This is a genomic window from uncultured Kordia sp., from assembly GCF_947489565.1.
In the GTDB taxonomy this organism is placed as follows: domain Bacteria; phylum Bacteroidota; class Bacteroidia; order Flavobacteriales; family Flavobacteriaceae; genus Kordia.
In genome coordinates this window covers 1-57,671 of the sequence record NZ_CANLEA010000018.1, presented here as the reverse complement: position 1 = coordinate 57,671, position 57,671 = coordinate 1, and the positions used below count along the sequence as shown (strand labels likewise).

Here is a 57,671-nt window from a genome sequence, read left to right as displayed (position 1 = left end):
TATGCGCGATATCCGTGAGGAAAACCCAATTGAAGTTGAAGCTAAAGAAGTAGGATTAAACTATGTTGACCTTGACGGAAACGTTGGTTGTATGGTAAATGGTGCTGGATTGGCAATGGCAACAATGGATTTAATTAAGATGGCTGGTGGAGAACCTGCAAACTTCTTAGATGTTGGTGGTACTGCAGATGCAAAACGTGTAGAAGAAGCGTTTAGAATCATCTTAAAAGACGAAAATGTAAAAGCAATCTTAATCAATATTTTTGGTGGAATTGTACGTTGTGATCGTGTAGCACAAGGTGTAGTGGATGCATACAAGAATATGGGAGATGCTATCAAAGTTCCAATCATAGTACGTTTACAAGGAACAAATGCTGATATCGCAAAAGAATTAATCGACAATTCTGGATTGGCTGTAGAATCTGCAGTACAATTCCAAGAAGCTGCTGATAAAGTACAAGCGGTTTTAGCGTAACTCAAAATTAGTATATTACGTATATTCAATTTATATATTTAAAAAGCCTTTCTAAGTTATATAGAAAGGCTTTTTTTATGGAATACTATTTTTTATTTCTGTTTTATTGGCGACTCTTTTTAATAAATGCTTTTAGACTTTCCAAATCGCCATTAAAATAATCTTCGTCGTTGGTGTAATTTAGAATCTTGTACGTATCCGATTTTTGCCAAAGTACATATCCCTTTTCTTTCCAAGTAATTGGTAAAACAGGTTCTTTTTGCGATTCGTAATCTGCGATCCAAAGAGGATATTCAGCTAATTTATCATTGCGTAAATATTGATCGGCAAAGTCTGTATTTGTATATATGATAGGTTTTATGTGTAGTCTTTCCTCAATTGTTTTCAAGAAAGTTAAAACGCTTAATTGTATTTCTTCAATGGATTGTCCACTTTCAATTCCACCATTTTCAACATCTATAACAGGCGGAAGATCGTTTGGTTGAATATCCTGAATTTGTTGGATAAAAAACTCAGCTTGTTCTATTGGATTATTGATGCTTTCATAAAAATGATACGCTCCTCTGATGAATCCCTTTTCTTTGATAGTTACCCAATTGTGTTGAAACATAGGATCAACAATTCCAATCCCTTGAGTAGCTTTGCAAATAATAAAATCGATGCTGTCCCTATCTTTTTCAAGATCATCTATTTCGTTTCCTTGATAAAAGGAAATATCAATTCCAAAAGCAGGTTTGGTGTTTTCAACTACTGTTACTTTTGGTTGAGGTTGTTTTTTCGGTTCTTCAGTTTTCTCAGTTTTTTTGGGCGTAGTTTCTTTTTCTTTTGAAGAATCTGCACAAGCATAGAAAAATGTCATGCAGATGACTAGTAAGATTTTGAAATAGGGTTTCTTCATGTGATTGCTAATTTGATAGGTTGGTTAGTTGTTTAAATTAAAGCAAATTCAATTTAAATCAAAATGTTTGATAGTTGTATCTATTTTAAGATGTATGCTTCTTTGATGACTCCACCAACTCCAATTGGGTTTTTCATCCACGAGAAGAATCCCATTCTTTTTATTTTTACTGCTTTGCCCATGATGTCTTGTAATCCATAACTACAATATGAAGCATGTGCTCCAGAGCGAATGATCACACTTTTGTATTTTTTGATCTTCCTAATTTTAATTTTCTTTTTGTCTAATGCCAAGAGTTTATGTGCTATTCCTGTAGGATATCCTGAATTTAAATATTCTACAGCATGTTTAAAGCTATGAATGCACTTTTCGGAATAGTTCTCCTTTTGTAAATGAATTCGTTTCGCGATAATTGCAAAAAGTTTGATAGCAGTCTCATAATATTGTGAATCCTTAATTTTTTCAATACCTGAAATGTGTCGTACAATTTCAAAATCGTTTACAGTTGTGGTGAGTACATATCCATCTCTAAAGGTTACTTGAATGCTCTCAAAATCTTCTTCATACTTGTTAAATATATCTTCAATACTACCAAATTGTGCCAAAGCGGCTTTAATGAGCGCGATTGTGACGCAGTTTCCATTTTTATAATCATCTAAACACGCTTTGGTTTCTGGTCGAATGGTAACGACTGTTTGATAAAAGTCTGTTATAATTTTTTTCTCCATGTTTATAATTGTTTAATCGATTTCTACTGCCTAAAACTCAAAGTTTTTTATGTATTCGTGTACTAGGTTTAAAGATGAAATACTCATAATCACTTCCATATTCAAATAAAATAACATTTTTATAAATACATTTTCTGTTGCTTCATCAGAATCATCTCCTTTTGTGTTACTAGCGATTAGCATAGGAAGTGAATTTAGATTAAAACGAGATGTATTCTTCATAAAAATTTATATCTAAATGAGAATTATTGTAAAAGATAACTAAAATAAGAGAAAGAAGTAATTGTTTTAGATTCAAATTTCCGCCACCGTGTCACATCTATTTTTAATAAAAGTGTCATTTTGTCATTGTTTCATCGCACAAAAGTGTCAAAATGTCATTAAAATACAGTTGGAATCCTTTTTGCCATATACAACTCGTATTTAAATAACGAACAAGACAAAAAATCAAACTTTAAAAAACAAATAAGATGAACATAGTAAAAACAAAAAACGTAGACTTTCCTTCAATTTTTGACGAATTATTCCAAACAGATTGGTTTGGTGGAACGGCAAATGCAACCACTGCAAAAGGAAATATTCCAGCAGTAAATATCAAAGAAACTGAAAATGATTTTGTGCTAGAAGTAGCTGCACCCGGAAAAGCTAAAGAAGATTTCATCCTTTCATTAGATCATGATGTGTTGACAATCAGTACAGAAGAAAAGAAAGATGAAACGAAAAAGGAAGATAATTATACACGTAGAGAATTCAGTTTTTCATCGTTTAAACGATCTTTCAAATTGCCACAGTCAGTCAGCAAAAAAGAAATCAACGCAACATATACAAATGGAATTTTACTTGTCGCTTTACCAAAACGTGAAGAGGACAAAGTAAAACCAAAAAGAACTATAGAAATTTCATAATAATTATTTAGGATTGGTTAGTTAATGGGAAAAGGGTTCGTCAAGAAATTGGCGAGCCTTTTTTATGTTTTATTATAACGTTTTAAGAAACATTTTTCTCCATAATTATATATTGTATATCTCCTTTGCTAAACTTTTTGGTTGTTTGTACCATTCCAAATCTTTCATAGAATAAAGTCTTGTCAACTCTGGCATTACACCATAGTTTGTCTATCTTCTTTTCTTTAGAAACTACATTCATTACATGCGTAAGAAGTACAGAGCCGTATCCATTTCCTTGTTCAGAAATTTTCGTTGCAAATTTTCTAAATTGAGCCACATTATTTTCTATAAATAATGATATTACGGAAATAATAATTGAGTCTTTCAAAAGTCCAAAATGGATGCCTTCTTCATCATTATCTAGCATTACAAATTCCTGTGGTTTGTTTGGCCACATTACTTGGTGTCTAAGATGATAAGTCTCTGTAGCATGTATTTCTTTGATTTTGATGCTCATTTTTCGTGGTACTATTTGCTAGAGAATTTGTGTTCCTTGTTTTGCTTTTCAACTATTAAATATATTTAGTAGCATCCTATTTTTGGAATGCATAAATAAGCAAACAATTCATCAGCTATTGCCACTCCTACTTTTTCCGATTCAACATTAAAATACAAAACATCATTTTCGATTTTTATAGGCAATTCATCAGGCATGTTTACATTGTAAATGATAATTTTATTCATCTATTTCTTCAAGTCGGATTTTAAATTCGTTGTCACTTTTCATTTTTGCATACATTCCCATATCATTTTTGTCTGTTTCGGTATCCATCAAAACAACCATTGTCATTTGTACATCAGCACCAACGAAACATTGCTTTTTTATATCAAAATAATACGTTCCATTTCCAATTGAGGAACCTTCATAAGTTCCATCTAATTCTTCGGGAATTTCAAGATTTGAAATATCTATCTTTCCTTTTAAAACGGCACACTCCTTTCCATTAAAACTTTCGATTCCGACAAATTCAAGTGTATTAAAACCTTTTATAAATAACCGCGAACCATTTGCATTATAAGGTATTTGCAATGGAATTTTATCTGTTTCCCCAATTTTGAGTTCTTTTGACGGCAAGGGAAAAATTATATCAAATATGAAGTTGTGATTATCAGATACAAAAGTTCCATTCGGTTTCATGTCTTGAGTTACATTAGTAGGTGGAGTATTGGAAATGGTATCTTTGGCTTTACCATTTTCATCAAACACAATCATTCTTACTTCCATATTAGTCAAACTCAAATCTGCTAGATTATTTTCTTTCACCCTAATGTTTAAGTTTCCATTTCCAATCATATTTGATAAACTTGCTGGCTGATCCTTATACATTTTATTTTCTGAAACTACCATTTGGGAGATGGAATACCTGTATTTTTTTTGTGTACTAAAATCCCAAGTAAATTCGGTTTTGTCATTTTGATTTCCACAACTTGCTATGGTCGCTACGATTAATCCGAATAGTATTTTTTTTATAAATGTCTGTTTTAGCATTAGCTATAATAGTTTTGAGTATGAATAGTTTCGATTTTATACGGGAGGTTTTGGATAAAAAATCAGTCGATGTAAGCGGAACTATGTTTTGTTTTTGTGAGTTAAAAGCAGCAATTATTTATACAAGTTGATAGTCGTATACACTACATTTCAAATACTTTCCAAAAATCAATTTTATCATCTATATTTTGAGATGTTATTTCTCTTATTCGGAACTTATTTAGTCCAATTTTTTCATAGCTGCTTTTTAGTTATTTCTTTGTAAACGCATCCAAAAATCTGGTTCATTTCGTTTTGGGTAGATACTAGCTAACCATTTTAAGAACTCCTGTTTAGGAATAGGAAGTTCAAAATTAGTTGCTTCTCCTGTATGGTTAATAGTATTTATTAGCAATGTGTTTTTAGACACATCTCCATAATCCTGAACGAGATGGCCATTTGTATAAAAATGCCCTAATAAATATTTAAAAGGATCAAAGGAAGTATTTGTTGGAGGACTTAGGTTTATTTTAAAAGCAGCATTTGGCTCAATTATCCTTGGATTTGAACCCAACGTCAAAGAGAGTTCTTCATATTGATCATTTTTTTTGGAAATTGATAGTTTTAATTTAACGGAACCAATAATACCTCGCTTGTTACCTTCATTCGTCACTAGAATATCAAAATTTCCATCTGTTGATTCAAGAAAGGAGAATGTTAAGGATGTTTTTTCTTTTTCAAACATCTTGTTTAATATTGGAAGTGTTGAAGTAAGTACTGTAATTAAAGCAATGAATAAAGCAAGAGTTGAATTACTCGCCTTAAAAAAACGCCTCCAATTTTGATAGTGAGAACAATGAGTGCAATATGAGGCTTGCTTATCAATATCAGATTTACAGTATTTACATTTCTTTTTGTCCATTTAAAATTTTCTATAATTGATTACATTCAACTTTCCATGAGTCTACATTTTCAAATATTAAAAGTATTGCAACTAACGTATGTATCTATCGATTTAGCTTGTTTTTTTTGCATAACTTTATACTTTACTTCTTTAAAGCTAAATGAATTCTAACTATAATCAAAATCATCGAAAGAGTTTTAATCTTTGCAATATTAGTTGAAGTAAGATGTTTAAGTGTTATATCAAGAGCAGTCGAGATAGAGCTTTTGAGTAAAATATTAAATAATCCGATCTTTTATGCCGTAGGTTTCCGCCAGTTTTTTCATCTTCAAATAAAAAGCATTTCTATAGTATTCAGGCAATTGATGACTGTTTGAAAAGTATTTTAAATACCGTGCTTCAAGTTCAGGAAAGTGCTTTTTAATGGCGTTTAACATCAAGGTTTTGCTATCTGCTTTTCCATTTCCAAAAACAGTCAATGTTGCTGGCATAACATAGTTGGCGCCGCAGTTTTTAAATGTACTAAATAGTTTTTCTAAATGTGCCGTTGTATCTGTAATAAATGGTAATAAAGGCATCATACTAACACCAGCATGAAAACCAGCTTGAATTGCTTTCTGTAAAGCTTCAATTCGTTGTGATGGTTTTGGTGCACCAGGTTCAAAAATCTTCCCAATTGCATCATCTACAGTAGAGAAGGAGAAGGTAATCAAAGTGCCTCCAGAAAGTTTTGCCTGTAAATCTTTGGGTAGAATTGCTTGTTGATGAATGTCTTTTAAAATATCAAAATCACGTTCAATCATTGTCGATTTTGTAATGATATGTACAGGAAAACGATATTTCAGAATGATTTCCAAGGCTTTACGAGTCAGCTGATATTCTTCTTCAATATTGATATACGGATCGGTTACGGAAGAAAGCACAATAAAACCATATTCGCCTTTTTCAGCACGTTTTTTTAGTTGTTTTTCTAGCAACTCAATCGCGTTCACTTTTACAGATAAACTTGTGGCAAGATTACTTCCGTATTTACTTCCGCGAATGTAACAATAGAGACAATTATACGAGCAACTTTGATACGGATTGAAGGTATAATCATCTAAAAACCAAGTATCTCTTTTTTTGGTTTTGTTTAAGACAGATTTGACTTCAATTTCTTTGATCATACTTTAGGTTTGTAAATAAGTCCAACAACTCCTGATTCGTAGGATTCTGTAGAAATTAATTCAAATTGTTGATCGTTTAGTAGTTCTCCAAATAGCGGAATGCCTTCAGGAATTACAATAGGCATGATAAAAATTTGCAATTCATCTACGAGATTTTCTTTGAGCAGCATTGCATTGATTTGTCCGCCGCCAATCAACCAAATGTCTTTTCCTTCTTGTAGTTTCAAACTTTTGACAAACTCAATATGGTCTTTAGTTATAAAGCTGACATCTTCATTATCTTTCAACGCTGGATTTGATGTAAAAACGTAATTCTTTTTCTCTTTATACGGAAAAGGAATGTTCCAGCTTAACACCTTTTGATAGGTTTTATTTCCTTGAATCGTTGTGTCAATACTATTGTACATTTCATAAAAACCATAATCAACTCCTTCTTTGTGTGGAATAGCGTCAAGCCAATCAACATCGCCATTTACACGTGCAATTTTTCCATCAATACTGATCGCAATGTGAAGTATTAGTTTTCTCATCAGAATTTAAAGGTACAAAAAACGACCTATTCTTCATTGAAAAATAGGTCGTTTAGCTATTTTATTTGTGGTGAAAAACTAAGTCTTTTTTACATATTTTGTAATAATAACAATATGTTGACCGTTTACACGACCTTCAATATGTTCGGCATTATCGTGTGAAAGTGTAATGTTTCGTACAGGAGTTCCGCGTTTTGCTACAAAACCTGCGCCTTTTACATTTAAATCTTTAATTAAAACCACACTGTCGCCTGCTTGTAATTGCACACCATTTACATCTAAATGTTTGATAGCATTTTCTTTGTCTTCTGCTTCTCCAGTGGCAGCTGCCCAAGTCAAATCGTCTTCATCAAAATACATCATGTCGAGTAAATCTTGTGGCCAACCTTCGCTTTTCAATCGGTGCAACATACGCCAAGCCACAATTTGAACTGCTTTTACTTCGCTCCACATGCAATCATTCAAACAACGCCAATGATTTGCATCCATAGTGTCCGCATCTTCTATTTGAGAAATACAGGTTTCACAGGCATGAACAGATTTTTCTAACTTGTGATCATGATTTGGTGGCACGTGATAAATAGCTAGCTTTTCAGTATTGCCACACAATTCGCAAGCTGCGCCACTACGCTTTTGGATGTCTCTTTCAATGCTCATGTTTGAATTTTGGAATTTGAAGCAAAAATATAGTTTTCACTTCGATATAAAAGATAGATTGTGTATTTATTTCTAATCGATCACTGTGAGATCAAAAGTAGTTTCTAGCTGATGTCCGTTATTGGTGTCTTTTAAGGTAAATGTACAGGTTACAGGATTTTTTATGTTTTTCTTGGTGATTTTCAACGAAGCATACAATTGTTCATTTAAATCTTTTGCATTGACAAGATTTGGAAATAAATCATCATTTAGATTAATCAATGTTCCATCTGCTTCCGTCAAATCAATAGTTGCTTTTATGTTGGCATCTCCATAAGAATCGACTTCAAAACCTTCTATATTTTCAATAAATAAAGCAATCTCTTCATTGCGCTTAATAATATTGTTCGCTATAACAACTTCACGGTTGTTAGAGTATAAATATTGAACCTCATACGTAAATCCATTTTTTTTAGTTTTTAAAAGCGGATTATGAATTACAGAGAAATTTCGTTCCCAATTATAATAAGCGTCACTGTTTTTATCTACAACATTTACCGCTACTTTATACTCATTATTTGGAAGCATTGGTTTTGCAAATAGAACGTTTGTTCGTAGGTTTAAATCCTTTTCTGTATATCCTTGTTCATGAGGAAATAAATTTGGTTTCGAAAGAATCGTGTCACCTTGTTTTGTGATGAGATAAATAGACATATTAGGATATGCTTTGCCATCTTGAAGCGCAAACCCTTTCATTTCATCATACAAAAACACAATTTTTTCACCGTAACTAAACTCAGTTCTGTCATTTTTTTCTGTATGATCCATCACTTTGATGCCTTTGCAGGAAAGTCCATTACTATCTACTGTCACATCTTGAAGATATATATTGGAAACACTAATTTCACAGGAAAAACAAAGACTTGCGGCTACAGTTATAAATAGGATTCGATACTTCATCATTGCTACTAATTATAAATACGAATGATTTCACCGGTTTGCTTTCCATCTACGCTTTTTCTGTACGCATTGATCACCTTTTGCATGGTAATAGGATGGTGTCCTGGGAAATATGCATCGTACTTTTCAACAGCATCTTCTACCAAACCAGAAGAAACTACATTGACACGAATGCGACCTTCCAATTCTAAAATTACGGCTTTTACAAAACTATGAATGGCACCATTTACCATAGCAGCACTTGTAGTCATAGGCACAGGTTCATCAGCTAGAATTCCAGTGGTTAAGGTAATAGATCCGCCTTTGGTTAAATAATTTTGTCCAATACGAACCAAATTCACTTGTCCCATCAGTTTACTTTTAAAACCAACATAATAGTCTGCTTCCGAAAGTTCATCAAATGGTTTCCATTTGGCTTCGCCTGCGGCACAAATAATTGCGTCGAGCGTTCCAATTTGTTCAAACATTGCTTCGATGCTTTCACTATTGCTAATATCAACGGTAACATCGCCAGTAGTTCTTCCAGCAATCAAGACTTCATGCTTTTGTTTAAAATACGCGGTCACTTTTTTACCAATAGTTCCGTTTCCGCCAATGATGAGTATTTTCATAATTGATGTATTAGTATTTAGACATTACGGATGATTTACTTTCGTTCTTTCCGTTGTGAAGTAGAAGGTGTTGATTTTGGTTTGTCTCCTTTTTTGGGCATTGGTCCACGCAAGTGAATCACCAAACCATTAAGGAAGTTACGCAAAATTTGATCGCCGCAATTTTTATATTTTGGATGATCCTCATTACGGAAAAATGCACCCAATTCACTTTTAGAAATTCTAAAATCTACGAGTTCTAATATTTTTACAATATCGTCATCGCGGAGCTTCAAAGCCACACGAAGTTTTTTAAAGATGTCGTTATTTGTCAATGCCATGCGGCAAAGATACTCAAAAAGTGGAGAGTAGCGTTTTTTATTATAGGCATAAAAAAAAGTCTATCGGTTGATAGACTTTTACTTCATTAAGGAATAAAATATATATAGAATATTAAATTACTTTCACGTTCACTGCGTTTAATCCTTTGCGACCTTCTGTTAATTCGAATTCTACTTCGTCTCCTTGACGAACTTCGTCGATTAATCCTGAAATGTGTACAAAATGTTCTTTGTTTGAACCTTCTTCAACGATAAAACCAAAACCTTTAGTGTCATTGAAGAATTTTACTGTTCCTCTACTCATTGTAATAAATTTAAATAATTGTTTTAATTGGTTACAAAGATACTGCCAAAAAAGATGCGCCCGACTTATCGTACGATTTTTTTGCAATGGTTACAATTATTTAATATTGAATTTTTTATTTTTCTGTTGTGAACCCGCGTCGTTTATGAGTTTTTCAATTTTTCAATTTTTCAATTTTTTTCTAAATTTCGCTGTTTTTTTCTGCTTTTTTGTGCTGAAAATGATCGCAAGTGCCTTGTAATGTGGAAAATATAAGCGTATAAAACCCTTGGTTTCTTCTTTTTTTTCAGGGATGTCACTTATTACTTTAGAAGTGTGTAAGATGTATTTTTTGTTTCATTTTTCTTTCAAAATGTTGAGGTATTATTGTAAAAAAAGAGGCATGCGTATTTCTACCTGTTTTTTATTTTTAGAAGTAGTACGCTGTTTAAAATTAAGACATTCTTCATATTTTTATAAAACAATTGAAATATAACCTAAATCTTGTAAAATATGTCATTACCAACACTTGGCACGTATGCACCGACAAATCAAACCATGAGTATAGAAATTACCGGTGCCGATGCAGGAACAGGAACTATAGAAGGAACCTACGAGCACAAGTATACACCAGAAGGAACGATGAGCGTAAATGGTAAGATTGGAGGATATGCTTGGGTGAATAATAATGATGGCGGAAATGCTTCGGCTCCATTCAGTATTAATTTTACGGTTTCGGAACGACCTGATGGTTTTCCATATTGTTTGGTCGATTTTTGGAATGGATTTTATACGAAGTCAAATTCAATTGTCATTACAGGAGTACGTTCGTATGTAAAAGACGATGGAACTACACAGTCTATCGGTTTAGGAACGTTAGAGCTGTATTTAAATACGTAATTGTTTAGTATATATAATTGTTGTGTAAGCGCAAGAAAAAAAGTAATATTTGCCGTTACTAATTTTCTTGCGCTTCTTTAGTTTTCAAGGAATTCTAAATCAATATAATATTCTTCAGCATCAAACGGATTTATATAGATTATGGTTTCTTTCTGCATATAAAAGTGCATGCGTAGCGTAGTGTCGTCTTTCGGAATAATTTCTTCTAATGATATTGTTTCGCCATGGTATTGAAAGTTAAACGTGACTTTACAATAAGTATGCTCTATAATTTCCTCATTATGATGTCCATGGCCTGAAATGGCATTCAATGAAGCAGCATTCGATTGCGGAACGATTTGAGTTTCATAGCGATTTCTTTTCTGAATGATCGCTAAACCTAAATCAAAAGGAATGCGATTGGCAGTTTGTTTAAATTCATGGAGATAATCATTGTAGCGTTCGTTTCCTTTTTCATCTATTTTAGATGCTGCAAAGAGTAGATATACTATATAAATTACAGGAAACGCTACCATAAATGCTCCAATACCTATCAGCGTCCAATTTATTGTAGGCGACTTAAAAGCGGAAGAAATAAATATTGATCCAATAACAACAATTGCCATGGCAAAATAACCACCTGCTTCCAAAAACGCTTCTTTAATATCCATGAATTTTTATAGTTTAATCTATTAATAAGTAAGATTGATGATGGTTTTGTTACAATTTTCAGAAAAATCCATAGTAACTTTTTCTTGAATAAAGATTATAAATTTCAGTAAAAATTACAATTTCAGTAAGTGTATTCTATATTTTTAATGTAGGTGTTTATACGTAGTTTTGTTTTCAAGCAGAAGTACTTTGATAAAGCTTGATTTTAAATTCTACTTTGCAATCCCGTTAATAGCCAGAGTTTTATAAATAAATTATTAATTAATTAAATTTTAAAATTATGGCAGTACCAAATTTAGGAAAGTACAAATCACCTAACAAAACTATCGAAATTGAAATCAACTCAGCAAATCCATCTAATGGAACTATTCAGGCTGAGTATGAAAACGAATTTACTCCCGTAGGTGTATTATCAGTAAAAGGACAACTTGGAGAATATCGTTGGGTAGACAACCCAGGAGGAGGTTCAGGAACAGCACCTTTTACAATCAATTTTACAGCAAGTTCTCGACCAGCTGGCAGACCATACAGTATTACTGAAATATGGAATGGGTATTATACTAAAAAGAATACGCTTTTATTAACAGGAACTCGTGGTTATGTAAATAAAAACGGAGATGTTGTCTCAGTAGGTTTAGGAACTGTTGAGTTTTCTCAGTAAAGATCTTTTTCAATCAAATATATCATCAAGTTTTTTGCGTTATTTTTTAAAGCATGTTCAAGTTATTTTGAATAGGTATTCACAAAAAATGTATGATTAGATTGATTTTTATAAGTGTCAAAGGAAGAGTGATTGTTAGCTTTCTTTGACACTTTTTGATTGTTATAATTTTTCCTGTAACAATTTAATTTCATCACGGTATTTGGCAGCATCCATGAAGTTCAACTCTTTTGCAGCTGCTTCCATGAGTTTACGCTTCTCGCGAATTTGTTTTTCTATCTGCTCTTTCGTCATGTAAGCTATATCTGGTTCTGCAGCCGCTTTTGCTTCGATTGAATCTTCCCATGATAAGCTTTCATCTTTGCTTAATGCATTATTTAAAGACTTGTTTAAACCTTTTGGAGTGATGTTGTGTTCGGCATTGTAAGCAATTTGTTTTTCTCTTCTATATGCAGTTTCATCCATCGTTTTTTTCATACTCTTGGTAATTTTGTCCGCATACATAATCGCTTTTCCGTTTATGTTTCTTGCAGCTCTACCAACGGTTTGTGTCAACGATCGCGCCGAGCGTAAAAAACCTTCTTTATCAGCGTCTAAAATAGCGACTAAAGATACTTCGGGTAAATCCAAACCTTCACGAAGTAAATTCACACCAATCAACACATCAAACAAACCTTTACGCAAATCTTGCATGATTTGTACACGTTCCAAAGTATCTACATCACTGTGAATATAACGACAACGAATTTGAATACGAGATAAGTATTTCGTCAATTCTTCCGCCATACGTTTGGTCAATGTGGTGACTAAAACGCGTTCATCTTTTTCGGTTCGTTGATGAATTTCTTCCACCAAATCATCAATCTGATTCAAACTTGGACGGACTTCTATAATCGGATCTAATAATCCTGTTGGGCGAATTACTTGTTCTACATACACACCATCAGTTTTATGCAATTCGTAATCAGCAGGTGTCGCACTTACATAAATCACTTGATTCTGAATCGCTTCAAATTCTTCAAACTTTAACGGTCTATTGTCCATCGCAGCAGGCAAACGGAAGCCAAATTCTACCAAGTTTTCTTTTCTACTTCTATCGCCACCATACATGGCATGTACTTGTGAAACCGTTACGTGACTTTCATCAACCACCATTAAATAATCGTCTGGAAAATAATCTAACAGACAGAAAGGACGTGTTCCAGGCGCACGACCGTCTAAGTATCTTGAATAGTTCTCAATTCCTGAACAATAACCCAATTCGCGAATCATTTCTAAATCAAAATTAGTACGTTCTTCCAAGCGTTTTGCTTCTAGATGTTTCCCAATTTCTCTAAAATAATCTACCTGTTTCACCATATCTTCTTGAATCTGATGAATGGCGTTTTGCAATACTTCTGGCGAAGTCACAAACATATTGGCAGGATAAATATTGAGTTGTGAATATTTTTCTAGGACTGTATTGGTAGCAGGATCAAAGGATTCTATGTCTTCGATTTCGTCTCCAAAAAAGTGAATTCTGAATGCAAAATCAGCATATCCTGGAAATACATCTACGACATCACCTTTTACACGAAACGAACCACGTAAAAAGTCAGCCGTCGTTCTCGAATACAAACTTTGCACTAAACGATGCAATAATTTTGTACGCGAAATGACTTGATCACGCTCTAATTTGATCACATTCTTTTGAAATTCCACTGGATTTCCAATACCGTACAAACATGAAACGGAAGCAATTACAATGACATCACGACGTCCCGAAAGTAGGGAAGAAGTGGTGCTTAATCGTAGCTTCTCAATTTCTTCATTAATCGATAAATCTTTCTCTATATACGTTCCAGAAGACGGAATGTATGCTTCTGGCTGATAATAATCATAATACGACACAAAATACTCTACGGCATTGTTTGGAAAAAACTGCTTAAACTCAGAATATAACTGCGCTGCCAAAGTTTTGTTGTGTGCCAAAATCAACGTAGGTTTTTCCACTTTTTCGATCACATTGGCAACCGTAAATGTCTTTCCCGAACCTGTAACACCGAGCAATGTTTGATATTGTTCGTTGGTTTCAATTCCAGAAACGAGTTGTTCAATGGCTTGAGGTTGATCGCCTGTAGGCGAGAAGTCAGATACAATAGTAAACTTCATATGGTGTATGTGCTTTTTAATTTTTTTGGGCGTTTCCACAAAAGTACACTTCGGCTCCGCTCAGCGTACTTTTGCGGTCAGGCTATTCGCGTTACACGGTAACTTGCTACTATCCTTAACGCGACATCTTACAAAAATAGCGAAAAGAAACGAGCATCAACCTTCATTGTACATTGAAAAATTAATCATTGACAAAGATAGGATGATGCTCGGTATATTGTCCAGAATGTCTATTATCTGATTTGCTATTTAGTTTTTTTAAAATACCAATAACAAGTTTCGGAAGTTATAAAAAAGGACGTTTATCTTGATCTCCCTGAATCAAGATCCCAGAAATAGAAAAAGAAAAATCCTGCGGCATGTTCAGGTTCAATTCCGTCACAATCTCCAATTCGACTGCCTTTGTAATACACATCTCCGTCACTTTCTACCTTTCCAACTCTTGATCCTTTTACATACACATCTCCGTCAGATTCTATCTTTCCAACTCTCGATCCTTTATAATAAATATCTCCGTCAGATTCTATTTTTCCGATTCTTGATCCTTTTCTGTATACATCACCATCCGATTCAATTTTCCCTACACGAGAACCTTTTACATAGACGTCTCCATCACTTTCAATTTTACCAATTCTACTTCCTTTATAGTATACACTTTGTGCATAACAAGTAGTTCCAATACATAGAAATAATAGAAAGAATACTGCTTTTTTCATTGTTGTTTGATTTAGTTTTTAAAATTTAATAATACGTCTCTGTTCAAAGTTAGGGAAACAATTTTTTCTTTGTAATAGAAATACAGGATGTACTATATATCCTGAAAGAATAAATGTTATTTAGCTTTTTTACTCTAATTTGATGTTTATTCTAGTTCAAAAATACTCAATTCAAAATTATCACCATTGATAGCATAATTTTTATACAAGGCATACAGTTCGTCAGTGCCATTTTTGTTTAAGTCCATCTTACTGAAAATAACGTCTGGCGGAAATTCAAATGTAAGTGTATCTCTTGTGATGAGGTTTTCTGCATCTTTAAAGGTAAGAATATAATTGTTGGTGTTTTCTTTTTCGAAGTATGAAAACTTGACAGAAACTGTGATTTCTTTGTTGTTTAAATTATACATAAAATTCTCAGGAAGCGTGTCAAATTTTGCTAAGTTCCAACGTTGATTTTCAATGACTTTCTCTCTGATAAAATGCTTGTAAAATGGACTCTCTTTTTGAGTGTCTGTATAATTTACATAAGGTTTTCGATTCATAAAATCATACAATGCTTTTCCTGAAAGCGAATCTGCCCCAAAATAATTTCTTCGGAATAAAAAACGATCTAATTCTTGTAATGAATAGCTTTTTGTGGAGGTTTCACAACTACAAAACATCGTTAGTATGATTACGATGCAAATACTATAATTTTTCATCTATTTAGTGCATTTTTTGGTGTGATTCGCTCTAAAATACTAAAAGACAATTGTTTTAAATGGCGATTTTAATTTTTTGAGATAGATTTAACAAAATGATCAATGTTCTCGGAAACCTTGAAAATTTTACTGATATTGTTAAAAATGACCATTTTATACAATTATATGATGCAAAATGAAAATATGTTTGGAGATTTTAAAACATATATGACCATTAAAAAGCATCATACTTATGAAGAAATGTATCCTTCAAAAGCGTTAGAGGATTTTGTAAGTATGTATTGGAAAAGTGAAAATACATCTGATGAAGTTTATAAGTTAACAATTTGCCCAGATGCTTATTTTAAATTAATTTTTCAAGTCGTTGAAGGAAAGATTGTCTCTTATTTTTTAACAGGTTTGTGGACAAATGAAGTGGAAGTTGTCATTCAACCAAAAATGATTACCTATGGAATTAAGTTTAAAATTATTGCGCCTGAATATATCTTTAAACGCAGTATTAAAAGCATTTTGAATTCTGTAGAACAGTTGCCTTTAGATTATTTTAATGCGAATACATTCAATTTAGAAAGCTTTACAACGGTTGTGCAAAGTTTTGAAAATATATTGCTTTCACACTGTCCGCAAAAAGAAGAAATTCGATCCAATAGATTGCGATTGAATCAGTTTTTATATGTCACACATGGCGATGTTCAAGCAAGTGAAGTTGCCAATCAAATTTTTTGGTCGCAGCGTGAAATCAATCGATATCTGAATAAATATTTAGGAATTTCACTCAAAAAATATTTAAACATTCAAAAGTGTTACCGTGCTTATTTGGATATCCGTGAAGGTGAATTTTTCCCAGAAAAAGGTTTTTTCGATCAAGCGCATTTTATTCGTGAAGTCAAAAAACATACAGGACAAACTCCTCGAAAATTGTTCAAAAAGCAAAATGACCAATATATACAATTAAAGAATATCAAGAAGCTCTAGGTTTGAAAAAAAACTTAGTATGCGAATTTTAAAACAGGAAATTTACTTTCCTATTATTGTTGGAATCCATTTTATTTTTTGGGCAATTGATTTGTATTTCTACGCAGGAAATTTTACCGAAGTTTCCTCTGATACGTTGCTTTTTGGAGAACTCACGGACACCACTTGGAAAAATCCCCACCGAATTCTTGGAGAAGTTTTTTCATCTTGGGTTGTCACGGTTTTTGCCTTCAATTTTTTAATGGCTACACGTGCCCGTTGGATTGAGAATTTGTTTGGAGGATTGGATAAAATGTACTTGGTTCACAGAAGATCGGGAATCATTGCTGTTGTTTTACTATTGGCTCATTTTATCGTAGTTCCCAGAGATTTAGTCGCTTTTAATGCTGGAAAACTCTTAGGATTTTATGCTTTTATTTTAATTCTTTTAGGTGTGCTGCTGTCTGCAGCTCCAATCTTTAAACGAAAAATCTCGTATCATAAATGGCTCAATTTCCACAAACTCATGGGTGTTTTTTATGTGCTTGGTGTCATACATGGAATTTTAGTATTGAGTTTGATTAAAGAATTGCCAATTACACGTGTCTATGTGTTTGGAATGGCGTTTATAGGAATAGGAGCGTGGTTGTATAAAGCGTTTTTCTTTAAATTATTCAATAAGAAATTAGGGTATACTATTGTTTCAATTCGTAAGATGGATGCTTCTATTGTTGAAATTGAAATGAAAGCCAATACTAAAAAGTTAGATTATAAAGCAGGTCAATTTGCCTTTTTCACCTTTCCATCTATCCGTAAAGGAGAACAACATCCATTTACAATAAGTAGTCATCCAAATGATGAAAATTTGGTCATCACCGTCAAATCTTTGGGAGATTTTACCGAGAAAATGATCAAAGATTTACAAGTGGGAGAAGCTGTATTCGTAGAAGGTCCTTACGGGAAGTTTTCAAGTGCATATTCAAAAGAAAAAGAACAAGTTTGGATTGCTGGCGGTATCGGAATTACACCTTTTGTATCACTAATTAAAGATTTTTACACACAAAAAGTAACGTTGTATTGGAGTGTTTCCAGCAAATCGGAAGCTGTTTATAAAAGTTATTTTGAAGAAATTGCAGCGCAACATCCATTGTTTGACTTTGTACTCTGGAATTCGGATCAACGTGGATATCTTTCAGTAGAAGATTTAAGTCTGCGAAATCCAGAAACCAAGTCGTATTTAATCTGCGGACCTTCTGGTTTAAAGTCAGCAATTACCAAAAAACTACTTCAGGAAAATGTAAAACGAGCCGCCATTTATGATGAGGAATTTGCATTTAGATAATTATAATAAACATTTATGAAAGAACAAGATTTTAACCCAGCGATTGCCGCAGTCGTTTCCATTCGGCATTTGGTAAAAGGTATTCAGCAGAATTGGTCAGATATGATGGATATCAAGCAAGAATTGACTACGATTCTGTCACTTCATGAAACGTTGGTTTTGAAGTATGGCACTGAACATACGCAAAAAACATGGAAAGAAACCATGCAAATATATCGTGAAAATATAGCTGATTTACAAGTAATTATGTCAGATGTGAAAGCGCAACTTCAAGCTAAAAAAAGCGATAATATTTCAACACGATGGAACAAATATCCAATGTATGCAGCTGCGATTGCAGAAAGTTTTAAAACCTTAGCTGCTTTGGGAAAACAGTGCATTCCTGAAAATGAATTGGCGCGTTGGAATTCAAATTGGGAAATCGTATATAAAAATCATCAAGAAATTCAACAAGATGCAGAAGCTTGTACCATACAATTGCAAATGATTGAAACGTATACGCCTACAGAATTGGATGAATTAACAGAGACGATTTTGACGCATATTCCAATACATTATAGTGAAGCGGAGGCAAAGCAATACACAACGGAATACATGGACGCATACGAAGCAATAAAACAAGAAGCATCTCAGAAAAAAAATCTATGGGATCGATTTCTGGATATTTTGGCGGGTGGCGTTCAGCAAACACCTGCGCAACGTGTAATGATGCAACGTTGGGTAAATGGAGAAAAGGGAGAAGCGCATTAATTTTTTAAACTAATTAATATCAAAATGAACAAAATATTTTATTACGCACTTGGCGGACAATTTTTAGTAGTAACTGGATTGATTTTATTTTTTTCGAATAAGATTGACATAGAAATTGTCAAAATTTTAGTACCAATTTTAATGATCTTAGCAGGAATTTGCTCGTTGTTGTTTTCACTTTATGAGAAGCTGCCAAAAATAGCAAATCAGTTTCACTTAGGACAAGGAATCGGATTTGTAGTGTATGGACTTTGCATTCTTTTCCTAGTAACTTCGTTGCAAGGTTTTTTATTGACAACGATTTACTTTATTATGTTGTTCGGATTGTTTGAACTGTTTTTTGCTTTTGGTGTGTTGAACTCCAAGCATAGCATTAATAAGCAGATATTGATGAGCAGAATTTTAGCAGGAATTGTGAATTTGATTGGAGGATTTATCTTGTTGATGGTTACTTTTGAATCGCCTCAAAAAGGATTATTGTATGCGAGTATTTTAATAGCCATTGGCGGTATTTCTATGTTGATTTTTTCGAGTAAAGTTCGGAAGTTTATTCATGAATAGTTTTTAAAAATTAGCACTTATTTAAAACTTGAATTGTTTCTTTTGCACATTCTAGCCAATGTTTGTTTACATTTTTTGAATTAATCTTAGCAGTTAATAATGGAATAAAAGTAGTATCCTGTAATGCTTCAATGGCTTCTAATACATCATACGAATCTTCATCAAGAGTTTCTAGTTTTGTTTTTAAAATAGCGACAATTCGTTGATCTTTTCGTTTCGCAAGTCCAACCATAGCTTCAAATCGAACATCTTGATCTGTATCTTCAATATTATGCCAAAGTGTGTTTCTAATTTCGGTAGTATCGGTTTCTATTTGTGAGCCTAATCCGAAAGTAGCCCAATTACGAACGTCGTGATGCTTGTCTTTTGCTAATTGAATGAGTGAATGAATAGCTGTTTGCTGTTCAATGCAAGATAGTGCTAGTGCTAATTCGAAACGAACATCGGCATAACTGTGATTTGTAAACGAAGCTAGTTTTGCTATTTGTACTTCATTTAAGTCAGTATTGTTATGTGCAATAGAAGAAAATAGTGCAGCTAATACTTTTGGCGACTGTTCTTTTTGAAGCATAGCAAAGTAGCGCTTTACCGTTTTTTTCTGTTGAAATCTCGGATTGAAACCCAATTGTGCTAAGATGTAAATCCCTAGAATTTTCTCTTTATCTATGGACGATTTCGTCAAATTATAAGCATGATTGTAGACTTCTTCATTGACACGCCTTCTGAGTTCAGTAATATAGTTCCAGTAGTTTTTTTGATTTTTGTTAGATAAAACTCTCGCAATGATTTTTTCAGTTGACCAATGTTGAATATTCATGGAAATGTAGTGCTATCGTTTCAACGTAAAATGTCCTTTTACATCAAACGAATCTGATCCGTCTTTGATTTCTGCTAAGAACCAATAATCACTCGAAGGCATTCTGCGTCCTCTGTAATTTCCGTCCCAACCTGGATCGCTTGCACGCAAGGTTTTTAGCAATTTTCCATAACGATCAAAGATATAAACGACCGATTTTGGAAGTGTTTCGATTCCGATAATGTGCCAAGTGTCGTTGAATCCATCGTTGTTTGGTGTTACAAATTTGATGTAATCAATCACCACAACTTCTTCACTTACTTCGCCACAACCATTTGAATCTAGTACAGTCACGACATGATAGCCTGGTCCTACAAATTCAAATACGTTTGAAATTTGAGGTGTTCCACCATCTAACACATATAAGTAATCTCCATTTCCACTTGCAGTGACTGTAATGGTATTGTTATCTGAAAAGTTTACAACATCAACTTCAACAATGGTAGCCAATTCTGATTCATTCACATTAAAACTATCTGTTGCTACACAGCCAAATTGACTCGTTACTGTTACGGTATACGTTCCGACGGAAGTAATATCAATAGAAGCCGTAGTTTCTCCTGTAGACCAAAGGTATGAGTTTCCAATGTCAGAACCTGCGGTTACCGTTAATGGAAGATCATTTAAACACAAGGTAATGTCTTCTGGTAAATCAATTACAGGCAACGGATGTATAATTGTCATAAATGAAGTTGTTGCATAACAACCTGTTACATTGTTTTCAACACGTGCAAAGATGATTTGCTCGTTAAACGCATTGTATAAAGGTGGCAACGGACTAACATCATCTTCTGCATCTTCAATACTTAAATGGTAACTTACCGTAAATACTCCTGGATTTTGTGTTCCCAATATGGTGGCAGATTGTGTTGAAAAGTCAAATGTTTGTGTACTATTTGCATTGTTGCTAATACACGCTTCCATATCACTTACAGGATTTGCAATTGGATTTGGGTTGATCGTCACATCAATACTTTGCACGAAGAAACAACCTGTCGTGTCATTTTCAGCTCTAATGAAAATCGTTTCCGGATTTGACATATATGAATACACATCTGGAAGCGGATTTGTATCACTTTGAGCATCAGCAGCCGTATTGTAATAAGATAAAGAAACGCCTGTTGGATCATCAATAATAATATCATCAATCTGACGTAAATCTACTGTGCCAGGCACTTCCGAATCACAAAAAGTGGCTTCTGTAATATTGTTGAGTACTGGTGGTAAGTTCACATTCAGCGTAAACGGAACAATTACATAACAACCAGAAATTGTATTGAACAATCGTACAAAAATAGGTTGCGGATTGTTGCTATTGATATAATTTGTAGGATCAGGAACGGCATTGGTTCCGTTGTCAGCATCATCTTGTGTTTCATGATAGCTAATGACAACATTGTCTTGACGAATGTTTAGAATAGAAAATTCAGCTTCTGTCAAATCAAAAAGAACTTGACCATCATAGTCTGTATCACACACGGTTACATCTGGTGCAGGATTTGCTTCTGGAACTTGTACCACATTCAGTGCAAAATCTACCACAGTATGGCAATCAGAATCATTCGTAATTCTACCATAAATTGCTTGTGGATTCGCCGTATTTGTAATTGTATTTCCAATAGGATTTACATCATTTTCAGCATCTTCTGGCGTTAGGTGGAATGTAATTGTTAAGTTTTGTGGAATTCCTGCAGCAATTTCATCTTGTGTCGCTGTTAAATCGAACGTATCGATACCATCATTCGTGATATCGTCACAGACAAAAATATCTGTCGGTTCATTGAACATAGGTGCAGGACTTACTTGAATCACAAAATCAGAAACAGCAAAACAATCAGGATCGGTATCATTTTCAATACGTACATGAATGGTTTGCGGATTTGTTTGATTTGCATACGGCATGGTTTTGTCAATTTCATTGGTTTTGTCCAATGCATCTTGTGCTGTAGGATAGTAGAGTACTGTCATATCCGTTTGACCGTTTAAGATTTCGGCATCTCTAGTTTCCATGATAAAGTTTTCCGTTTGATCGGTATCTGTTTCACACAATTGATAAATATCTGTGGCAACAACTGCGGGAACTATATTGACGATAATTGGCAATTCAACTGAAGCAAAACAACCTGTTGTAGCGTTTTCTACACGTACAAAAGCTGAAGTGCTAGCTGTGTTGAATGCTGTCGGATCTGTAATAATATCTGTGTTATTGGCAACACCACTTCCAGAAGTATGGTACGAAATATTGATGTTTGTCAGATCGGCAATAATTTCTGGAAGACTAAGTGTTAAGTCTACATCTGCAATTCCGTCATTGTCATCATCACACATTAATATTGTAGCAGGATCATTTACTTCTGGAGCTGGTAACACTTCTAACATGAAGGAACCAACATCAGAACAAGATGTATTTGTATTTCTATAACGGAAAAATATTTCTTGCGGATTGGATGTGTTTATAATGGGAGCTGTGATTGAATTTGCAAACGCAGCAGCATCAGCGAATGTTAAAAAGTAAATAACTTCAAAGTCTGTATTGCCCGCTAAAATATCTGCATTAAACATTTGTAAATCTACAACTGCAATAGCATTTGAATTGGTGTCACAAGCTGTGAGTGTACCAACAATTGGAGCAGACACATACGGATTTACGTTCAACTGAATAGAAGATACATCTTCACAACCAGTATCCGTATCTCTTAATCGTATGAATAATTCCTGCGGATTTGACGTATTGGAAAAAGGAACACTAGTGTCTATTTCATTTACATCATTATCGCGATCATCTGCTGTTAAATAATAATCAACAGCGACAAACGATAAGTTGTTCTGCATGTTTGTGGTAATTTGTCCTAAGTCAAATTCAAATATGCCATCATTACTCGGATCATCACAACGGTTTATGCTTGCGATGGTCGTAGCTGTTAAAAGTGCATTAGAATGCACATTGAATTGTGTGATGGTGAAACAACCAGAATTATCATCTACAACACGGATGAATAAGGTTTGTTCGTCCGGATTTGTATTTTGAAAAGCGGTGATGTCTGTGATAGGATTAGCGCCAGTTTCAGCATCTTCTGGAGTCGTATGAACTGTAGTGGTTATACCAGTAAGTCCAGTTGTAATCTCGTCTAGAATATCTGTTAAATCAAAAGTAGCAAATCCATCGTGTTCAGGATCACATGCATCTAATAAGTTTCTGTCTGGTACTGTCAATACAGGAGATGTTCCTACATTTATAGCTAAAGTTGTTGTGCTAACACAACCAGTTTCTGTATTTACAACACGCACAAAAATAATTTCATTGGGTGATGTATTCGTATAATTATTTACAATTGGATTTACATTGTTATCAGCGTCACTTTGTGAGAAGTGGTAGCTTACGCCAAGAACAGGGTTCATTCCTGTGATTTCATCATTGCGAACGGTTAAATCTATTTGCGTAATTCCGTCATCATTGTCATCGCAAACATCAATTGGTGTTGGATTGGTGATTTCTGGTAATTCATTTACGATTAAATTAAAACTTGTAAACGCCAAGCAACCATTATCGATATCCAAAACACGTACAAAAACTTCTTGAGGCGAAGTGGTATTTGTAATCGTTGTTGGAAGTTCATTTGTTTCGTTGTCCGCATCATTTTGAGTTGGATAATAAGTAATGGTATAATTTGCTGGCGGAACTGTAGCTAAGATTTCTGGTTCTTTGACGGTTAAGTCAAAACTTTCAACACCTACGGCGCCTGTATCATCACACAATTCATAATCGGTAATTGGTCCTACAGTTTGTGCTGCATTTAAAGTAACAATAACAGTATCTTCAATGGTACAACTCTCGGTTCCAACAGGAATTGTAATTTCTACACGATATGTTCCTGTTAATACAGCATCATGTGTAGTATTTGTACTTCCCGGAATTGGAACTCCATTTCTAAACCATTGATAGGTAGCTAAAGGATTTCCGATATCTCCATCTAACAGGAACGAGTTTGCACAAGTAGTAATATCTGGACCTAAATCAACCGTAGCATTAAAACTATTTCCTTGGATAAAGATTGCAGAATCTGCATTTTGATCCGTTCCATCAGCCAATACTAATTTGATATGATATTGTTCGTTCGGAATTAAATTTGCAGTAGCAGTTAATACGGTAGTACGTCCATTGTAATTGGTATCACCTAAATTATATCCTTCAAAAAATTCTTCATTTTCAGCTGGACAGAAACCAACAATTTCATCGTGAATTACACTGGTACTTACGGGAATGTTTGTTCCTGGTACCACGGCAATATTTGTATATGGACCTGCACTAGCAGTTGGTCTTATTAAAAAAGCAAAGCTATCTGAAAATCGACATGGGAAATCTTCCGCATATTCTTCAGAAGCTAATAAATAATTAAAACTCACCTGATTGGTAACCGCAATAAAATCAAACTCGATGGAAGTTGCGTTTACGGTATTATTTACACCTAAAACTGCTTCAAGATCAGGATCTGTTCCCCAATTGGTTGTTCCGCTATTCAGTGGTGCTGTAATTACATTTGTTCCAGCATCGGAAGCACGACCAGAAGTCAATACCAAACCATTTGCAAAAGGAAAATTAGAACCAGCTTGATTGAACGCAGCATAGCTCGCAAAACCATCTACATTTCCATTAATAGTGGAGGTGACGTTTGAAATTTCTACACATCCTTGTACTAACTGTTCTACAAGTTGTTGTAGTGTAAATGATTCGTTGGTAGTTACTTGTTGCGCGGAAACTATTTGGTAGGCGCAAATAGTAAAAAGCGTAAGGAATACTTTCTTCATAGGTATGGGGTTAAGTCATATTTGTGACTAAAACAATACAAGTTGGGCTGACTTTATCGTTAGGCTTCTAGGTTATTGAAAATTATGGACAAATATATACATAATTTTAGTGCCTTTGAAACTATTTTTAGTACACAAGACTTATTTTAGAGTTTGCTATTCATCTATACTAAAATACAGAAAATCAGGGACATTCTTATAAAGAAAACTTAATTATTCTGTAAATATACCCAGCCTGTATAAGTTTGTTCTAATAATAAAGGACTTGCCAAGGTATTTTCATCATTTAAATACAACACATAAAAATAAGTTCCTGTAGGAAGTTTTTTATTTTTTGGAGTGCCTCTGTTAGCATATCCATCCCAATTGGACGTATTTCTATTTCCAACAAAGATGAGCGTGCCATATCGATTATAGATGTTTATGGTATGATTTGGATGTGCTTCTAAATTTAAGATATTGAAAACATCATTTTTGCCATCACCATTTGGAGAAAAACCGTTTGGAATGTAAATTTCGCAATCATCCACAATCAAGTCAAAATTAGTAGTTTCCATACAGCCAAAAATATTCTCGACAGTTACATAAATTGTTTGCGGATTGGAAACATTATCATATGCAGTTGGTGTTGTAATTTCATCTTGAAATGTTCCGTCTGAATTTGCAGTTTCGTAATAGGTGAAAATAATGTTTGAAGCAGGATTTATCGTAGTTTCATTCACTGTTAAGTCAAAAGTTACAGATTCGGTTTCGTTCAACTTGCAAGCTTCCAAATCTTCGGGTTGTGTTATTTCGGGACTTTCCAAAAGGAGCAATTCAAAATTTCCTATGGAAGTACATAATGTATTGCTATTGGTAACTTTTATAAAGATTTCTGCGGGATAATTACTAGTACTGTATGCATCAGGATTTATAATGATATCTGTATTGTTTGAAGCATCTTGCAGTGTTTCAAAATATTCGAAAGTAAGTAAAGGATCACTGAAAAAACTTTCTTGAACCGTCAAATCAAACATAATACTTTCAACATTATCGCAAATTTCCAAAGCGGGTAATGTTGGAATCTCGGGCGAAGTAGGTAAGGTGAAAATTTGTGAAGCACTATTGTTATCTTCATTAATTTCATCGACTGTTCCTGTGCCAGTTCCGTCATCATCAACGACAATTAAAAAATCGAATGTGTCTGGAATTGTGGTAGGAATACTCACTGTAATTGTTTGCTGTGTACTTCCGCCAATGGGAAGTGCTACTTGCGTTGCATCAGTGGCAATTAAAATTCCATCTGCATATAATGCAATCGGTGTATTTTGAGGTAAAGCCGCTGTACTATTTGTATTTGAGATGGTATATGTAATTTCTAAATCGCGTGAATCACATTCAGAATCAATCTGATCAATCGTAACTGTTGCATCTGGAAGTTGACTATTCAACACTGTAATAATATTATTAATCATTACGAAATCTTGTCCAGAAGTCAGTGAAATCGTTGCTTCGGTATCTCCAATATTGATGTTATTTTGAATATTATAAACGTCAATATCCATATTGTATAAATCGTTTGCTCCTGTAAAACTATTGGTTCCATTAAAAGCATTATCTGGAGGGTTTAAAGGGAAATTTGAAATGATAGTACCATTTACACGTAGCGATTCATTCACGCTTAAAGCTTGATCGCCTTCCCACGCAATAAACCCTATTTTTGCGCCCATATTGTCAAAAACGTTGAGATTGGTGAGTGTAATTTCCAATTCTTCAGGAACACTTTCCAAACCATCATACACATTGAGTTGATTCAGCGGAAGCGAAGGGTTTTCATAAATAACGGTGATTGCCCAACCTCCAAAATTGGTTCCGCTGGGACAATAAGGACCAATTACAGAAGATAAATCGAATTCACTGACAGTATACAAACCATTTCCTTCTGTTTGTACAATGGAAGTTACATCTGCAAAAGCGGCAAAAAAAGTACGATTCGCATCTAAAGCATCGCTAAACGTACGTTGTGCTGTTACTGGAATTCCGTTCAATTCTATATCAAAATCACCATCATCTGATCCTGCCCAATACAAATAAGCAGCGACCATCGTTTGATCTGAATTGAGTGTTAAGCTTGCGCTAGAACTGGTATTGATGACACAAATTCCATTTGCACCATTTTCAACAGTATTGAGTGTGTTTCCAAGTGCAGTATAATCAAAACGACCGTTAAATTGTTGAAACAAAGAAATTTCTTGGGCGGTTGAATTGAATGTGCAAAAAAAACAACTTAGAAACAGAAGAATACTTATGTAAGTTTGCTTTTTCACACATTTTTTGATTTATGCTTGAAAGTAACAAATTCTTACCTCATAAAAAAAACCGAAGCTAATTTTCTCCAGTTTTTTGTGTATTTCTTTTCTATTTGTTTGATGTGAATTATCTCTTTAAAGTAAAGTGATTGATAAATTCTTTTGGCGAACCATCAAAAGGATCTACATATTCCACTCTAAACCAGTAATCCTGTGATGGCATTGGTGAACCATTGAAGGTTCCATCCCAACCGATTCCTGCTGGACTGATCTGTTTTAATAGTTTTCCATATCTGTCAAAGATGTAAATCTTCGCACTAGGTTGATTTCTAAGTCCTATGATATTCCATGTTGGATGGTACTCATCTCCATTTGGAGTGAAGAATTTCATATAATCAATCAGTTCAAAGGTTCTTACCAGTTCTCCACAGCCATTGGTGTCTCTAACTGTTACGGTGTGTTCTCCTGGTTGTAAGTCTAAGAACTCTCCTGTATCTTGCCATTCTCCATCATCTAATTGGTATTCATACACGCCTGATCCTCCTGTTGCTGTTGCTATTACATTGTGTGTATCTGCAAAGGCTGGTGTGGTAATCTGTACATCTAAGCTAGCTGGTGCTGAGGATGCTTCATACGTCACACTATCACTGTAACTACAGTTCGTTGGGAAGTTTCCATCAGTAATCACTAAACTATAGGTTCCTGCCGTAGTTACTTGTACTGTAGCGGTGTTAAAGATTCCATTTGGAGTATTCCATAGATAAGTAAAGCCTGCTCCTTGGTCTTCTCCGATGAATGGTCCATCTTGGGTGGTTCCAGTAGCTGCATCCACACATAAGATATCATCTGCTGGTAATGTGAAGACTGGTAATGGATTCACCTGTAAGTTCACTAGTACTGGATCAGATAGACAGCCTGTAATGGTTTGTCTTACCCTTGCATACAAGGTCTGTGGATTCGATGTGTTGGTATAACTCGTTGCATTAGCAATCGCATTGATATCAGCATCTGCATCTGTAGCTGTTTCATAGTAAGAAACCGCCATGTTCAATTGTCCATTAATGATATCTGCATCTAACGTCGTTAGATCAAACACTGCGGTATCTTGATCTGCCTCATCTACCGCACATAGTTGATACGTGTCTGGTGCTGTTGCCGTTGGGATTGGTTCTACACTGAGTTCTAAACTAGCAATGTTATTGGTGTTTACACATCCTGTTGCAGTGTTCTCCACTCTGATAAAAATTGTCTGTGGATCACTCATATTCTCAAAGCCGTTTACTAAGGCTCCTGTTCCTGCTAATGCCTCTGCCACTGTTAAGTGATAGGTCACTGTAAAGTCAGCCACCATCTGTGGAGCAGTTAGTAAGTCTAATGAAGCTGTCACTACATCCCATTCAAATTGTCCTACATTGTCATTGTCATACTCACAGAATACATAAGTAAATGCCGTTGCTGTAAGTTCTGGCAATGGATGTACAATTACTGGTAATTCTACTACCTTGTAACATGGTAACATATTGCTATCAATCTGAATATCACTCTCTACTCGTACATAGATAATCACCTGTCCGTTCACATCTGCTGTTGCCATATCTACGGCATGCATCGTTGGATCTGCAATTGGATTGGTATCTGCGTCTGCATCTTCTTGTGTTGTATGGTAACTTACCGTTACATTACTCTCATTATTTACAATCTCTGCTTCTGATTGTGTCAGATCAAAGATTAAGATTCCATTGGTTGCATCTCCGTCCGTATCATCATCACAAGCCTCTAAGATTGTAGGCATTGTGTTTGGTGTTGGAATTGGAAGTACTCTCAATGTCATGGTAATATCGGTAGTACATCCTGCGGCATTGGCTGCTCTGATGTATAACACCTGTGGATTGCTAATGTTTTGATAGGCTGTTGGATCAGCTATTGGAGTATCTGCGTTTAAGTCTGCCTCAGATGCGTAATACGTTAAAGTAAGTCCATTATCTCCATCAACTATTTCCAAATATCTGTCTGTAAGATCGAAGCTGCTAATTTCATCACTTTCACTTCCGCTCTCTAAATCATCACATAAAGAAAATGGCGTTGGCTGCACTAGTTTTGGGGCATCAACAACTATGATATCAAAGCTTCCAATGGCATAACATTCTGTAGCATTGTCTTCTAAACGTACCCAGATTGTTTGTTGGTTTATTATAATGTTGATGTAATCCGTTAGATTTACTATTGGAGATACATCATCGATTGCATCTTGTTCACTCTCATGATAGGTTAGTGTTAAGTTTCCTGGTGTTTGTGTGCCATAGATCTCCATTTGAGTCTGCGTTAAATCAAACATCGCAAAACCATCGGATGGATCTTCATCACATACTTCTAAATCAGTGATGTTGATTGGAACTTCTGGAATTGCAATCACATTGATCTGTAATGGCGTCACTGTAAAACAGCCTGTAACCGTATTGGTTGCTAACACATATAATGTCTGACTATCCATCACAATGTTTGTATATGGACTAGCAAGTGCATTTAAGTTAGCAATCGCTTCTGCTTCTGTCTCATGGAAACTATAGACTACATCTGGTTCCATATTTACAATAGCTGTGACTAGTGCATCTAAGTCTGTAGCCACAAAACCATCATTGTCATCATCACAGGTATCTGCTAAAAGCAGTCCATTTGGATCTAAGGTTGGACTCGGTAGTGGATTTACACGAATGTCAAAAGTGATAGTGTTTTGACAACCTGTAGTATCATTAGTAGCCAATACAAAAATCGTTTGTACTGCCACAACCGCATTTGGATACATTGATGGGTTTGTTATTTCATTTCCATTGGCTAAATCTGTAGCATTTGCATAATATAACAAGCTAATGCCTGGTACATTGTTGACCAAGTCTTCTGCTAATGATGTTAAATCAAATACTTCGATTTGATCATCTAAAGTAATCGCATCACACAGTTCTAAGCCTGGTAATTGTATTAGCACTGGAAGTTCATTCACAATCAGTGTTAAGTTGGTAATACTAAAACATCCTGTTACTTGATCTTCTACTCTCACCCAAATCACTTGTGGACTTGGTGGAATGTTGCTATAAGCATTTGGATTGTTGATTTCTCCAACCGTCGTTCCTACCACAGCGTTTGCTTGTGTATTATAGTAACGAACCGTATGTGTGGTTGGATCTTCTCCGTTTAGAATATCCATCTCTGCTTCTGTTAAATCAAATTGTGCAATCTGATCAGCAGTTACATCATCACATTCTGCTAAACTTGTCGCATCTAAAGCAGCAATCTCTGGTGAATCATGAACGATTAAATCTAAAGAAACTACATTAAAACAGCCTGTTAAGACATTTTCAACACGTACATAAATGGTTTGATTGTATGGATTGATGTTTCCGTAAGCCGTTTCATTCGGGATTTCATTCACATCATTATCTGCATCTTCTGGTGTTTCGTGATAGGTTACTGTTACCTGACCTGGCAATACACCTCCCGTGATTTCACTCTCAGCATTGGTCAAATCAAAGATTCCGATGCCATCATTGTCTGTATCACAGTATTCTAATGGTGTAGGAGCATTGGCAACTGGTGCTTCACTCACAATTATATCAAAGCTTGTAGTACTAAAACAACCTGTAATTCCGTGTTCAACACGAACATATATGGTTTGCGGATTGCTAGTATTTGTAAATGGAACAGCAAGCGGATTTGTATTGGTATCTGCATCAGTTTGACTGATATAGTATTGAACAGATATGTCAGTTTGAGTTCCTGAGATAGCAGCAGACTGAGCGTTTAAATCTACAGCAGTGAATCCATCAAAAGGCGTTTCATCACAAACATTTAAGGTTGCTGGCATATTGGCTATAGGATTTTCATTGATAATTAAATCAAAGTTCATTGCCGTATTTACACAACCAGTAATCGTATTCGTCGAACGAACATATATTGTTCTAGGAAATGTTGTGAATGGACTCACAATAGCACCTGTATTTGTGTCGGCATCAGCTTGTGATTCATGATAGGTAACATCAATATTGGTTTGTCCATTAATGACTTCCGGATCTTTTATTGTTAAATCAAAAGTAAACTGGTTCGCAATATCACTACAAACAACATAGTCCGTTACAGGATTTAAGTCTGGTAATGGATTTACTGTTAACGTGATGTGCTCACCTAAACCTAAACAAGCATTATTTGCATCACTGTCTACACGTACAACTATATTTTGAACATTTGGAGAAGCATCATTTCGATGGTTGCTGATATCTGCAATTGCATTTTGTTCTGCCAAAGCATCTGCAAAGTTTTCATAGTACGTAATGGTCAGTGTTTGTCCTGTAGCTGTAAATAGTGCATTAATTTGAGCATCAGCATCACTAAAGTCAAATGTAGCAACTCCATTTGTGTTATCTCCATCTACAGTATCATCATCACATACTTCATACGTTAGTTGGAATGTGTCTGGGATTTGTGTTGTACCTACAATTAGGTTTACTTCTCCTGTTCGGAAACAACCATTTACGGTTTCAATTCTTACAAATACTTGCCCACCATTACTACTGTTATATGCTGTATCATTTATAATTGGACTCGTCGCGTTTTGTGCATTTGTTAAGCTTGTGTAGTACGTAAACGTTTCATTTGCGGCGTCTGCAGATAGTAAGGTATTTGCTTCTGTAAGATTGAAATCGGATAAACCATCTGTATCGTCATCACATTGTAATAGTGCTACTGGTTGCATGATTACTGGAAGCGGATGTACTACAACATTGAATGTTACTGTATCAAAACAATTTGGATTATCAACATTTTCGATACGTGCAACTATTGCGTTTCCGCCAGCGGTTGTGTTTATGTATGTAGTTGATAACACATTCATAGCATCGTTTGCATCTGTTTGATTCGCATAATAGCTGATGTTGAACTGCATATTATCTTGTCCAGCCAACACTTCCGTGTCTAGCGTAGAAAGATCAAAAGTGGCAAGTCCATTTGTATCATCTCCATCTGCAGTATCATCACATAATTCGTAATTCATCACAGCATTTGCTGTTGGTTGGTCAAAGACATCAAAATCGAAAGAAGTGGTATCAAAACAAGTAGTATTGTCATTGTTTTCTATACGAACAAAAATCGTATCCAGTCCATATGCAGTTGCATTTGTGTAAGAACTAGCTAACGGATTCATATTCATATCAGCATCATCTTGACTCGCGTGATATGTTACCGTAAATAACATCGTATCTTGTCCATTTAAAACCGTAGCAGTAAACGAATCTAAATCTAATGTCGATAAACCATCATTGTTATCATCACAGATGAATTGGTCTTCAATTGGATTTGCTGTTGGTAATGTAAATATTGCAACATTTGCTTCTCCCATCAAAGGACATTCGCCATTATTTTGCTCAATTTGTACTTCATACAATCCAGCATCTGCGAGTGTTACGTTTGTTAAATCTAGTTGAAAAGTAGTTTCTGCTAAAGGATTTCCATTAAGTGTCCAAGTATAGGTAGCTCCAGCAATATCATCTGCCATCAGTGTGTAGCTTTGAGTCGTACATAATGATAGCTCTGTCATAGAAACTCCATTACGAATGATATCTACAGGTGTCGCAAATAGTGACTGAATAAATGGAGGTAATCCAATTCTGGAAAGGTTTGTATTTGTATTTGTGATGTCTAGTAATACACCATTTTCATTGTAGACAACAGCAGCACCATTAGCTTCTGGATTTTCAATGACTGCTAAAAAACGTCCTGTATTGGCTGCATTACTAAAATCTAGCAACGCTCTATATATTCTTCCATCGATTCCGACTTGAATTGCTCCAGCAGAAAATGTAGATGAATTGTTTATGGTAAATTGAGAACCTGGAATGTCTGCTGCCAATAAATCATACTGTAATAATAAACTATTTCCAGTTCCACTATTTCCAAGTCCAACCGTGGCATATAATTTTGTTCCTTCTGGCGAAAATTCTACTCCATAAGGAGAATCTCCGTCATATAATTCAAGCTCATTGCTCACAATTCCTGTAGTATTGTTGAAATCGTATAGCATCACTTTTCCAGGACCATTTCCACCTTCCACATTTGTCAATCCTAAATGTGATGCCGCTAGTTTATCTCCTTGTGGAGAAGCTTTTAAATAACCAAGTGCATTTCTTCGATACCCTGAAACCGGAATTTCTGTCGGAGTGCTACTAATAACTGGCGTAGTGTCTACACCACTGTTATCAACTTTAAAAGCATAAAAGTCATCAATAAAGTGCGTAAGAACCCAAAATGATTCACAATCAGAGCTTTTAACAGCCGATATTTTTTCAGAACATTTGTATTTTCTTTCTTGTGCGTCATTAACATCATACGTAACTAGAGGAATGTTTTTTTGTGCATTATCAACAAAACCAATTCCATCGGTCATATCAACAACTGTATAGTTTAAACCATGATTTGTGGCTTCAGTTTCATCATGATGTGGTTCATCAACCGTAAAAATGTAATAAATGTTTGGGTCTTGCGGTTTTGGAACAATGATCGCTGAAGATGTACTTGAACTATCTCCATTTAAACCAGTACCATTCGTCATTATCAAATGGTTTCTGTTCCAAACAGTAATTCCATCTGAATAAAATAATAAATTCCCATCTGTGTCAGAAATTGAAGCACAGCCTTCTAATGTATTTAAACTTCCATCTGTAACAGCTGCTACAGCTCCAGTGTCAGGATCAAATTGTAATCCTGCATTTTGACCAAAGTACCAGTTTGCAGCTTCACCTTGTGCAAGTAAAAAAGTAGGAAGGGTAATAAGAATGAATAGTAAAATTTTTTTCATCTGTAATTGATATTTATCTAAGACATAAAAATGCTCAATAATCCAAGTTAATAACTCTTTTCTGTAGTTATTATTTTAAATTTTTGAGAATTGTTCTTTTTAAAAAAGAGTATGATTGAAATAACAATATTATAAAAGTTACCAAGTTTACCGATTATTGGGGAATAAGATGGTCTTTCTTTATAGTGAGATATTTCATAGCAATTTTCCATACTCAATAGCCGTCAAATATACTAATTACGAACCAAAAAAAGAGCGAATTGCTTCGCTCTTTCTGTAAAATCTATTGGATTTGTATACTATTTTGTTATAAATCTCTTCGTTTTAAGAGTCTGTATGATAAAAATATTGAAAGACCAACCCATGCCGCTGCAATTGCAATTTCATACCAATGTACGGCATAATCTGTCGCCATGATTTCTGTAGGATTGTTTACATTCGCCATACGTATAACTGGCTGATCTATTAAATTCCACATTGCTGTAAATGGTAAGAATTGAAAAATAGCATTGGCTGTTTCTTCATTTGCCCATTCAAATTTTGTTAATGCATAGAAAATCATTTCTGTAATGTAGAGGATGAATAGAAAACCTAATGCAAATGCAGAACGTTTAATTAATACACCTACTAATAAACACAAACTAAAGAACGTCATGAGCTTCATAAAGTATCCTAAAATGAACTCAGAACCGTTAAAAATGGTATCTAAATATAAATCAGATGATGGCGCATGTGCAATTCCTAGCGATAAGGTAATGACGAATACAAGTGCCGTTACTACAGCAGTATACGCAAGAATGAAATAAAATTTAGATAGAATGACTTCTTTTTTGCTTAAACCATCAATGAGGTTTTGTTTTAGTGTCCGATTGCTGTATTCGTTTCCAATCATGGAGACGACGACAATGGCAAAGAAAAACTTGAAAAAGGCAATAAAGAATGTGGTAATATGCCAAATGTATGGGAATTCAAATATTTGTGTTTCAGATAAATCAATAGTGAATAATCCGAAAAAGTTAATTTTTATGGATGAAAGGATTAATATAGATAGTGGAAAAACAAAAGAGATATAAATTAATATTCTACTGGTTCTGTTTAACCATAGTTTTTGGAATTCTATTTGTAATAAACGTAACATAGTCGTAGCTGGATAAAATTAGTTAGATTGGTTTTCAGTAAGCATCAAGAATTGCTCTTCTAAGCTTTCTTTACGATTTACTAAGTGCGATAACACTATGCCTTGATCAAACATGGCTTTGTTGAAATCGCCTGCATTGAGTGGTTCTTTAAGGAAAGCTTTGATGAGTTCTCCTTCTCTGGTTACCGAACCAAAAGCATCGTGCTTTTCTAAATAGGCAATGAGTTCTGCTTCTTTGTCTGTTTTTAACTCAAAGAATCCTTGACTTGCCACCATTTCGTCCACGCGACCCGAATAGATTTTTACTCCTTTTCGTAAAATAACGACATGCGAACATACTTTTTCAACTTCGTCTAATAAGTGAGAAGCTAATAAAATCGTAGTTCCTTGCGTTGCAATGTCTTTAATAATCTCTCTAATTTGATGTATTCCTTGCGGATCTAATCCGTTAGTAGGTTCATCCAAAATTAAAATTTCAGGATCGTTCAATAGGGCAGAAGCAATCGCTAAACGTTGTTTCATCCCTAAAGAAAACGTTTTAAACTTACTGTCTTTTCGATCTATAAGTCCTACCGTTTTTAACTTTTCGTCAATTTTATCTTTAGATACATTTTTAATTTTACAAACCAGCTTCAAGTTGTCATAAGCCGTCATATATGGGTAAAAATTTGGGCGCTCAATAATCGCACCAACACGTTTCAAAGCATCGTGTACAGCAACATTGCCATCAAACCAATGAAAATCTCCAGAAGTTCTATTTACCACATTTAAGACCATTCCTAAAGTAGTAGATTTTCCACTTCCATTAGGTCCTAAAATACCGTAAACATTTCCCTTTTCAATGGTAAATGATAAGTTTTGTACCGCTTTGACGTTCTTGTAATTCTTACTCAGATTCTGTAGTGTGAGGATGGTATTCGAATTTTTCAAAGTGATATAGTTTTTTTGATTGATATATACTTGACGACTGATTTTAAAAATTGTTACAAAATATAAGGAAAGCTTTTTTAAAAAGTAGTGAATATCTGATTTTCTATGAAAATAAGCAAAAACGTCCTTGTCAATAGCGCATGATAATTTTATGATAGATAGTTTACAGATGATAGAAGGTTTTAAAACTAGATGATGTATTTTTAAATCTGAATTCAGAATCAAAATACAATCCATCTAATGGAAGAACCAATCATATCTAAGAAGAAACCCGCATTTCCAGTCAATACATTGCTAAACGATTACCTTTCTGAACATGGTAGAACCATCAAAATTCCCATATTTTACGACGATTTATTACGGTTTCAAGGTTCTGTTACTGTGTATGATGCAGACGAAAATGATACACTTTGGGTACGCACATATTACAATGAGTTTGAACGTGAGGAAATTGATTTAAGCCTAAAAAAAGTCTACTCAATTTTACATTCTGATGGAAACGAAGACATCATTCAATACTTAAATGTGGATGCTATTGACTATTGTACGTTTGGAAATTCGAAACCTTTTCGCGTCAAAATTCGAAACATATTAAACGACAATTACACCTACTTTTATGTAAAAACTGCAGATGCTTCTCGAATTTATGGTTTGGAATTGGAACATATTTTATCTCCCAACAATCTAAATTTTTTAGTGTATAAAAACACGCTGATCGAAGAACATATTGCAGGAATTCCAGGCGATGTTTTTATTGAAAAAATGCTCAATGATTGTACAACTTCTGAAAAAGCGCAAATAGCTAAAGAGTTTGTCAAGTTCAATGAACGATGTATGATTCGCTTGCTTGGTGATATGCGTTCGTACAATTATGTCATTGTGCCTACGCATGATTTTGACAATGTTATTTTTAAAATTAGAGCCATTGATTTTGATCAGCAATGTTATGAAGGAAAGTTCAAAGTATACTTACCGCAATTTTTTAAAGAAAACCTTAAAATGGTACAATTGGTCGGCGAAAAACTGCAAGCAGATTCCATAGAACAATACAAAGCAGAAGAACGTTCTATCATAGCAAAACGCATGTTGAGTTCAGAAAATCGCATGCAAGAATTATTGGAATGTATGCAGGAAGATACCTTGTCTACCAAAGAAAATGTAGCATTATTGACACAAGAAGTCTTTGGTTTTACAAAAGATTTGAACTTTAAAAATCTAAAAACTATGGGCGATGTATTGAATCAAGCATTGCAATTTGTCCGTAGAAACTATGAAAATGTAAAGCGTTAAAAGGCTTATTCATTAGTTATTATTTGAATAGGTTGTAAAACTAAGTTTCTTTGGGTACAGATGTACAAATCTAACCAAATATTCTTCATAAAAAAGTACACTTCTTCTATAATTTAGTATCTGAAAATGGTAAATACCAAAAGGATACATTAACATTTAAAATTTTAAATTATGAAGAAACGAAGTATTAAAAATTTGAATTTGAACAAAAGAGCTATTGCATCGATTAGAGAGATTAATGCTGTAAAAGGAGGGAATACAGTTTATTATTGTGCATGGGGTGTAAGTGCTGATCATTCCTGTTATTCTCCCTGTGGAGGAAATTATGCTACAACAGGATGCAATCCAAATCCTATATTTACACCTGGACTCGGTCATGTTTTTATTTACGGTGTAGAGGATGAAATGGATTAATTATCTATGATTCTATATAAAAAAGAGGTTGTCTTAAAAGTACAGATATTGTCAAACCGAGCTTGACTCGGTTTCTCACAACAGTTAAAAATCAGCTTAATGAGATTCTGGATCAAGTCTAGAGTGACGGTTTTTAAAGCTTTTTAGACAGCCTCTTTTAAATTATGCTTTTTGTTCTTTGTTAAAATATACTAAGTAATAATACATTTGCTTTTCTTCATCCCAACCTTTTTCTACAAATTTCTCGGCAGATTCCGGATTGATAAAGTCCATTTTAATTTGAATATTAGTATCTAAACTAATCGTGTTTTTGATGCTTTTACGCGCAGAAGAAACCGCTTTGTTGGCAATTGGAAACTCAGAAATATCTTCAATACTATATTTAGGTCCTTTTTCAACTTTGTAATGCTTAAACTCAGGAATTAAATCTGGGTTTTCAATCACATCATTTAAAAACTCAGACTCTTCAAACGTGTCATTTTTGGCAAAGTGATTTACCGCACGGTTCATAAACATCACTTCTTCTTTTTTATCTTCCGCAGGGAAAACAACATCCTTAGCGAAGTTTTGACAGAACTTTAGGTATTTTTTCGTGTAAAAATTTTCATCTTCAAACACATCTACGCCCAAGAAATGATCTAGCCAATACTTGGTATCGTATTTATTGCTGTCAACAGAAAGAATTTTGTAACCTTCTTCCTTTTTTATATTGAAAATGATGCAACCTTTGTCTAATTTATTTAATGAAATTCCTTGTTGTAATAAGACTTCAATATTACTTCCGTTTTCTTCAAACTGTAAAAAATCGTGTTTAATCTCTGATTTGAAAATACCAATCGCATCTACTTTTTCATTATCGATGACTACATTTTCAAAATGTCCTACATATACTTCACCACTTTTAATATGTGGATGCTGTGATTGTTCGAAAAGTAAAGACGTAATCTTTTTTGAATTCTCATGAACCGTTGACGGATCGTTAAAAATATCTGATGCAATCGTATATAATTGATTGAACTCTAAATCCACTTCATTGGTAAACTGAAAATAGTTTTCTTCTTTCTCTCTAAAAGGTTTAAAGAAATACTCTTTCAATAATGGTGTAATCTCATCTGTTAATTGATACGGCTCTGAAGAAAGAAATACATTTTCGTTTCTACTTTTGTTTCCTACTTTGTGAATAGAAATGGTGTTTACTTGTGCACTGTATAAATTGATCATTATTAGGGTGTAATTTTTTCTATATGATTGTTATATCGCCACTTTCGTGAGATTTTTTCCTTGTACGTTTCCGGTTTTCCTAAGAATATAAACGTTCCGATTGCGATGCTATTGAAACTCAATTTTTGAATCAAAAAGAGCTTTTATTCGGTTCGGCAAAAATAATAAAAAAACAAAGATGAATGCTCAAATTCACGACTTAACTTTTAATAAAAATGACGACTTTACGTTATAATATCTCTTTTGGTATCTTTATTGATGCAAAAAAAACAAAACTCCTTATCATGAGAAAAAAGTTAAAAGTAACTCCAGCCAGAAGGTATAGAACACCTCGATATCCTTCCTATCTTGATGAAAGTCCATTGTTAATGTCTCGAAACGTTTCTAAAACAGGTTATTATGCAACTGCGTTTTTAGGAGTTTTTGGACTTTTTGCATTTTCAGCAAGTTCTAATGATACAAGTACAGGAGAAGTAAAGGAAAATCCAATAAAGTTTAAAGAACTTGGTTTCCCGCATACCTATGCTTCTTTTGGAACAGGATTGCCAGACAGATTGGATAGAGAAACGGCTGTTGAAATTATAGATTCTATATTTTTAGCCAACAAAATAGAACTTACAGAAGGATATCCAATTTCTAAAGATGGACTAAATTTTAAAGCAACAGGATACAATAAAAAACACAACATAGGATACGTATGGCTCGATTATGAGAGCACAGGTCCCGATTGTTATAATTCATGGAGAAATAATAGATATAACAATGCTTCATTATTGCCAGAAGATTTAGTAGCATATAAAAAGTTGACAAAAGAAGTCGAAAATAAACCCGATGGATATAAAATTATAGATGACTTTTTAAGAAAATTAACCAAACAAAAAGGATATTATAAATTATTAGAATTGGAAAGGCATCTGTGGCGCGATAAAATACTCAAAGATAAAATCAATAGGTACATCAAAGAAAATACGAATTACACTGATGAAAATTATGGTAAAGAGATTCTGGATGCATACGAAAATGAAAAAGTTGATTTGAAAGAAATGGAGCAGATTCCGAATGAAGAAGGAGTGAGTATTGCAGCACTTTCTCAATATGATCACAAATTCGAATACTATCCTTATCGTGAATATGTAGAAGATAAAAACGGAAATTTAGTTGAAAAGGAAGGAGAAGCTCGACAAAAAGCCATCGAAAATTTAGAAAATCTAGTGCAAGATTATATAGACTGGGCAAAATCAGAAGGGAGATATTAATGAGTACGTCCATAAAATACACCGCAAATTTTCATATAACACACGATTGCAACATGCGTTGTGGTTATTGTTATGCAGGAGAAAAAACGAAAACTTCAATGACGCAGGCAACATTGAAACAATCTATCAATTTTGTTGTAGAAGAAGTGCAAAGAAAAAAGGCAACCAAACTGGTAATTGCTTTTTTAGGAGGCGAACCTTTAATGGAAAAACAAAAACTTTTTTATGTGCATGATGAATGTAAAAGAAGGTTAGGAGAAGAAGTGAACGTAGTTGGGCAGTTATCAACCAATGGATTATTGCTTACCGAAAGTTTGATGAAAGATTTAACAGATAGAAACATTATGGTGTCTTTGAGTCTTGACGGAACTCCAGAAACTATGCAAAAACAACGTCCTACGATTGGAAATTCTGATTACTCCAAAATCATGGATCGTACTATAAAAAATGTTTTAAAGCACAATCCTTTTACAAATGCTTTTTGTGTGGTGACACCAGCATCTTCAAAAAATTTATATGAAAATATCACTTGGATTTATGACCAAGGATTGCGTTTTATCAATTGTACCTTAGATTATTCTGCTGAATGGACGTATCAAGATTTTGAAATCTTGGCTACCGAATACGAGAAACTAACGAAATGGTATGAAGAAAAATGCAACAATGTTGAGCATTTTTATTTAAGTTGTTTTGATGAAAGAATTCAAACACACACCAAAAAACCAGCCGCATGTGCGAATAAATGTAGTATTGGAAACAATCAAATTTCCATTGCGCCCAATGGAGATATTTATCCTTGCATGCAATTTGTAAAACCTGCGCATGAAGCAGATGAGCGTATGCAACTAGGAACTGTGAAAGAAGGATTTGTAAGTGCTAAACTAAATCAATTTAGAGCAGATGTTATCAAAGACAAACCTGAATGTTCAGGATGCAAGCTAAAAGAGCGTTGCTCTACGTGGTGTTCTTGCATTAACTATTCTTCCACGAAAAGTGTCTCAAAAGCAAGTCCGGTTGCATGTCATCATGAAAAAATGCTGATTCCTATTGTCGATAAAATGAGTGCGAAACTCTGGAGAGAGAAAAATCAATTGTTCATTCAAAAGCATTACAATCCATTATACTCTTTTGTTGCCCAAGCAATGACAAATTATAAATAATAGATGTTTAGTAACTTGCCGAGTTTTATGTAGCTAAGCTTGCCGAATTTATGTAGCTGAGCCTGTCGAAGCTAGTTCCAGTTTTCATCAAAGTTCAGACTGTCGTAATCGTTGATGTCTAAATCGTCATCATCACCTTCCAATCCGTACGGATCTTGTTCTGCTTCAAACTGTTTGTCTGGCGCACTATCTGGCAAAATTCCATGAGAAAATAATAAATTCGGATATAATATTCCTTGAATAGGTTCTGCAATTTCAGCCAATTCTACCAAAAACGTCCACATATTCAAGAAATCATACACATAAATCATACGGGTTTGATCTTCTGAAAATACGCCATCTAGACTTGTTTCATTCATCAATCGAATAGATGTTTGACCATCGCCCATATCAAATTGTGAAATTTCTTCACCTTGATTCCATTCGTCATCACTCACATAAAAAGACGCCATTTCCATTCCATCAAAACCAAATGCCTGTGTAATAGCATTACTGAAGTCTTCAAACGTTGCATCTTCCTGAATTTCAATATCTCTAAAGATATCTTCAGTCGCGTCTAATATTATTCTAAATCTATAAATCATGCTCGATAAAAAAATTGGATTGCAAATTTACAAACTTTTCATATTGTTTTGCGTTTTATTTGCTTCTAAGATTAAATAAAATTGAATTCCGAATAATATCGTAGCCAATACAATGTGTATGGTTTGTGTTCCAAACGGAAAATCAAAGTAATACATGGCAATTCCCGAAAGGATTTCTAATACCAATAAAACCATGACCCAATATACTTTTGTAAACCCTAATTGTAGCTTTCTAAAACGATAAAATAGCCAAACATTGACCAATAATACAACGATAGAAAACGTACGGTGAATGTAAAAATCGAGTTCAGGATTGGCCAACCATAATGATTGACTCGTTTCGCCAATAGTTTTGATTTGTTCGTCTACAAACTGTCGTACTTGTGTTCCTAATATTGTTTGAATAATTGTTAAAATGATAGAAACATATAATAGTTTGGTAAATACATTATCACTTTTATGCGCTTTTATTTTGTTAGATGTGTTGTGTACAATGTATAATAAGACTGCCACAATGATTAACGCCATCACCATATGAATGGTAATTTTGAATGGAGCTAAGTTTGAATCAACTACGGTTTTTCCAAGCCAGGCTTGAAATCCCATGCCTGCTACTGTGAAAAATGATAAAAGCGTAATGATTTTTTGTTTTTTCCAATACCAACACGAACCTACAAATAGGAGCAAGGTGGCTAAACCAGCCAATGCACCAAATAATCGATTGATATATTCTACCCACGTATGAAATGCATTGAAGGTTGCATAATCGTGTTCGGTATACGGTTCCCAATTTTCGCTATTGAAACTTGTTGTTGTGGTAAAATCTTCTTTGGCAACTTGTAAAGCTTCATCTACAATAATAACCATACCATCTTCGTATGAATGGTTGGCTTTCCATTCCAATTGCGATTCTTCCGTTGGCGGAATAAAGTATCCAAAACATTTAGGCCAATCTGGACAACCCATTCCGCTACCTGTCATACGAACTACTGCACCAGCAATGATAACTAGATAAACTAAAACTAACGTAACTTTTGCAATAGTGTGAAAATGTTTCTTCATTTATTTCTCTATATTTTCTACCAATCCTAATTCTTTTCCTTTGGTAAGCATGTAGGCGCGAGCCGCTTCGTATTCGTTAGGAATGTCTCCTTCCAGAATGGCTTCTTTGATTGCGTGTTTTATGATTCCGATTTCTCGGGAAGGTTTCAAATTGAAAGTTTCCATGATTTCTTCACCAGAAACTGGCGGCTGAAAATTACGCACATGGTCACGTTCTTCTACTTCAACAATTTTTTCACGAACAATTTTGAAATTGTTATGGTAACGTTCAAATTTCCATGGATTTTTTGTGGTGATGTCTGCTTCACAAAGTGTCATTAAATCGTCTACATGCTCGCCTGCATCAAATACCAAACGACGTACCGCAGAATCTGTGATGCCATCTTGTGATAATACAATTGGTCGCGAACTCATAACTACCATTTTTTGAACAAATTTCACTTTTTCATTCAATGGCATGCGCAAACGCTTGAAGAGTTTGAAAACCATTTTTCCACCAACAAATTCGTGTCCGTGAAACGTCCAACCTACTTTTTTACTGAAACGTTTTGTGGGTGCTTTTCCAATATCGTGTAACAAAGCTGCCCAACGCAACCAAACATTATCTGTATTGTGACAAATATTATCTACGACTTCTAATGTGTGATAAAAATTGTCTTTATGCTTTTGCCCTTCAATTTCGTCAATACCTTTCAGCGCGACTAATTCGGGTAATATATATGGTAAAAGCTGTGTTTTTTCTAATAGAATAAAACCGATAGAAGGTTTTTTACTCATTAAAATTTTATTCAGTTCTACAACAATGCGTTCTTTTGAGATGATTTTGATGCGATCGCAATTTCGAGTAATCGCTTCTAATGAAACAGGATCAATATTGAAATCCAATTGTGTTGCAAATCGGATGGCACGCATCATACGCAATGGATCATCCGAATAGGTAATATCTGGATCAAGCGGCGTTACAATTCGCTTGTCTTCTAAATCTTGTAAACCATTAAATGGATCGAGTAAATCTCCGAAAGTATCTTTATTTAAGCTTAATGCCATCGCATTGATAGAAAAATCGCGACGATCTTGATCATCTTGAAGCGTTCCGTTTTCCACAGCCGGATTTCTACTACCACGTTCATAACTTTCTTTACGCGCACCAACAAATTCAACTTCAATTTCTTTGGTTTTAATCATGGCAGTCCCATAATTTTTAAACACCTGTACTTTTGGTTTGTTTGGTAGGAGTGAAGCTACTTTTTTAGCCAATTCAATTCCGCTTCCAACGGCTACAACATCAATATCTTTTGCATCGCCACGTTTCAATAGAAAATCGCGCACAAAACCACCAATTACATAGGTTTCTAGTTGTAATTCGGTTGCTGCTTTCGAAATGGTTGAAAATATATCGAGTTGTAAGGCTTCTTTGTAATTCATTATGGTACTGTAATTGGAATGCAAATTTACGAATGTTTTCGGTATTTTTTTATGTAATGAATACTGTTATTTTAGTCATTCTTGTGAAATGTAAAAATCCAAGCTCTTAGTGTGTTTTTTGTCACGAATTCACAAATTGCTTTTTTGGGTTTACTCTTATGTTTGAATTTTCACGAATTGTTTCTGATGATATTTTTTGTGTTCTCTGGTTTAGATTTTGGATTGAAGATTGTTTTATGTTCTTTTCTTTTGTCACGAATTCACAAATTGTTTTTTTGGTTTATTCTTGTGTTTGAATTTTCACGAATTGTTTCTAATGATGTTTTATGTTTGAGAGTTCAGGCTTTGGATTGAAGATTGTTTTATGTTCTTTTCTTTTGTCACGAATTTATTTTGATTTCATAAATTTTCTCAGAGTTTTCACCAAGTGTTTTTTGATGAACCAATAAACATTCGTGAATTCGTGGTAGAAGTTTTATTTTTTACGAATACACGAATTTATTTTTTGTGTTGCTGTTTGCTTGTGATGATTCTAGTAATAGTCTAAAAGCATTACTTAAGTATTTTTTGATGAATCAATAATCATTCGTGAATTCGTGGTAAAAACTTTGTTTCACTTTTCTAATAAATAGCAAGAATTTATTTTCAGATTATTTCAATAATTATATAACTGAATCATTTTTAAATTTCACAAAACAATTCTTCGATGATCTAATAATTCTTCGTGAAAATTCACCAAAATAGCCAACTTACATTTTGAAACTTTTAAATAATTCAAACACTGTCCAAAATGTTTGTCATGTATGTTAGTGGCAGCTTTTACTTCTAATATGATTTTATCATACACTACAAAATCTGCATAAAACTTATGCTTTAAGATGGTGTCTTTATATACAACATCATATTGTTTTTCTCTTTTAAAAGGAATTCCTAAAAGTTTAAACTCATGTTCTAAAGCATCTTTGTAAACGATTTCTGAAAAGCCACTTCCTAAATTATTATAAACACTAAATAAGGCACCAATAATTGTATAACTTTCCTTTTTGTAGATAATATTTGCCATAATACATGAACTTAAAATAATAAGTCCACAAATTAATCAACTTTCTAGATAGCAAGTGAAAAATTGTATAAGCGTACATCTAGGTCTGAGAATAGATGAATAATGAAGATCCAATGTAAAATATAGTTTCAAACAACAAACAACTAAGACCTAATAATCTTAATTTCTCCGTTAGATCGCAATTGAATAATAGTAGAAGGTTTTACAGTTTTTTTAGTATCTTTTATGTTCACGATGTAATCTACATTGTTTTTGATATCATCGCTAATTTCGTCAAAATGTTTAGGTGTAGGTTCTCCGCTAATATTCGCAGAAGTAGAGACAATAGGACGTTTGAATTTACGAATGAGCTTTTGGCAAAATTCATCATCAGGAATGCGAATGGCCAAAGTATTATCTGCAGCAACTAAATTTTTAGCAATTCCGACAGGATGATCATAAATAATTGTGGTAGGTCTGTCAGCAGCTTCAATCAAATCGTAAGCAACTTCGGGAATGTTTTCTACAAAACGTTCTAACATGCGTATATCACTCACTAAACAAATGAGTGCTTTGCTTTCTTCGCGTTTTTTTAAGTCGTAAATCTTTGCCACAGCTTCTGGGTTTGTAGCATCGCAGCCCAATCCCCAAACCGTATCAGTAGGATACAAAATGGTGTTTCCTAATTGCAATTGATCAAAAGTTTTTTGAATTTCTTCTGTCATGAGTCAAATCGAATTTCCTGTTTCTGTTTTAATGATTGAGACAAGTGCGCTCCTTTCCACACAAGTGAAAGCATAAACCATTTTTTTGGCTTGATGAGAAAACTCAAACAAAAATAACTTCTGATGAATAGATATTTTGCATAGGAATAGTTCTTTTTGATCACGTATAAATGTGAAATCATGCCTTCTTTGCTAATGGCTTTGGAAACGCCTGTGCTCACGCCTTGATAGTGGAGTATTTTTGCTTCCGGCACTAACACACTAGAATAACCCGCGTTTCGCAAGCGGAAACAAATGTCCATTTCTTCGAAGTAGAGAAAAATATTCGTGTCAAATCCACCTACTTTTTCAAAAGCTTCACGTCTAAAAAACATAAACGCACCATTGACAAAGTTTACGGAAACTGGTTCGGTATATTCCTTTTTGCATTTAGGAAATTGCTTTGCCCAATTTTTTTCTAAAAAGCTTCGTCCTAACAATAGCTTGCGAATGCCTTTGTCATGATCAAATGAAATGACATGTTTGTTGTGTTCGTCATAATTTTGTGCCGTTGTGACGCCAACTTCTGGATGTTGTTCCATATACGAATATAAAATGGACAAACCATCATTTAGCAACATCGCATCATTGTTTAAGAATAGAATATATTTTCCGTTGGTAAATTGTGCTCCAAACATGTTTCCGCCACCAAAACCAGTATTAATCACGCTTCTATGCAATGAAATATGATCGTGTTTAGGAAAGTTGTTGCGTAAATGTGAAAAGTCATCTAGAGTAGAATTATTATCAACAACTACAATTTCGTACGACAAGGATTTGTCTGTGAATTTAACGACCGAATCGATACAATCTAAAGTATACTTAGCCGTATTATAATTGATGATAACTATGGAAATATTCTTCATAAGGACAGTAATTGTGCAAAACTACACATTTTTAGGTTGAATTTTATACTTTTGCGGAAACACAAATCACAATTATGGGACTTCGCTCAAAATTTAGAAAATATCGCTTACACAAAAGATTACCGATAGAAACCTACGAACCTATTAAAAAGAGAAAGCCAGAAAAAATTAAAGAAATGGTGACAGCTTGGGCAGGTTTGGAATTGATTATTGAAGATATTTTAGAGCGTTTCGATATTGGTCGCGATTCTTGCATCGAGTTTGGTGTTGAATTTGGCTATTCTTCGGTTGTGTTTTCTAACTTTTTTAAAGAAGTTAAAGGAGTTGATATTTTTATTGGAGATGAGCATACCGATCATAAAGGTGATCATTATGAGAAAACAAAAGCTTCTTTGGCGGAGTATACAAATATTGAATTGATCAAATCTGACTATCGCGATTGGATCAAAAAAGACGATGCTCAATACAATTTTTCGCATGTAGATATTGTGCACAATTACAAAGAAACCTATGAATGTGGATTGTGGGCTGCGCAACATAGTGAATGTACTATTTTTCATGATACAGAAAGTTTCCCTGAAGTACGCCGTGCAGTAATTGATATTGCTAAAGCCGCAGGAAAAAAAGTGTATAATTATCCGCATTGTAACGGATTGGGAATTATTGTATAATTTCTTTTGAAGTCACCTAAAAAAATACTCATTATTGCGCCTTATGCCTTTGGGTATACAGCACATATTTTAAAAGCACTACAGTCATATGAAACTGTAGCTGCTGAGATTTTATATTTAGATCAACCCGCGTTTCAGTATAAAAATACGCTTCACAAAGCACAGAATTTCTTTTCGAAATTGATTTTTGGAAAGAATCTTAAAAAGACTTTTGTGACAGATCGGATCAAAACTTCCATGCGCGAACTTGGACAACAAGATGAAATTTTTATCATTCGTCCAGACATGTTGAACGATGAGGTTTTACTCTATATCAAAGGTTTTACAAAAAAGTTTATTGCTTATTATTACGACAGTACACGTCGTTTTCCGAGAAAGGTAGACATCATTTCCTTGTTTGATAAAGTATACAGTTACGATCGCTTGGATGTCTCAACATACAAGTTATATTTTTTGACGAATTATATTTTTGAAGAAAGCAATCACGCAGCAGTTGACTATCAGTTTTTTAATATTTCTACGAACGATTATCGTTTTCCGCTGATTGAAAACTTAGCAAAATACCTGAAAGAGAAAGATTGGACATACAATATTCAAGTGTATAATGGAAGTGACATGCCTGCGGAATATGTGAAAATCATCACGCAACAAAAATCGATTCAAGAAGTATCTCAACTGATACAGAAAGCCAAGATTATTGTGGAAATTCAACGTACCGAACAAGTAGGTTTATCGTTCCGAATCTTTGAAGCGTTGGGACATCATAAGAAGTTGATTACTACAAATAAAGATATAGTCAACTACGATTTTTATCATCCACAAAACATTTTAGTTGTTGATGAAAATAATATTGAGATTCCAGAAGATTTTGTGACGTCTCCATATGTAGAAATTGAAGAGACCATTCTTTCCAAATACAAAATAGAAAATTGGGTAAAACCTATTTTTGAATTATAAAAAAACACCATGATTCTATCAGTAATTATGGTGTTTTTTACTTTTGAGATTTATTTAAATAGCGGCTTTGTAAATTTCCTTTTCTAATTCTTTAAATGCTTTTTCTTGGGAACCTTTTAATACAACTTCCTTTATTTTACCCGTAATTATTTCGATAATATTTCTTCGAGCTTTTTCACTTTTTCCAAAATAAGCATTCATGACTTTATTGGGAATGATATGATTGATTTTTACAGTATTATTATTGACGAAAAATGCTTTTACAGCGTGCATACCACTTTTTTTGAGAACAATACATTGCTCCATTTGTCCATTGACATCTGTTCTATGTTCCCAAATATCATATTCTTTAGAACATTCAAGATTAGATGTGTTTGCTAAAAACTCATGTAGTTTGTCTAAAGAAGTATAGTCATTTTTAATTTCGATTAAGTTTTCCATTGTTATTTTATGTTTAGAATACAGTTCGTTTGAAGCAAAGAAACTCCTTCATTTGCTAAAAATAAATTGTTGTTATTGATGTTTTATAAAAAATCAATGGTAAATGATGGACATTCGTGAAAACAAGAAGATGTGATTTAAATAATTGATTATTAGTTATTTATCTATAAATCAAAATGTATTTTATGATTTTAATATATGTTGAATTGAGCAAAATGATTTCTATAAAAAGTAGAATAGAAAATGAATTAAAATACCATCATTACATAAGTAACAATGGTATTTTTCCTTTAAAAAACTAAAAAAAATAAGACATTTTACATGCATCCTAAGTAGTAAAGAATATTAAAAATTAAATACTACAAAGTGTTTTTTTATTGTAGTGTATATGTTACTGTTGCGCCACCTTCATACTCTAAGACAGTTCCATCTTGAAGTAATATTTCATTTCCTCCTGCTAAAAAGTTGAATCCAAATAAGAGATCATTGGTAAATTCAAATGTAATGGTTGTTTCATCTGCAGAAAGTGTTCCTGTAAATTGTGGTTCTTCACTTGTGCTGATAAAGAATTTAATAGTATCACCTATCTGCATATACCTATTTGGTAATCCATCTGCATGTGAACAGTTCATTCGTTGTGATAAGTTTCCGTTTCCATCATTATCTACATATAAAGACACAGCATCAAAAGTTGGATTGGACACTCTTAGATCAGTCCCGAAACTTAAAGATAAATCAAAGCACAATTGTTCTTCCATTAAGTCTGTTGAATATATTCCATCTCCGTTTGCATCGACAGGAGTATCAATTTCAAATCCGCTTCTTAAGTACGTTCTTCCTAAAATAGATGGAGGATTATCAGCAACACAATCAGCACTGTTTTCAGTAATTGCTACAGGTGTTAAATCAGAATCTACATCATCAACATTACAAGCAACGCATATTCCTAATAGGAGTGTAGTAATAAATAACTTTTTCATAGTGGTATTGGTTTTAATGTTTATCTCATAGATGTGCACTTATGAAAAAGGTTGCGCAGAATGTTATTAAATTATTTTTACTGAATGCTAAATGCTAAATGCTAAATGCTAAATGCCAAATGCTAAATGCTAAATACCCAAAACCCAAAACCCAAAACCCAAAACCTAATACCAAAGACCCAACTCACAACAAACTACGATACACTTCTTCGTATTGTTTGGCAGTTGCATTCCAATCAAAGCTTTGTGCACGTTGAATGTACGCACTTTCATAAGTTTCCTTGTTGGTTTCAAACGTGTGCATTCCTTTTTCTAAAACCTGCGCCATATATGCTGGATCGTAATGATCCCAAAAAAATGCATGATCGCCACCAATTTCGGGTAAAGAAGTTTTGTTGGATAAGAATACAGGTTTTCCAAAACGCATAGCTTCAATAGGAGGAATTCCAAATCCTTCACGCAACGACGGAAATACAAAAGCAGCACAGTTTTGTAAGTAGTATTGTTTGTCGGTATCGCCAATTTTTCCGGTAATTAAAACACGATCTTCTAATTGGTGTTTTTGAATGGTTTCTGCAAGTTTTCCACTAGCATATTCTGTATTGTTATTTCCCGAAAGGATTAAGTTAAAATCAGGCAACAATACTAACATTTCCACTAAAGCGTGAAAATTTTTTCGCGGCGTAAATTCGCCAATACTAAATAAATACGGTTTGTTTGAAACAATCTTTGGCTGATAATTTTCAGGAAGTGTGACTTCACGAATCGGGTTTCCATTGTAAATGACATACTCAGGAACATTTGGTACGTCAAAATGCTTGTGCGTAGAAGCTTTGGCAAAGTTAGAAATGTAGGTAATAGCACTACTTCGTTCTAATTTTTCACGAAAACGCACATTGCGTTCATGATTCATATCGCTCGATTCTTCTTCAATAAAGTTTACATCATGAACCGTTAATAAGTACGGAATATTGTGATACGGTTCAATCTTAATGTTTTGGTTTAACGAATGCCATAAGTCATATTTTTTGCGAATACGCATCAAAGGATAACGGCGGAAAGATTGATACTTTTTATAGTCAAAATAATCTCCAAACTCGTTGGTAAGTTTGCTGAGGTTTTTCGCGTGAAGCGTCATTTTAAAATCAGTAATTTCTGCTTCATACAGTCCTTTGATCAAATGATAATTGAATTGCCCAAAGCCAAAATGTAGGTTCTTAATATTATGTGATTCTAAAAAAACGTTCTTCATGTGTTCAAATTAGTCTATTTTTCGGTACATCGTCCACAATTGCAAATAACGTTTAAATACTGAAAAAGCATGCACATAACACAAAATAAAACCTTCTTTTCCGTCTAAAATGCCCAAACGCAAAAAGTATTGATGTATAAAACGATAAAACGGGCGAAAGAAGAAATGATACGCATTGGGACGTACATTTTTTTTGTGCAAAGCTTCTGCTTGCAAACGACTGTAATGACTTAGCTTCTGATTGTAATTATCAAAATTTTTATAGGTTTGATGTGCAACCGCATTTTTGAGTTTTCCAATCTTTTCGGTAGTTTCAATAGTTTCGTGGACAGGTTTTCCGTTGTAACGACAATAATTTTTATTGAATAAACGTACCGAAATATCTGTTTGGAAACCACTATATTTCATTCGTTTTCCCATAAAATGAAAATCGCGCTTTACAGTATAAGCTTTCATCGGATTTTCTGAATTTACCGTCGCAACAATCTCATCTGCTAGGACTTTCGGAATTTCTTCATCCAAATCAAAAAATACAATCCAATCATGTGAGGCTTGATCAATAGCGTAGTTTTTCTGTGACGAAAAATCATCAAACTTTCGTTGCAGAAAAGTGATATCGTATTTTTTTGCAAGTTCCACAGTCTTATCCGTGCTAAACGAATCCACAATAATAATTTCGTCAGCAAAGGAAAGTTGTTCAATATATGTTTCAATATGATCTTCTTCGTTGTAAGTAATGGCTAAAGCACTAATCTTCTGCATTGGCTTCTTTTTCTTTATGACGTAGATTTTTCTTTACGTAATAGCTAGAATTTGCTCGTTCTCTATAATTCCCTTTAGGATAAAAGACAAAAACTGCTAATACTATGAATATAAAGAATAACATTTTTAACTTATTGTTTTAAGATTAGAAATTATCTAAAGATGAACAATCGCAACAAAAGTAATGATTTTAGTAAGAATATAAGGTTTCAGAGTTTTGAGTATATATTGTTTATATCTTTTAAAGTGATGTTTAGAACATTTTTATTGGAAAACAGAACATTAAAAATATAAGTAGACCTGTAATTTATTAATTTGAAAGAAATCTATTTCCTATAAACATATAAGGAAAAAGCGAATATTAACCTCAAATTTAACCAAATTAGTATGTGTACACGAGTAATTTACACCCCGAAAGAGAATCAAAGTTATGTAGGTAGAAACATGGATTGGGCAGAAAACCCAACACCACAACTTTGGGCCATGCCTGCAAATGTAGAAAGAAAAGCCATGGCAAAAACGCCAAGAGGACAAGAATTTAAATGGACTTCAGAATATAGTAGTGTGATTGTCTCCAATTTTGATATTTCTAATTCAGACGGACTCAACTCTGAAGGACTTACGGTCAATTTATTATGGCTTTCTACATCAGTATATCCCGAAGAATCACATCGAGAAGGCGCATATCCATTGAGTATGAGTATTTGGGCGCAGTATATTTTAGATGTATGTGAAAGCGTAGAAAAAGCGGTGTATGCCATGAAAGATATTTATATTCAAACCACTGTGATTCCTGATAGTGACAACAAGTTGGCAACCTGTCATTTATCTGTAGGAGACAAAGAAGGAAACTCAGCCGTTTTCGAATATATAAATGGAAGTTTGCATGTGTTTACGAATGTAGATACGAGCGGAGAAAAATTTGAAGATTATCCGCATCGCATTGATCATTACAACTTAGATCAAATGCAAGTGATGACAAACGATCCAAATTTTGATACACAAATAACGTCGCTTGTATATTGGGATGAACTCAACAAAAAGTATGAAAAAGGTGGAAATCCAGCTTTATTACCAGGATCCAATTGGTCGTTGAGTAGATTTGTTCGAGCAACCTACTTTGCAAGACAATTACCTAACAACGTAGATAATACGCTAGCATTGGCAAGATTGTCTGGAGTTATCAATAATACCGCGCAACCTGCGACAAAATTAGAAGGTTTAGACACTGCCGATCTGAGTAAAACACAATACAGTTCTTTTGCCGATATGTCAACATTGCAATACTTTTTCCGTTCGTCATATGGACCGTTTTTAATCTGGATTAATTTGTCTGATATCAATTTTGATAAATTAGAAGATGGCTATGCGTATAAACTTCAGTTAGATGAAAACGGTGTCTTTCAAGATTGTAATAACCGCTATATGAGTGGAAAAATGAATGAATATTTAAAAGCAGAGAAAATGTTTACATTTTTACCAATACCATAAACTGCACTATTTTTAGTTGTTGCAAGTTGAATAAGTTTAGTAGTTTTGTTTCGAATTAATTTTTAATCATTGAACGTTTCAATAATTCAATAAAAAAATAGATGCCAAACTTGCCCATTTTAATGTATCATGCCGTTACTACGGATGCTTCTCAAAGCAAAGGATTGACGATTTCTACTGAAAATTTAGAAAAACAATTCCAATACTTACAAAAAAACGGTTATACAAGTTTACATTTTGGCGACTTGCAACAATTAAAATCTCCTGCCGATTTTCCTAAAAAAGCAGTCATTATCACATTTGATGATGTGTATATCAATCAACTAGAATTGGCATATCCGTTACTTCAAAAATATGGTTTAAAAGCGTGTTTTTACATTCCTTTTCAATATGTGGATGGTGTTGATGCATGGAACACAGGAACGGAAAAAATCATGTCTGTAGCACAGCTCAAAAGCATGGATGACGCAACAATTGAATTAGGATTACATTCCTATGAACACAAAAAGTATGATGAACTTTCGGTAGAAGAAATCAATGAAGACTTTAAAAAGTGTGAAGCATTTATTGTTGAAAATCAATTGAATGTAAGCAATGTGTTGGCGTATCCGTACGGAAAGTTTCCACGGAAAAATCCAGAGCAACAAACCTTTTTTGAAGCCTTGCACGAAAATAAAGTCGCATTCGGATTGCGTATCGGAAATCGTGTCAACAAATATCCTTTCAAAAACAATTACGAAGTACAACGTTTGGACATCAAAGGCGAAGATTCTCTACGAAAATTTACGTCCAAATTATGTCGTGGAAAGTCGTTTTTCTTTTAAATTGAACTTTATGAAGAAAGTATATTTTCTGCTATTGGTAATCTGTATGTTCAGTTGTAAAAACGATATGAAAAATGAAAAGGCCAAATTTTTAGTGGAAGAAATTCCTGCAGAAACTCCCATTGTATTCAAAGAAGATCTTACACCTAAAGACAAGCTCATTCACAAAGGAATATTTAGTCCAGATTATACACACTATTATTACACAATATCAAGCAAAGACTTCAAACAATTTGATATCTTCTACATAAAAAAAGAAAACGGAAGTTGGTCTTTGCCGCAAAAAGCTTTTTTCAATAGTAACTACAACGATCATGGAATGAGTTTTTCTCCCGATGGAAATACGATCTACTTTAGTTCTACAAGACCTACAAACATTGAAAATGTTACTGATACATGGCATCTTTGGAAATCAGAAAAAATCAATGGTGAATGGAAGAATCCGGCGTATATTGATATTCCAAACTTACGTGACAAAGTTGTTTCACATCCTATACAAACTAACACAGGAACTTTATATTTCCATGCAAGTAATTTAGATTATAGTGAAATGGACATTTATCATTCCAAAAGAAACAATAGTGGCACTTATGGTCCTGCGGAAAGAGTCTTGATTTCTACAAAAACGACCATTGAAAAAACGACGCCATATGTTTCTCCCAATGAAGAATATATGATCTTTGCTGCCATAAATGATCCACTTGAGCTTATGATTACTTTCAACAATGGAGCTGGAAAATGGACGCAAACGAGGAAATTGAATTCTGTTATCAATCAATTGGGACAAGGAAATCCTTTTGTGACATCAGATAGTAAATATCTATTCTACACAACAGGTGATCATCAAGGTGAAAACTGGAAAATAAAGTGGGTAAATATTGAGTCTGAAATCAAAATAAAATAAGTTGCAGGTATTGTATTTACAGGCAAAAGAGTTCTTAGGGAAGAACTCTTTTGGTAGTAATAAAAAGGGGTGATGTATCTATAAAAATACACTACTCGAAATTACGATTTATCGCTAATCCGTTTTATTTTTTTAGATAAGTGAAAGGAGTTTTATAGATGAACAGCAAAAAACTTCGTTTAACGACGTATTATCGGATGCCTTTTTGAAGCAACATCAATTTTACATATCGTGAAAAAACACCGTATGCATTAATACCTGCAACGGCTAAACCAGGAACGCCATCCATAAAACCGCGTTTTACAATATATTCATGAAAAAAGCGATACATCGGTTTAAATGCAAGGTGAAAATACGTAGCTTTTTTGCCTTTTTCTAGCATTCGTTCTGCTTGAAACCATGCGTAGCTGTCTTTTTTACTGATATAATGCATCAAACCTTTGTACGTATAATGCAATACTTTATTTTTTAACTTTCCAACGGTTCCGTTGACGATCAGTTTTTCGTGTACATTTCCTTCAAAATGACACTTTTCGCGTTCTACCAATCGCGTGACATCATTATTATGAAAATACAAGAAACGATTCATGTAAAAATGTGGAAAGTTCAATTTATACGCCGTGTGTTTCCCCGCATTCATAGCTGCAATGATTTCTTTTTGAAGCTGATACGTAATGCGTTCGTCGCCATCTAAAAACAATACCCAATCGCAAGTAGCAAACTGTAATGCATGATTTTTTTGGTTGGAAAAATTATCAAACTTTCTAGAAATCACTTTGCAACCATGCGCTTCGGCAATGGCAACAGTTTCGTCTGTGCTGAGTGAATCTATCACAATAATTTCATCGGCAAATTGCACTGAATACAAAGCATCTTTCAAATACAAAGCTTCGTTATACGTAGGAATAATGACAGATAGTGTTGGCATGATAAATTTAAAGCACAAAAGTACATATAATTTTTTCATTAAAAACTTTATCTTTGGAGTCTGTATGACAACAATAGACACTTCCATAATTATAAGTACGTACAACTCTCCTGAGTGGTTGGCAAAAGTATTACACGGATATAACAATCAAACCTATCGCTTGTTTGAAATTGTAATTGCTGACGATGGTTCTAAGCAAGAAACTCTCGATTTGATTGAAGAAATTCGCAAAGAAGTCTTTTATCCAATTGTACATGTATGGCATGAAGACAATGGTTTTCAGAAATCACAAATTCTCAACAAAGCCATTGTAAAATGTAGTACGCCTTATATCATTATGTCTGATGGTGATTGTATTCCGCGCGCTGATTTTGTAGAACATCATGTAAAGCAACGTGAAGAAGGTTTTTTCCTTTCGGGAGGATACTTTATGCTACCAATGAATATTTCAGAACTCATTACCAAAGAAGATATTTACGAGGGCAATTGTTTTGATGTTGCATGGTTGAAGAAACACGGATTAAAAGCTTCGTTTAAGAACAATAAACTGACTTCTGCCGGATTAAAATCACGCTTTTTGAATGCAGTAACGCCAACAAATGCTAGCTGGAATGGACACAATGCTTCGGGTTGGAAAAAAGATATTGTAGCCATCAATGGTTTTGATGAGCGCATGCAATATGGCGGACAAGATCGTGAGTTGGGAGAACGTTTATTCAACTACGGATTAAAGAGTAAACAAATTCGTTACAGTGCGGTTTGTGTACATTTAGATCATCCGCGTGGGTATAAAAATCAAGATTCTATCAATAAAAACTTAGCCATTCGTAAAACTACTAAAGACGAGAATAAGAAGTGGACGGATTTTGGAATTGAGAAAGGTAGTGGTAATTAGTATTGAGATTGAATCGCTTCGCTTATTAGAAACGGCTTTGCCTTTAGACTTGCTTCGCTCTTAGAATTTTAGACCGCTTTCGCTGTTAGATACTAGATCGCTTCGCTACTAGATTTTAGACATGTTAGATACGTCATTGCGAGAAGCATAGCGACGTGGCAATCTGTTTCTTTTATAATAGTATTTTCTTTGTTTTGCTTTTTGATCGCTTTGCTTTTTGATCGCTTCGTTTTTTGATCGCTTTGCTTTTTGATCGCTTTGCTTTTTGATCGCTTTGCTTTTTGATCGCTTTGCTTTTTGATCGCTT

55 protein-coding genes (1 of these 55 running past the window's edge) are annotated in these 57,671 nt (G+C 34.1%); 18 read left to right on the top strand and 37 right to left on the bottom strand.

What is annotated here, in order from left to right; genetic code table 11:
- On the top strand, nucleotides 1-475 hold the 3' portion of the coding sequence (gene sucC, locus Q0845_RS21180) for an ADP-forming succinate--CoA ligase subunit beta (protein WP_298517504.1). Its footprint begins 719 nt before the window's first position; only the last 475 of its 1,194 coding nucleotides appear in the window; its start codon lies off the left edge, out of view; the stop codon is at nucleotides 473-475.
- 103 nt (nucleotides 476-578) lie between these two features.
- On the opposite strand, the gene Q0845_RS21175 is transcribed toward sucC, so the two are convergent.
- From Q0845_RS21175 to Q0845_RS21165, 3 genes are all read right to left on the bottom strand, one after another.
- Nucleotides 579-1,373 carry a GH25 family lysozyme gene (locus Q0845_RS21175; RefSeq protein ID WP_298517501.1) on the bottom strand — a complete coding sequence of 265 codons (795 nt, stop codon included), beginning with the start codon at nucleotides 1,371-1,373 and terminating at the stop codon, nucleotides 579-581.
- Between the two features lie 80 nt (nucleotides 1,374-1,453).
- Nucleotides 1,454-2,101: a hypothetical protein gene (locus Q0845_RS21170; RefSeq protein WP_298517498.1), complete on the bottom strand. Its 648-nt coding sequence runs from the start codon at nucleotides 2,099-2,101 to the stop codon at nucleotides 1,454-1,456.
- Nucleotides 2,102-2,131: 30 nt separating this feature from the next.
- Nucleotides 2,132-2,323, bottom strand: a complete 192-nt coding sequence (locus tag Q0845_RS21165; RefSeq protein WP_298517495.1) for a hypothetical protein — start codon at nucleotides 2,321-2,323, stop codon at nucleotides 2,132-2,134.
- Between the two features lie 248 nt (nucleotides 2,324-2,571).
- On the opposite strand from Q0845_RS21165, the gene Q0845_RS21160 reads away from it, so the two are divergent.
- Nucleotides 2,572-3,006 carry an Hsp20/alpha crystallin family protein gene (locus Q0845_RS21160; RefSeq protein ID WP_298517492.1) on the top strand — a complete coding sequence of 145 codons (435 nt, stop codon included), beginning with the start codon at nucleotides 2,572-2,574 and terminating at the stop codon, nucleotides 3,004-3,006.
- Between the two features lie 82 nt (nucleotides 3,007-3,088).
- Here the strand turns inward: Q0845_RS21160 and Q0845_RS21155 are convergent, their stop codons facing one another.
- The 11 genes from Q0845_RS21155 to Q0845_RS21105 form a co-directional block, all read right to left on the bottom strand.
- The gene (locus Q0845_RS21155; protein WP_298517489.1) at nucleotides 3,089-3,505 is read right to left on the bottom strand and encodes a GNAT family N-acetyltransferase; all 417 of its coding nucleotides are present in this window, start codon (nucleotides 3,503-3,505) and stop codon (nucleotides 3,089-3,091) included.
- A 65-nt stretch (nucleotides 3,506-3,570) separates the two neighbouring features.
- On the bottom strand, nucleotides 3,571-3,732 hold the full coding sequence (locus Q0845_RS21150) for a hypothetical protein (protein ID WP_298517486.1): 162 nt from the start codon (nucleotides 3,730-3,732) through the stop codon (nucleotides 3,571-3,573).
- Nucleotides 3,725-4,537: a hypothetical protein gene (locus tag Q0845_RS21145; protein ID WP_298517484.1), complete on the bottom strand. Its 813-nt coding sequence runs from the start codon at nucleotides 4,535-4,537 to the stop codon at nucleotides 3,725-3,727. The genes Q0845_RS21150 and Q0845_RS21145 overlap by 8 nt, the downstream gene beginning before the upstream one ends.
- Nucleotides 4,538-4,784: 247 nt before the next feature.
- Nucleotides 4,785-5,438 (bottom strand): hypothetical protein, encoded by a 654-nt coding sequence (locus tag Q0845_RS21140; protein WP_298517481.1) that lies wholly within the window; start codon nucleotides 5,436-5,438, stop codon nucleotides 4,785-4,787.
- Between the two features lie 260 nt (nucleotides 5,439-5,698).
- Nucleotides 5,699-6,586, bottom strand: a complete 888-nt coding sequence (locus tag Q0845_RS21135) for a radical SAM protein (RefSeq protein ID WP_298517477.1) — start codon at nucleotides 6,584-6,586, stop codon at nucleotides 5,699-5,701.
- On the bottom strand, nucleotides 6,583-7,116 hold the full coding sequence (locus Q0845_RS21130; RefSeq protein WP_298517474.1) for a dihydrofolate reductase family protein: 534 nt from the start codon (nucleotides 7,114-7,116) through the stop codon (nucleotides 6,583-6,585). The genes Q0845_RS21135 and Q0845_RS21130 overlap by 4 nt, the downstream gene beginning before the upstream one ends.
- A 78-nt stretch (nucleotides 7,117-7,194) precedes the next feature.
- Nucleotides 7,195-7,773 carry an alkylphosphonate utilization protein gene (locus tag Q0845_RS21125; RefSeq protein ID WP_298517468.1) on the bottom strand — a complete coding sequence of 193 codons (579 nt, stop codon included), beginning with the start codon at nucleotides 7,771-7,773 and terminating at the stop codon, nucleotides 7,195-7,197.
- 72 nt (nucleotides 7,774-7,845) lie between these two features.
- Nucleotides 7,846-8,715, bottom strand: coding sequence for a hypothetical protein (locus Q0845_RS21120; RefSeq protein WP_298517466.1), 870 nt, complete (start codon nucleotides 8,713-8,715; stop codon nucleotides 7,846-7,848).
- Between the two features lie 5 nt (nucleotides 8,716-8,720).
- Complete coding sequence (locus Q0845_RS21115) at nucleotides 8,721-9,323, bottom strand: short chain dehydrogenase (protein WP_298517463.1); 603 nt, start codon at nucleotides 9,321-9,323, stop codon at nucleotides 8,721-8,723.
- Nucleotides 9,324-9,358: 35 nt separating this feature from the next.
- On the bottom strand, nucleotides 9,359-9,643 hold the full coding sequence (locus Q0845_RS21110) for a DUF1456 family protein (protein WP_298517458.1): 285 nt from the start codon (nucleotides 9,641-9,643) through the stop codon (nucleotides 9,359-9,361).
- A 112-nt stretch (nucleotides 9,644-9,755) separates the two neighbouring features.
- A complete protein-coding gene (locus Q0845_RS21105; RefSeq protein ID WP_007094903.1) occupies nucleotides 9,756-9,947 on the bottom strand; it encodes a cold shock domain-containing protein in 192 nt (63 codons plus the stop codon).
- 492 nt (nucleotides 9,948-10,439) lie between these two features.
- Between Q0845_RS21105 and Q0845_RS21100 the strand changes: the two genes are divergently transcribed.
- Complete coding sequence (locus Q0845_RS21100; RefSeq protein WP_298517454.1) at nucleotides 10,440-10,826, top strand: hypothetical protein; 387 nt, start codon at nucleotides 10,440-10,442, stop codon at nucleotides 10,824-10,826.
- Nucleotides 10,827-10,903: 77 nt separating this feature from the next.
- Here the strand turns inward: Q0845_RS21100 and Q0845_RS21095 are convergent, their stop codons facing one another.
- On the bottom strand, nucleotides 10,904-11,476 hold the full coding sequence (locus Q0845_RS21095) for a hypothetical protein (protein WP_298517451.1): 573 nt from the start codon (nucleotides 11,474-11,476) through the stop codon (nucleotides 10,904-10,906).
- A gap of 281 nt (nucleotides 11,477-11,757) precedes the next feature.
- On the opposite strand from Q0845_RS21095, the gene Q0845_RS21090 reads away from it, so the two are divergent.
- Entirely contained in the window at nucleotides 11,758-12,138 is a 381-nt protein-coding gene (locus Q0845_RS21090; protein ID WP_298517448.1) for a hypothetical protein, read from the top strand.
- A 162-nt stretch (nucleotides 12,139-12,300) separates the two neighbouring features.
- Here Q0845_RS21090 and uvrB read toward each other — a convergent pair whose 3' ends face one another.
- From uvrB to Q0845_RS21075, 3 genes are all read right to left on the bottom strand, one after another.
- Nucleotides 12,301-14,289: an excinuclease ABC subunit UvrB gene (gene uvrB / locus Q0845_RS21085; RefSeq protein ID WP_298517445.1), complete on the bottom strand. Its 1,989-nt coding sequence runs from the start codon at nucleotides 14,287-14,289 to the stop codon at nucleotides 12,301-12,303.
- Between the two features lie 302 nt (nucleotides 14,290-14,591).
- Complete coding sequence (locus Q0845_RS21080) at nucleotides 14,592-15,005, bottom strand: 5-fold beta-flower protein (RefSeq protein ID WP_298517443.1); 414 nt, start codon at nucleotides 15,003-15,005, stop codon at nucleotides 14,592-14,594.
- Between the two features lie 146 nt (nucleotides 15,006-15,151).
- The gene (locus Q0845_RS21075; RefSeq protein WP_298517440.1) at nucleotides 15,152-15,709 is read right to left on the bottom strand and encodes a hypothetical protein; all 558 of its coding nucleotides are present in this window, start codon (nucleotides 15,707-15,709) and stop codon (nucleotides 15,152-15,154) included.
- A 144-nt stretch (nucleotides 15,710-15,853) separates the two neighbouring features.
- On the opposite strand from Q0845_RS21075, the gene Q0845_RS21070 reads away from it, so the two are divergent.
- From Q0845_RS21070 to Q0845_RS21055, 4 genes are read left to right on the top strand one after another with little or no spacing between them, the layout of a single operon-like run.
- Nucleotides 15,854-16,684 carry a DUF6597 domain-containing transcriptional factor gene (locus tag Q0845_RS21070; protein ID WP_298517438.1) on the top strand — a complete coding sequence of 277 codons (831 nt, stop codon included), beginning with the start codon at nucleotides 15,854-15,856 and terminating at the stop codon, nucleotides 16,682-16,684.
- 19 nt (nucleotides 16,685-16,703) lie between these two features.
- Nucleotides 16,704-18,005: a ferric reductase-like transmembrane domain-containing protein gene (locus Q0845_RS21065; protein ID WP_298517436.1), complete on the top strand. Its 1,302-nt coding sequence runs from the start codon at nucleotides 16,704-16,706 to the stop codon at nucleotides 18,003-18,005.
- A gap of 15 nt (nucleotides 18,006-18,020) precedes the next feature.
- Nucleotides 18,021-18,755, top strand: a complete 735-nt coding sequence (locus tag Q0845_RS21060) for a hypothetical protein (RefSeq protein ID WP_298517433.1) — start codon at nucleotides 18,021-18,023, stop codon at nucleotides 18,753-18,755.
- A 24-nt stretch (nucleotides 18,756-18,779) separates the two neighbouring features.
- Complete coding sequence (locus Q0845_RS21055; protein WP_298517430.1) at nucleotides 18,780-19,316, top strand: hypothetical protein; 537 nt, start codon at nucleotides 18,780-18,782, stop codon at nucleotides 19,314-19,316.
- 10 nt (nucleotides 19,317-19,326) lie between these two features.
- Here the strand turns inward: Q0845_RS21055 and Q0845_RS21050 are convergent, their stop codons facing one another.
- The 6 genes from Q0845_RS21050 to Q0845_RS21025 form a co-directional block, all read right to left on the bottom strand.
- On the bottom strand, nucleotides 19,327-20,133 hold the full coding sequence (locus Q0845_RS21050; RefSeq protein WP_298517427.1) for a HEAT repeat domain-containing protein: 807 nt from the start codon (nucleotides 20,131-20,133) through the stop codon (nucleotides 19,327-19,329).
- Between the two features lie 12 nt (nucleotides 20,134-20,145).
- The gene (locus tag Q0845_RS21045; protein ID WP_298517424.1) at nucleotides 20,146-24,978 is read right to left on the bottom strand and encodes a T9SS type B sorting domain-containing protein; all 4,833 of its coding nucleotides are present in this window, start codon (nucleotides 24,976-24,978) and stop codon (nucleotides 20,146-20,148) included.
- A gap of 209 nt (nucleotides 24,979-25,187) precedes the next feature.
- Complete coding sequence (locus Q0845_RS21040; RefSeq protein WP_298517421.1) at nucleotides 25,188-27,200, bottom strand: gliding motility-associated C-terminal domain-containing protein; 2,013 nt, start codon at nucleotides 27,198-27,200, stop codon at nucleotides 25,188-25,190.
- Nucleotides 27,201-27,393: 193 nt separating this feature from the next.
- Complete coding sequence (locus Q0845_RS21035; protein WP_298517418.1) at nucleotides 27,394-34,107, bottom strand: T9SS type B sorting domain-containing protein; 6,714 nt, start codon at nucleotides 34,105-34,107, stop codon at nucleotides 27,394-27,396.
- A gap of 307 nt (nucleotides 34,108-34,414) precedes the next feature.
- A complete protein-coding gene (locus tag Q0845_RS21030; protein WP_298517415.1) occupies nucleotides 34,415-35,245 on the bottom strand; it encodes an ABC transporter permease subunit in 831 nt (276 codons plus the stop codon).
- A gap of 18 nt (nucleotides 35,246-35,263) precedes the next feature.
- On the bottom strand, nucleotides 35,264-36,175 hold the full coding sequence (locus Q0845_RS21025; RefSeq protein WP_298517410.1) for an ABC transporter ATP-binding protein: 912 nt from the start codon (nucleotides 36,173-36,175) through the stop codon (nucleotides 35,264-35,266).
- 240 nt (nucleotides 36,176-36,415) lie between these two features.
- Here Q0845_RS21025 and Q0845_RS21020 point away from each other — a divergent pair, with 240 nt between their 5' ends.
- Both Q0845_RS21020 and Q0845_RS21015 read left to right on the top strand, forming a co-directional pair.
- Nucleotides 36,416-37,465 (top strand): hypothetical protein, encoded by a 1,050-nt coding sequence (locus Q0845_RS21020; protein ID WP_298517407.1) that lies wholly within the window; start codon nucleotides 36,416-36,418, stop codon nucleotides 37,463-37,465.
- A gap of 171 nt (nucleotides 37,466-37,636) precedes the next feature.
- Nucleotides 37,637-37,879, top strand: coding sequence for a hypothetical protein (locus Q0845_RS21015; protein WP_298517404.1), 243 nt, complete (start codon nucleotides 37,637-37,639; stop codon nucleotides 37,877-37,879).
- A gap of 162 nt (nucleotides 37,880-38,041) precedes the next feature.
- Here Q0845_RS21015 and Q0845_RS21010 read toward each other — a convergent pair whose 3' ends face one another.
- The gene (locus tag Q0845_RS21010) at nucleotides 38,042-39,100 is read right to left on the bottom strand and encodes a nucleoid-associated protein (protein WP_298517400.1); all 1,059 of its coding nucleotides are present in this window, start codon (nucleotides 39,098-39,100) and stop codon (nucleotides 38,042-38,044) included.
- Nucleotides 39,101-39,384: 284 nt separating this feature from the next.
- Here Q0845_RS21010 and Q0845_RS21005 point away from each other — a divergent pair, with 284 nt between their 5' ends.
- Together Q0845_RS21005 and Q0845_RS21000 are read left to right on the top strand one after the other, a co-directional pair.
- Nucleotides 39,385-40,356: a hypothetical protein gene (locus tag Q0845_RS21005; protein WP_298517397.1), complete on the top strand. Its 972-nt coding sequence runs from the start codon at nucleotides 39,385-39,387 to the stop codon at nucleotides 40,354-40,356.
- Nucleotides 40,356-41,516, top strand: a complete 1,161-nt coding sequence (locus tag Q0845_RS21000) for a radical SAM protein (protein WP_298517394.1) — start codon at nucleotides 40,356-40,358, stop codon at nucleotides 41,514-41,516. The genes Q0845_RS21005 and Q0845_RS21000 overlap by 1 nt, the downstream gene beginning before the upstream one ends.
- A gap of 71 nt (nucleotides 41,517-41,587) precedes the next feature.
- On the opposite strand, the gene Q0845_RS20995 is transcribed toward Q0845_RS21000, so the two are convergent.
- The 6 genes from Q0845_RS20995 to Q0845_RS20970 all read right to left on the bottom strand — a co-directional run bounded on the left by Q0845_RS20995 (nucleotide 41,588) and on the right by Q0845_RS20970 (nucleotide 47,259).
- The gene (locus tag Q0845_RS20995; RefSeq protein WP_298517391.1) at nucleotides 41,588-42,100 is read right to left on the bottom strand and encodes a hypothetical protein; all 513 of its coding nucleotides are present in this window, start codon (nucleotides 42,098-42,100) and stop codon (nucleotides 41,588-41,590) included.
- Between the two features lie 27 nt (nucleotides 42,101-42,127).
- Entirely contained in the window at nucleotides 42,128-43,162 is a 1,035-nt protein-coding gene (locus Q0845_RS20990; protein ID WP_298517388.1) for a COX15/CtaA family protein, read from the bottom strand.
- On the bottom strand, nucleotides 43,163-44,587 hold the full coding sequence (locus Q0845_RS20985) for an HD domain-containing protein (protein ID WP_298517385.1): 1,425 nt from the start codon (nucleotides 44,585-44,587) through the stop codon (nucleotides 43,163-43,165). It lies immediately after the preceding gene.
- A 688-nt stretch (nucleotides 44,588-45,275) separates the two neighbouring features.
- The gene (locus Q0845_RS20980) at nucleotides 45,276-45,650 is read right to left on the bottom strand and encodes a GxxExxY protein (RefSeq protein ID WP_298517381.1); all 375 of its coding nucleotides are present in this window, start codon (nucleotides 45,648-45,650) and stop codon (nucleotides 45,276-45,278) included.
- Nucleotides 45,651-45,793: 143 nt separating this feature from the next.
- Nucleotides 45,794-46,354 (bottom strand): L-threonylcarbamoyladenylate synthase, encoded by a 561-nt coding sequence (locus Q0845_RS20975; protein ID WP_298517378.1) that lies wholly within the window; start codon nucleotides 46,352-46,354, stop codon nucleotides 45,794-45,796.
- On the bottom strand, nucleotides 46,351-47,259 hold the full coding sequence (locus Q0845_RS20970; protein WP_298517375.1) for a glycosyltransferase family 2 protein: 909 nt from the start codon (nucleotides 47,257-47,259) through the stop codon (nucleotides 46,351-46,353). Before Q0845_RS20970 ends, Q0845_RS20975 begins: the two co-directional genes overlap by 4 nt.
- A gap of 74 nt (nucleotides 47,260-47,333) precedes the next feature.
- On the opposite strand from Q0845_RS20970, the gene Q0845_RS20965 reads away from it, so the two are divergent.
- Nucleotides 47,334-47,930 (top strand): class I SAM-dependent methyltransferase, encoded by a 597-nt coding sequence (locus Q0845_RS20965; RefSeq protein WP_298517371.1) that lies wholly within the window; start codon nucleotides 47,334-47,336, stop codon nucleotides 47,928-47,930.
- Between the two features lie 6 nt (nucleotides 47,931-47,936).
- A complete protein-coding gene (locus Q0845_RS20960) occupies nucleotides 47,937-48,887 on the top strand; it encodes a hypothetical protein (RefSeq protein WP_298517369.1) in 951 nt (316 codons plus the stop codon).
- 54 nt (nucleotides 48,888-48,941) lie between these two features.
- Here the strand turns inward: Q0845_RS20960 and Q0845_RS20955 are convergent, their stop codons facing one another.
- The 4 genes from Q0845_RS20955 to Q0845_RS20940 all read right to left on the bottom strand — a co-directional run bounded on the left by Q0845_RS20955 (nucleotide 48,942) and on the right by Q0845_RS20940 (nucleotide 52,322).
- Nucleotides 48,942-49,328: a hypothetical protein gene (locus Q0845_RS20955; RefSeq protein WP_298517366.1), complete on the bottom strand. Its 387-nt coding sequence runs from the start codon at nucleotides 49,326-49,328 to the stop codon at nucleotides 48,942-48,944.
- A 374-nt stretch (nucleotides 49,329-49,702) separates the two neighbouring features.
- The gene (locus tag Q0845_RS20950; protein ID WP_298517363.1) at nucleotides 49,703-50,308 is read right to left on the bottom strand and encodes a hypothetical protein; all 606 of its coding nucleotides are present in this window, start codon (nucleotides 50,306-50,308) and stop codon (nucleotides 49,703-49,705) included.
- Nucleotides 50,309-50,492: 184 nt separating this feature from the next.
- Entirely contained in the window at nucleotides 50,493-51,560 is a 1,068-nt protein-coding gene (locus Q0845_RS20945; protein WP_298517360.1) for a glycosyltransferase family 1 protein, read from the bottom strand.
- Between the two features lie 9 nt (nucleotides 51,561-51,569).
- Complete coding sequence (locus Q0845_RS20940; protein ID WP_298517357.1) at nucleotides 51,570-52,322, bottom strand: glycosyltransferase family 2 protein; 753 nt, start codon at nucleotides 52,320-52,322, stop codon at nucleotides 51,570-51,572.
- Between the two features lie 387 nt (nucleotides 52,323-52,709).
- On the opposite strand from Q0845_RS20940, the gene Q0845_RS20935 reads away from it, so the two are divergent.
- From Q0845_RS20935 to Q0845_RS20925, 3 genes are all read left to right on the top strand, one after another.
- Nucleotides 52,710-53,813 (top strand): linear amide C-N hydrolase, encoded by a 1,104-nt coding sequence (locus Q0845_RS20935; protein ID WP_298517354.1) that lies wholly within the window; start codon nucleotides 52,710-52,712, stop codon nucleotides 53,811-53,813.
- Between the two features lie 101 nt (nucleotides 53,814-53,914).
- Entirely contained in the window at nucleotides 53,915-54,637 is a 723-nt protein-coding gene (locus tag Q0845_RS20930) for a polysaccharide deacetylase family protein (RefSeq protein WP_298517351.1), read from the top strand.
- 67 nt (nucleotides 54,638-54,704) lie between these two features.
- The gene (locus Q0845_RS20925) at nucleotides 54,705-55,541 is read left to right on the top strand and encodes a hypothetical protein (protein ID WP_298517348.1); all 837 of its coding nucleotides are present in this window, start codon (nucleotides 54,705-54,707) and stop codon (nucleotides 55,539-55,541) included.
- 190 nt (nucleotides 55,542-55,731) lie between these two features.
- Here Q0845_RS20925 and Q0845_RS20920 read toward each other — a convergent pair whose 3' ends face one another.
- Nucleotides 55,732-56,508: a glycosyltransferase family 2 protein gene (locus tag Q0845_RS20920; RefSeq protein WP_298517345.1), complete on the bottom strand. Its 777-nt coding sequence runs from the start codon at nucleotides 56,506-56,508 to the stop codon at nucleotides 55,732-55,734.
- 25 nt (nucleotides 56,509-56,533) lie between these two features.
- On the opposite strand from Q0845_RS20920, the gene Q0845_RS20915 reads away from it, so the two are divergent.
- Nucleotides 56,534-57,364 (top strand): glycosyltransferase family 2 protein, encoded by an 831-nt coding sequence (locus Q0845_RS20915; protein ID WP_298517342.1) that lies wholly within the window; start codon nucleotides 56,534-56,536, stop codon nucleotides 57,362-57,364.
- 108 nt (nucleotides 57,365-57,472) lie between these two features.
- Here Q0845_RS20915 and Q0845_RS20910 read toward each other — a convergent pair.
- Nucleotides 57,473-57,671: hypothetical protein (locus Q0845_RS20910; protein WP_298517339.1), on the bottom strand; the 199-nt coding region annotated here is incomplete at its 5' end.

Excerpts from the sequence above, each read along its gene's own strand:
- Q0845_RS20980 (WP_298517381.1), bottom strand. The coding sequence starts at position 45,650 with ATGGCAAATATTATCTACAAAAAGGAAAGTTATACAATTATTGGTGCC.
- Q0845_RS20970 (WP_298517375.1), bottom strand. The coding sequence starts at position 47,259 with ATGAAGAATATTTCCATAGTTATCATCAATTATAATACGGCTAAGTAT.
- Q0845_RS21050 (WP_298517427.1), bottom strand. The coding sequence starts at position 20,133 with ATGAATATTCAACATTGGTCAACTGAAAAAATCATTGCGAGAGTTTTA.
- Q0845_RS21120 (WP_298517466.1), bottom strand. The coding sequence starts at position 8,715 with ATGATGAAGTATCGAATCCTATTTATAACTGTAGCCGCAAGTCTTTGT.
- Q0845_RS20965 (WP_298517371.1), top strand. The coding sequence starts at position 47,334 with ATGGGACTTCGCTCAAAATTTAGAAAATATCGCTTACACAAAAGATTA.
- Q0845_RS21020 (WP_298517407.1), top strand. The coding sequence starts at position 36,416 with ATGGAAGAACCAATCATATCTAAGAAGAAACCCGCATTTCCAGTCAAT.
- uvrB (WP_298517445.1), bottom strand. The coding sequence starts at position 14,289 with ATGAAGTTTACTATTGTATCTGACTTCTCGCCTACAGGCGATCAACCT.
- Q0845_RS20920 (WP_298517345.1), bottom strand. The coding sequence starts at position 56,508 with ATGAAAAAATTATATGTACTTTTGTGCTTTAAATTTATCATGCCAACA.
- Q0845_RS20995 (WP_298517391.1), bottom strand. The coding sequence starts at position 42,100 with ATGATTTATAGATTTAGAATAATATTAGACGCGACTGAAGATATCTTT.
- Q0845_RS20975 (WP_298517378.1), bottom strand. The coding sequence starts at position 46,354 with ATGACAGAAGAAATTCAAAAAACTTTTGATCAATTGCAATTAGGAAAC.
- Q0845_RS20935 (WP_298517354.1), top strand. The coding sequence starts at position 52,710 with ATGTGTACACGAGTAATTTACACCCCGAAAGAGAATCAAAGTTATGTA.
- Q0845_RS21165 (WP_298517495.1), bottom strand. The coding sequence starts at position 2,323 with ATGAAGAATACATCTCGTTTTAATCTAAATTCACTTCCTATGCTAATC.
- Q0845_RS21090 (WP_298517448.1), top strand. The coding sequence starts at position 11,758 with ATGGCAGTACCAAATTTAGGAAAGTACAAATCACCTAACAAAACTATC.
- Q0845_RS21115 (WP_298517463.1), bottom strand. The coding sequence starts at position 9,323 with ATGAAAATACTCATCATTGGCGGAAACGGAACTATTGGTAAAAAAGTG.
- Q0845_RS21135 (WP_298517477.1), bottom strand. The coding sequence starts at position 6,586 with ATGATCAAAGAAATTGAAGTCAAATCTGTCTTAAACAAAACCAAAAAA.
- Q0845_RS20940 (WP_298517357.1), bottom strand. The coding sequence starts at position 52,322 with ATGCAGAAGATTAGTGCTTTAGCCATTACTTACAACGAAGAAGATCAT.
- Q0845_RS21010 (WP_298517400.1), bottom strand. The coding sequence starts at position 39,100 with ATGATCAATTTATACAGTGCACAAGTAAACACCATTTCTATTCACAAA.
- Q0845_RS20950 (WP_298517363.1), bottom strand. The coding sequence starts at position 50,308 with ATGAAAAAGTTATTTATTACTACACTCCTATTAGGAATATGCGTTGCT.
- Q0845_RS20985 (WP_298517385.1), bottom strand. The coding sequence starts at position 44,587 with ATGAATTACAAAGAAGCCTTACAACTCGATATATTTTCAACCATTTCG.
- Q0845_RS21175 (WP_298517501.1), bottom strand. The coding sequence starts at position 1,373 with ATGAAGAAACCCTATTTCAAAATCTTACTAGTCATCTGCATGACATTT.
- Q0845_RS21005 (WP_298517397.1), top strand. The coding sequence starts at position 39,385 with ATGAGAAAAAAGTTAAAAGTAACTCCAGCCAGAAGGTATAGAACACCT.
- Q0845_RS21030 (WP_298517415.1), bottom strand. The coding sequence starts at position 35,245 with ATGTTACGTTTATTACAAATAGAATTCCAAAAACTATGGTTAAACAGA.
- Q0845_RS20915 (WP_298517342.1), top strand. The coding sequence starts at position 56,534 with ATGACAACAATAGACACTTCCATAATTATAAGTACGTACAACTCTCCT.
- Q0845_RS21100 (WP_298517454.1), top strand. The coding sequence starts at position 10,440 with ATGTCATTACCAACACTTGGCACGTATGCACCGACAAATCAAACCATG.
- Q0845_RS21160 (WP_298517492.1), top strand. The coding sequence starts at position 2,572 with ATGAACATAGTAAAAACAAAAAACGTAGACTTTCCTTCAATTTTTGAC.
- Q0845_RS20945 (WP_298517360.1), bottom strand. The coding sequence starts at position 51,560 with ATGAAGAACGTTTTTTTAGAATCACATAATATTAAGAACCTACATTTT.
- Q0845_RS21170 (WP_298517498.1), bottom strand. The coding sequence starts at position 2,101 with ATGGAGAAAAAAATTATAACAGACTTTTATCAAACAGTCGTTACCATT.
- Q0845_RS21155 (WP_298517489.1), bottom strand. The coding sequence starts at position 3,505 with ATGAGCATCAAAATCAAAGAAATACATGCTACAGAGACTTATCATCTT.
- Q0845_RS21000 (WP_298517394.1), top strand. The coding sequence starts at position 40,356 with ATGAGTACGTCCATAAAATACACCGCAAATTTTCATATAACACACGAT.
- Q0845_RS21110 (WP_298517458.1), bottom strand. The coding sequence starts at position 9,643 with ATGGCATTGACAAATAACGACATCTTTAAAAAACTTCGTGTGGCTTTG.
- Q0845_RS21070 (WP_298517438.1), top strand. The coding sequence starts at position 15,854 with ATGACCATTTTATACAATTATATGATGCAAAATGAAAATATGTTTGGA.
- Q0845_RS20925 (WP_298517348.1), top strand. The coding sequence starts at position 54,705 with ATGAAAAATGAAAAGGCCAAATTTTTAGTGGAAGAAATTCCTGCAGAA.
- Q0845_RS21105 (WP_007094903.1), bottom strand. The coding sequence starts at position 9,947 with ATGAGTAGAGGAACAGTAAAATTCTTCAATGACACTAAAGGTTTTGGT.
- Q0845_RS21035 (WP_298517418.1), bottom strand. The coding sequence starts at position 34,107 with ATGAAAAAAATTTTACTATTCATTCTTATTACCCTTCCTACTTTTTTA.
- Q0845_RS20930 (WP_298517351.1), top strand. The coding sequence starts at position 53,915 with ATGCCAAACTTGCCCATTTTAATGTATCATGCCGTTACTACGGATGCT.
- Q0845_RS21130 (WP_298517474.1), bottom strand. The coding sequence starts at position 7,116 with ATGAGAAAACTAATACTTCACATTGCGATCAGTATTGATGGAAAAATT.
- Q0845_RS21060 (WP_298517433.1), top strand. The coding sequence starts at position 18,021 with ATGAAAGAACAAGATTTTAACCCAGCGATTGCCGCAGTCGTTTCCATT.
- Q0845_RS21125 (WP_298517468.1), bottom strand. The coding sequence starts at position 7,773 with ATGAGCATTGAAAGAGACATCCAAAAGCGTAGTGGCGCAGCTTGCGAA.
- Q0845_RS21015 (WP_298517404.1), top strand. The coding sequence starts at position 37,637 with ATGAAGAAACGAAGTATTAAAAATTTGAATTTGAACAAAAGAGCTATT.
- Q0845_RS21140 (WP_298517481.1), bottom strand. The coding sequence starts at position 5,438 with ATGGACAAAAAGAAATGTAAATACTGTAAATCTGATATTGATAAGCAA.
- Q0845_RS21145 (WP_298517484.1), bottom strand. The coding sequence starts at position 4,537 with ATGCTAAAACAGACATTTATAAAAAAAATACTATTCGGATTAATCGTA.
- Q0845_RS21095 (WP_298517451.1), bottom strand. The coding sequence starts at position 11,476 with ATGGATATTAAAGAAGCGTTTTTGGAAGCAGGTGGTTATTTTGCCATG.
- Q0845_RS21080 (WP_298517443.1), bottom strand. The coding sequence starts at position 15,005 with ATGAAAAAAGCAGTATTCTTTCTATTATTTCTATGTATTGGAACTACT.
- Q0845_RS20990 (WP_298517388.1), bottom strand. The coding sequence starts at position 43,162 with ATGAAGAAACATTTTCACACTATTGCAAAAGTTACGTTAGTTTTAGTT.
- Q0845_RS20955 (WP_298517366.1), bottom strand. The coding sequence starts at position 49,328 with ATGGAAAACTTAATCGAAATTAAAAATGACTATACTTCTTTAGACAAA.
- Q0845_RS21055 (WP_298517430.1), top strand. The coding sequence starts at position 18,780 with ATGAACAAAATATTTTATTACGCACTTGGCGGACAATTTTTAGTAGTA.
- Q0845_RS21065 (WP_298517436.1), top strand. The coding sequence starts at position 16,704 with ATGCGAATTTTAAAACAGGAAATTTACTTTCCTATTATTGTTGGAATC.
- Q0845_RS21150 (WP_298517486.1), bottom strand. The coding sequence starts at position 3,732 with ATGAATAAAATTATCATTTACAATGTAAACATGCCTGATGAATTGCCT.
- Q0845_RS21045 (WP_298517424.1), bottom strand. The coding sequence starts at position 24,978 with ATGAAGAAAGTATTCCTTACGCTTTTTACTATTTGCGCCTACCAAATA.
- Q0845_RS21075 (WP_298517440.1), bottom strand. The coding sequence starts at position 15,709 with ATGAAAAATTATAGTATTTGCATCGTAATCATACTAACGATGTTTTGT.